Genomic DNA, 52,949 nt, shown 5'->3' on the forward strand with positions numbered 1-52,949 from the left:
AGGGCGACCCCGAGGAGCGCGTCGACCGCGCGGGAGACGAGTCCGGGCGCGGACTCGTCGTCGCCGCCCTCGGCCGTCTGACGTGCGGCCCAGCGGTCCACCGCGGCGAGCGCGGTGGGGGTGTCGAGGTCGTCGGAGAGCGCCTCGCGGAGCTCCTCGACGAGCGCGTCGGCGGACGGGCCGTCGGGGCGGGACACGGCGGCGCGCCAGCGGTCGAGCCGCTCCACGGCCTCCTGGAGGACCTGGTCGGTCCACTCCCAGTCCTCGCGGTAGCGGTGCGAGAGCAGCGCCAGCCGGATGGCGGCCGGGTCGACGCCGTCCCGGCGCAGCGCCGAGACGAAGACCAGGTTGCCGCGGGACTTCGACATCTTCTCGCCGTCGAGCCCGACCATGCCGGCGTGGACGTACGCCTTGGCCATCGGGAACTCGCCGGTGAGGGTCTGGGCGTGCGAGGCGCCCATCTCGTGGTGCGGGAAGATCAGGTCGGAGCCGCCGCCCTGCACGTCGAAGCCCATGCCGAGGTGGTCGAGGGCGATGGCGACGCACTCGATGTGCCAGCCGGGGCGGCCGGCGCCGAGGCTTCCGCCGTCCCAGCTCGGCTCGCCCTCCCGGGCCGCCATCCAGAGCATCGGGTCGAGCGGGTTCTTCTTGCCGGGACGCTCCGGGTCCCCGCCGCGCTCGGCGGAGAGGTGGCGCATCAGCTCGGTGCTGTAGTTCGAGACCTGCCCGAAGTGCGGGTCGGCATCGACGGAGAAGTAGATGTCGCCGTCCAGCTCGTAGGCGGCGCCCGCGTCCCGGAGGCGCTCGACCAGCGGGATGATGCCCGGTATGGCCTCGACGGCGCCGATGTAGTGCTGCGGCGGCAGCATCCGCAGGGCGGTCATGTCCTCGCGGAAGAGGGCGGTCTCGCGCTCGGCGAGGCCGACCCAGTCGATGCCGTCGCGGATGGCCCGCTCCAGGAGCGGGTCGTCCACGTCCGTCACGTTCTGGACGTAGTGCACCTGCCGCTTGGTGTCGAGCCACACGCGCTGAACGAGGTCGAACGCGTTGTAGGTCGCCGCGTGACCCATGTGGGTCGCGTCGTACGGCGTGATGCCGCAGACGTAGATACGGGCGACGGGGCCGGGGGCGAGGGTGACTCGTCCACCGGTCGCGGTGTCGTGGATCCGGAGGTCGCGGCCCTTGCCGGGAAGGGCGGGGACCTCAGAAGCGGGCCAGGCATGCATGACCCGAGCGTAACCGGACAGGTGTTCCGGATACGAACCGGATCCGGGATCTTGACCGATTAGGCACTCTTGCGGGTCGGAGGCTTGCGTGCATACCCCCCAGGGGTGCCTGCCCTTCTCCTGCCTTGGCCGAAACCCATCGCCCCGGGCTCAGGCCCCGGTCAGACGGGCGGCCAGGGGATCGCCGGCCACTGCCCCGAGGGCTCCGGGTGCCGTCCGCTCGCCCGGAGGGCCGCCACGCGGGCGCGTACGGCCGCCACCTCGGCACCGGTCAGGAGTTGGGCCAGACGGGCGGCGAGCGGCGCTCCCGGGGCCAGGGAACGGTCGAGCCCGTCCAGCACGCCGGCCGCCTCGGCGGGCAGCTCCTCGCCCGCCCAGCCCCACAGCAGGGTCCGCAGCTTGTCGTCGACGTGGAAGGTGACCCCGTGGTCGATGCCGTACAGCCGCCCGTCCGGCGCCGGCAGCAGATGCCCGCCCTTGCGGTCGCCGTTGTTGATGACGGCGTCGAGGACGGCGAGGCGCCGCAGCTGGGGGGTGTCCGCGTGCACGAGGAGCGCGGTGCGGCCCTCGTCCACCTGGGCGGGCCCGACGGCCTTCCAGCCCTCACCGGCCTCGTCGTCCTCGGTGAGCGCGAGGAGCCGCGCCCCCGGGTCGGCCTCGATCCACAGCTGGACCATGCCCTCCCCGTACGGCCCGTCGCGGAGCACGGTCGGCGGGATCAGCCCCCAGCCGGTCGCCTCGGAGAGCTCGTACGCGGCGACCTCGCGCTCCGCCAGGGTGCCGTCCGGGAAGTCCCACAACGGCTGCTCCCCCGCCACGGGCTTGTAGACGCAGGCCGCCTCACGGCCCTCGTAGGCGACGGAGCAGTACAGGACGGCGTTGGACGCCTCGCGGACCCGGCCGCGCACGGTCAGCTCACCGCGGGCGAGCAGCTCGGCGTCCCGCGGGGTCGAAGGGCTGCTACTCATGCGCCGCGGCGGTATCCGTTCTGGCGCGGGCAGACGTGCCCCTCGGGGTCGAGCGGCAGGCTGCACAGCGGACACGGCGGCCGGCCCGCGTTGACCACGTCCAGGGCCCGCTTGGCGAACGCGCGGGCCTGGGCGCCGCTGAGGCGGACCCGGAGCATCGGCGGGCCGTTCTCCTCGTCCTGGAGCAGCCGCTCCTCGGCCTCGGCGAGGTCCTCCTCGGAGTCCACGTCGAGCTCGACCAGGGCCTGCGCCTCGACGATCATCCGCTGCTCCTCGCCGTCCCAGGCGAGCGCCATGGTGCCGACCCGGAACTCCTCCTCGACGGGGGCGTCGAGCGGGGCGGTGTCGGCGATCTCGGCGGGGGCCACGGCGGGGACCGGGGCGTTGCCCCCGGTGCGGCGCACGACCTCGTCGAGCAGCTCGTCGATCCGCTCGGCGAGCGCGGCGACCTGCGTCTTCTCCAGGGCGACGCTGGTGACCCGGCCGCCCGCGGACGCCTGCAGGAAGAACGTACGGCGGCCAGGCAGCCCGACCGTACCGGCCACGAACCGCTCCGGTGGGTCGTAGAGGAACACCTGACGGGACACGTTCCCGACTCCCTTGCGTCTCGACGGTCGTACTACGGCGGCGCGTCCACCCTACTGCGCAAGGGGATCACGCCGCGCCCGCACCACCCCCGACCTCCGCCGTCCCACTGCTGTCGGGGTGCTCGCGGGGGGCCAGGGCCGCGAAGTCCCCGGTGTCGCCGAGGCGGAGGAGGAAGGGACGCGTCCGCGTGTAGCGGATGACGGTGACCGAGCACGGGTCGACGTGGACGCGCTGGAAGAGGTCGAGGTGCAGGCCGAGGGCGTCGGCCACGATCGACTTCACGATGTCCCCGTGGGAGCACATGAGGTACGTGGCGTCCTCGCCGTGCTCGGCCTCGATCCGGGCGTTCCAGTCGCGTACGGCCTCGACGGCCCGGTTCTGCATGGCGCGCATCGACTCGCCGCCCGGGAAGGCGGCGGCGGAGGCGTGCGCCTGGACGACCTCCATCAGGGGCTCGTCGTTGAGCTCGGCCAGCTTGCGGCCCGACCAGTCGCCGTAGTCGCACTCGTTGATGCGCTCCTCGACGTGGAGGGGCAGCTGCGGGCGGGCCTCCAGGAGGGGCCGCAGGGTCTCCCGGCAGCGCTGGAGGGGGCTGCACACGGCGGCGGCGAGCGGAACGCCCGCGAGGCGCCCCGGCAGCGCGGCCGCCTGCCCGGCGCCGCGCTCGTCGAGCGCGATCCCGGGCGTGCGCCCGGCGAGGACCCCGGAGGTGTTGGCGGTGGAGCGTCCGTGCCGGACGAGGATCAGCGTGGCCATGCGGGCCAGCCTACGACCCCGCCCTCCGCCGACACGCGCGTGCGTGGCGGGGGCAGGGCCGGTGCGGCGGGCGGCACGCGCGTGCGTGGCGGGATGGTTTCGGGGAAGAATGCGCCGGGTGATCGTGGATTCAGCCATCTACCGGGACGGGCGCCGCACGGACGGCCCCTCCGACCTCTCCGACGCCCTGGCGGAGGCCCGGGCGACCGGGGACGCCTTCCTGTGGGTGGGACTCCACGAGCCCACCGAGGAGGAGTTCTCGCACGTCGCCTCGGAGTTCGCGCTGCATCCGCTGGCCGTCGAGGACGCGCTGAAGGCCCATCAGCGGCCCAAGCTGGAGGTCTACGACGACTCCCTGTTCGTGGTGCTCAAGCCGATCGTGTACGAACCCGAGAGCGACCGGGTGTCCTCCGGCGAGCTCATGCTCTTCCTGGGCGACTCGTTCGTGGTGACCGTCCGGCACGGCGGAGGCGCGCCCCTGATGGCGGTCCGCAAGCGCCTGGAGGCCGAACCGCACGTCCTCAAGCACGGCACGACCGCCGTCCTGTACGCGGTGAGCGACGCGGTCGTGGACCACTACCTCGACGTGGCCGGCGAGCTCCAGGTGGACCTGGAGGAGCTGGAGGCGGACGTCTTCGCGCCCACCGGGGGCAATCCGGCGAACACCGCCGAGCGGATCTACACGGCCAAGCGGCAGGTCCTGGAGTTCCGCCGGGCCAGCGGCCCGCTGGCGGGGCCGATGGCCCGCCTCACGGCCGGTGCGGTGCCGTTCGTGAACGAGGCCGCCCAGCCCTTCTTCCGCGACGTCAACGACCACCTGATGCGCTCCAACGAGCAGGTGGAAGGCCTCGACCGGCTGCTCTCCGACGTCCTGTCCGCCCATCTCGCACAGATGGGCGTCCGGCAGAACGACGACATGCGGAAGATCTCGGCCTGGGCCGCCATGGCCGCCGTCCCCACGATGGTCGCCGGCATCTACGGCATGAACTTCGACCACATGCCGGAGCTCCGCTGGACCTGGTCGTACCCCGTGGTGATCCTCCTCATGACCGGCATCGTCGTCACCCTGTACCGGGTCTTCAAGCGGCGCGGCTGGATGTGACCGGCCCGCCCGGCACGTCCCGGGCGGGGTACGGGACCGGGGCGGCGGCTCAGAAGGCCGGTACGGGCGCGACGGGCCCACCGAGCGCGTCCAGCCGCTCGGGCATCCTCAGGTCGACCATCCGGTGCCAGCCGGCGGCCCGGTCGTACGCGTAGACCCCGTGGATCCCGGCGGCGAGCGCGGCCGCCTTGGGGCGGGGCCAGCCCAGGATCCGGCCCATGTGCCGCATCACCGCGAGGCTGACGTCCCGGTAGACCTGGATCTCGGCGAGGGCCGACGCGCGCAGGGTCCGCTGGATCAGCCGGCCGTGGCCCGCGCGGGCCAGCCTGAGCAGCTCCTCGTGGCAGTAGGCGAGGTGGTTGTCCTCGTCGTTGCAGATCATCCGGATCGCCTTGCCGAGTTCCGGATGGTCACCGAAGTACTTCACGAGCAGCTGCATCTGCTCGGCCGCGCGCTCCTCGGTGACCCTGCTGTGCGCGAGGTAGACGACGACGTCCTCCTCGGTCAGCGGCTCGTCGCGGCGGAGCTTGTCGTGCGCGAGGCCGATGCCGCGCTCTTCGAGCAGCATCGTGTAGTCGGTGTCGGGCGGCACCGGAACGGGTTCCAGGCCGCGTTTCCGCATCAGCGCGTGGAAGATCCGGCCGTGCTTGTCCTCGTCGGCGCCGTGCCGGGTGATCTTGGGCGTGAGATCCCTCATCCCGGGTGCGACCAGGGCCGCGATCCGGGCGTTCTCCCAGCCGCCCTGGGACTCGCCGCTCGCGGCGATGGAGCAGAAGAGCCGGAAGGACTCGTCGTTGTCGATGATTTCCTGGAACAGGCCCTTGGCCGTGAGCATCGCCGCCACCTCCGTGCGGACGCCCGTACTCCGGTACGTCCGGGGAGAACGAGTCAAGTCCGCTCCGACACGCCGGGCAACAGCAGGGCGCGACGACTCGGCCGAAAGAGTGAGGCCCGGAGGCGTAACCGGCGGCCCCACGCAGCCGTTGTGCTGCGTGACGGCCGTGGCGGGGAAGACCCCCGAGCCCCCACCACGGCCGCAGACCTTCTCGACGGCGCTCGCCGTGACTACGCCAGGCCCGCGTGCTCCATCGCCTCGACTCCGGCCCGCAGGGCGGCGAGGCGCTCGTCGAGGGTGAAACCGGCCGGGGCGAGGGTGAGCGTGGTGACACCGGCCTCGGCGTAGGCGGTCATCCGGTCGGCGATGCGCTCGACGGAGCCGAGCAGGGCGGTCTGGTCGATCAGGGACTGCGGCACGGCGGCAGCGGCGCCCGCCTTGTCGCCGGCCAGGTACTTGTCCTGGATCTCGGCGGCCTCCTTCTCGTACCCCATCCGCTGCGCGAGCTGGTTGTAGAAGTTCTGCTTGCGGCTGCCCATGCCGCCCACGTACAGCGCGGTGTACGGGCGGAAGACGTCGGCGAGGGCGTTCACGTCGTCGCCGAGCGCGAGCGGCAGCGTGGGGCAGACGTCGAAGCCCTCCATCGTCAGGCCGGCCTTCTCGCGGCCCGCCCGCAGGTGGCGGAGCGCGGTCTCCTCCAGGTGGTCGGCGGAGGGGAAGATCAGCAGGGCGCCGTCGGCGATCTCGCCCGTCTGCTCCAGGTTCTTGGGGCCGATGGCGGCGATGTAGAGCGGGATGTGCTCGCGCTCCGGGTGGACCGTGAGCTTGATGGGCTTGCCGGGGCCGCCCGGGAGCGGCAGCGTCCAGTGCTCGCCCTCGTAGCTGAGCCGCTCGCGGGTCATGGCCTTGCGGACGATCTCGACGTACTCGCGGGTCCGGGCGAGCGGCTTGTCGAACTTCACGCCGTACCAGCCCTCGGAGACCTGGGGTCCCGAGACGCCGAGGCCGAGGCGGAAGCGGCCGCCGGAAAGCGAGTCGAGGGTGGCGGCGGTCATCGCCGTCATCGCGGGCTGACGGGCCGGGATCTGCATGATCGCGGAGCCGACGTCGATCCGCTCGGTCTTCGCCGCGACCCACGCCAGGACGGTGGGCGCGTCGGAGCCGTACGCCTCCGCGGCCCAGCAGACGTCGTAGCCGAGGCGGTCCGCCTCCTGGGCGACGGCGAGGTTGTCGCCGTCCATGCCGGCGCCCCAGTAGCCGAGGTTGATGCCGAGCCGCATTCCACACACCCCTTACCCATCGGTAACGTCCCTGTGAGCCGGACTCTAGCGCGCACCCGGGGCATCCGTCAGGGCACGGTTGTCCACAGGCTCTCTCCGCGTGGTGCCCTGGCCAGTAATCTCCCGCCCATGGAGCAGAGGCATCTCGGACGTACCGGCCTGCGTGTGTCGCGCATCGGCCTCGGCACCCTCACCTGGGGCCGGGACACCGACGAGCACGACGCCGCCGAGCAGTTGAAGACGTTCTGGGACGCGGGCGGCACGCTCGTGGACACCGCCGACGTCTACGGCGGGGGCGAGGCCGAGTACCTGCTCGGCCGCCTCCTCGACGGCCTCGTGCCCCGGCAGGACCTCGTGCTGTCCACCAAGGCCGGCAGCGTGCCCGACCCCTACCGGCGCACCGACGGCTCGCGCGGGCACCTGCTCGCCGCGCTCGACGCCTCCCTCGCCCGGCTCGGCACCGACCACGTCGACCTGTGGCAACTCCACGCCTACGACCCGTACACGCCTCTCGAGGAGTCCCTCCAGGCCCTCGACATCGCCGTACGCACCGGCCGCGCCCGGTACGCGGGCGTGGCCAACTTCTGCGGCTGGCAGCTGGCCAAGGCCGGCACCTGGCAGCTCGCCGGCGACCGGACCCGGCTCGCGGGCGCCCAGCTCGAGTACTCGCTGCTCCAGCGGGGCGTCGAGCGCGAGGTGCTGCCGGCCGCCCTCGACCTCGGCATAGGCCTGCTCCCGTCGTCGCCGCTCGGCCGCGGCGTCCTCACCGGCAAGTACCGCGGCGGGACCCCCGCGGACTCCCGGGCCGCCTCGGAGACCATGGCGCCGTTCGTCGAGCCGTACCTCGACGACGCCGCCGGCCGGATCGTCGAGGCCGTCTCGACCGCCGCCGACGGCCTCGCGACCACCCCGCTCCACGTGGCCCTCGCCTGGGTCCGCGACCGGCCCGGAGTCACCGCCCCGATCGTCGGCGCGCGCACGGCACGCCAGCTCACGGCCGCGTTGTCAGTGGAGAGCCTTAGTCTTCCTGACGAGATCTGTCGGGCGCTGGACGATGTGTCGGCGCCCATGCACCGCTATCCGGATCACGACTGGAGCACCTTGTGACCGAGCCTTCCGGCGAAACCGCGCCCGAGGCCGCCGAGCCCCCCACCGACACCCGCGAGGAGGCCGCGCCGGACGCCACCCCTGAGCCCACCGCGGCCGAAACCGCCGAAGGCGGACCGGAAGAGGCCACAGGCGAAGGCACCGCCGGAGGCGAAGGCGCGGCCGGAGGCGAAGGGGCATCGGCCGGGGGCGAAGGCGCGGCCGAGGTGAACGAGGCGCAGGCCGAGCTGGCGGCGCAGCGGGAGTTGCGGGCGAAGATCGCGGCGCGGAAGGCCGACAAGGACGGGACGGTGGCGAGCGGCGCCAAGCTGAGCGGCACCGCGGCGGACCTGCTGGCGGCGGTACGGGCCATGGAAGGGGGCGCGTCCACGGGCGGCGGCTCCGTCTTCGACGCGCCCGAGCCCGCCCCTCGGCGTACGGCCCCCGAGGCGGACCGGGCCGCCACCGTGCGGCCCCCCGCGCCCGAGCGGACCTCCGCGCCGGCACCCGGCACCACCGCCGCCGTGCGAGAGGTCCTGGCGAAGGGCGGGGCGCCCGAGGCGCTGGCCGGTCAGGTCGCGGCCGCGCTCGGCGAGAACGCGGCGGCGGCGCTGGCCGAGGACCCCTGGCAGCTGCTCGCGGTGTCCGGGGTGCGCCCGGAGCAGGCGGACGGTTTCGCGCGGGCCCTGCTCGGCCCCGCGTGCGGACCCGGCGACCCGCGCCGGACGGTCGCGCTGACGGTGTGGCTCCTGGAGCGGGCCGCGCTCCAGGGCGACACGGCCCTGGAGATCCAGACCCTGCGCGCCGGGCTCGCCGGGCACGGGGTGCCGGACCCGGAGGAGGCCGTCGAGACGGCCGTCTCCGAGGGCGCGGTGCTCGTCTTCCAGGAGGAGGAGGCGGCGGACGGGCCGGAGCCCGACGAGGACGATGAGCCGACCGAGGAGCCCGCCCGGCCCGCCAGCGACGAACCGGCCCCGCCGGTGCTGCTCGGGCTCGATCGGTACGCCCTCGCGGAGGAGAGCCTCGCGGACGGACTCGCGCGCCTGGTCAAGACGGTGACGGCCCAGCCCTGGGAGGGCTCCGAGCTCGAACGCGCCGCGGGCGAGCACGGGCTCGTACTGCACACCGGCGGCGAGGCCTCCCGCGCCGAGCCGGTGGCCCTCGCCGAGGCGGCCCGCGCGCGGGGACTCCGTACGCTCGTCGCCGTCCACAGCGACACCGGACGGCACGCGCTCGGCGCCGCGGACGCGGTGACCGTCGGCGCCCTGCTGGCCGGGACGGCCGGTCCCGGCCGTGACGAGGACGGCGCCTTCGCGCTCGACCTCCTGGTGGTGCTCGACGCGCCGCAGCTGGACGTCGAGACCGCCGCGATGCTGGTGGAGTCCCTGCCGGACGGCTGCCGGCTGGTCCTGAGCGGCGACCCCGAGGTGCTGGGCGCGCCGGGCGCGGGACGGGTCTTCGCCGACGCGCTCGCGGCCCGGGTGTGCCCCCGGATCGCCTCGCGCGTCCCCGACCCGGGGCCGCTCGGCGAGCTCGTGTCGGGCATCGGCGTCGGCGAACTGAACCAGGTGGAGGCCCCCGGCAAGGAGGTCGTGATCGTCCCCGCGCGGGACGCCGGCGAGGCCGTGCACCGTGCGGTCCAGCTGGTCGCCGACTCGGTGCCCCGGGCGATCGGCGTGCCCTCCGAGCAGACCCAGGTGGTCACCGTCGGCCACGGCGGCTCCGCCGGCACCCGCGCGCTCAACGCCGCCCTCAAGCAGCGGCTCAACCCCGGCCCCGGCCGCTTCGGCGGCTACGACCCCGGCGACCGGGTGGCGTACGCGCCGGCGCCGGGCCGGACGGTGACGGGCACCGTGCTCGGGGCCGACGCCGAGGGCCTGCGGGTGCGGTGCGGGGACGCGGAGGTCCTCGTGCCGAAGGAGCGGGTCGAGGAGGCCCTGCGGCACGGCTGGGCGCTCACCGCGCACCAGGCCGCCGGGGCGCGCTGGCCCGCGGTCGTCGTGGTGCTGCCGGGCGACGCCGCCGGCGGTCTGAGCCGGCCGTGGGTGTACACCGCCTTCGGCCGGGCCGAGCGCCATCTGTCGGTCGTGCACGGCGTGGACCAGGCCCTGGCCCGCGCGGTGGCCGAGGGGGTCGCCCCGGAGCGCACGACCCGGCTGCGGCCGCTCCTGGAGGCCTTGCTCGCCGCCCCCGAGGAGTAGGACGGGGCCGGGGAGGACGGACGGAGGGCCGGGACGCCGCTCAGCGCGGTGTCCCGGCCCTCCATGGTGCGTTCAGGAACCGGCGCCCGCGTGCTGGTCCACGCCGGCGGCGGCCGCCCGCCCGTCGCTCTCCTCGCCTTCGGGATCCGCGTCGTCGTCCGCGTCGTCGTCCGCGTCCTCGTCCTCGTCGAAGACGGAGCTGACGTCGAAGCGGCAGACGATCCGCTCGGGGTCGGCGTGGTCGAAGGGCGCGCCCAGCCACTCCCCCGGTTCCGGCAGCTCTTCGGCGGCGGTGACCCAGAGCGTGGAGTCGCCCTCCTCAAGGCCGAACTCCTTGTGCCGGGAGGCGATCTCGTCCGGTTCGTACTCGCCGAAGATCACACCGAGCGCCGCGAGGGGCGACGCCCCGGCCCTGGCGGCCGCGCCGTCGGTGGTGTCGTCGCCGTCGAGTTCGGCGACCCGCCGGGCCTGGGCGAGCAGGCGCTGCGGTTCCGCCACGGCGTAGTCGCGGCGGATCAGGAGGCTGAGGGCATGAGGTTCGTCAGGTCCGGCGTATGGCGGCAATGCGCCGTCCGCCCCGGGGATCTCGAAGGGAGTGACCTCGTCGTAGCGGTCGTAGAGGAGTTCGTCGTACGCCTCGGCCGCCGCGGCAAGGGCGTTGAAGGCCTCGTAGACGGCCTTGTCGTCGTCTCCCGTGCGGAGTTCGACCGCCGCGAGGTGACGGTCCAGTGCGGTCTTGACCGCCTCGGCGGCGGCACGTACCTCGGCAGCGGTGGGCTGCGCAGCATCAGACATGGGACAGACGCTATCCGTACCGGGCCCGTGCCCGCACAATAGATGCGATGCCGGAATACGAATTTGTCGATGTGTACGTGCCGCGCGGTGTCTCCCGCAAGGAGGCCACGCGGCTGCTGACCGACCACGCCGAGTACGGGCACTGGGAGTTGGACCGTCTGAGCCTGCACCGGGACGGCAGCCGCAGGGTGCGGCTCAAGCGCCGGATCATCCGCCAGATCCGGGCGACCTGGTAGCCGACGGGAAAGGGCCCCGCATTCTGCGGGGCCCCTGTGCGTGGTGCGTCGTGCGTCACGTCCGGCGCACGGAGAGCGACGGTCAGGCGGCGCCCCGCGTCCGGCGGTAGATCAGCGAGCCCGCGAGCAGCAGCCCGGCGCCCGCCGGAACGATCAGACCCAGCGGTCCCGCACCGGTCTCTGCCAGCTCCTCGGTGGCACGCGGGGGCGTGACCCCGTGCGTGCCCGGCGTGTTCGGCCCGCTGTCGGTACCAGGAGTGCCGGGGGTGCCCGGAGTGCCGGGGGTGCCGGGAGTTCCCGGGGTGCCGGGCGTCCCAGGAGTACCGGGGGTCCCAGGCGTACCCGGAGTCCCCGGCGTACCGGGGGTCCCCGGCGTGCCAGGGGTGCCGGGCGTACCCGGTGTCCCGGGGGTGCCAGGTGTACCGGGGGTGCCAGGCGTACCCGGGGTCCCCGGTGTGCCCGGGGTCTCCTCGCCGTAGCCGGTGTCGTCGTCGCCGTAGCCCGTGTCACCGCCGCCGCCGTTGCCGCAGTCGTTGTCGGCGACGGCGTTGCCGAGGCCGACGCCGGTGAGGCTGTTGCCGCAGACGTTCACGGGGACGTCGACGGGCACCTGGACGGTGTTGCCGGAGGCGACGCCCGGAGAGTCGCTCGTGTGCCCACTGACCGAGGAGCCGCTGCCGGATCCCGAGGTGTTGGCACACTTGTTGCCCATCGCCGGATTCATCACTCCGACGACATCGACGGTGTTTCCGCAGGCGTTCACCGGTACGTGGACCGGGACCTGGACGGAATTTCCGGACGCGACGCCCGGGGAATTCGTGGCCGTTCCGTTCGCTCCGGAATCGGCGTGCGCATAACCGCCGCCGACCGCGGCGAAAACGCCTCCGGCGGCCGCCACGGTGATAAGGCCCTTGCGCGTGACCTGTCGCATAGCTGTTCCCTGCTGCTCGGCTTCGGAAGAGTGCCACCGGGCGGAACACCCGGGGCGGAGATGGCCACCGGCCCCGGAGTGCATGGCACGCACTCCGGGGCCGGACCGGCTCACACCCTCACGGGGCGAGGGACAACGTCAGGCGTTGACGCAGGTGTTGCCGAAGGCGGGGTTCAGCAGCCCGATCACGGAGACCGTGTTGCCGCACACGTTCACCGGGACGTGAACCGGCACCTGGACGACGTTGCCCGAGAGGACACCGGGGGAACCGATGGCGGCACCCTGGGCACCCGCGTCGGCAACGGCCATGCCCGCACCCGCGAGAACGAGACCGCCCGTGGCAGCCGCAGCAGCGACGACCTTCTTGATCATTATTCCTCCTAGTTGGAAATGCGGCCCCAGCCGCGGACCGCACACCTGTAACGAGGGGGAATGGTGGGGGCTACGAGCCCCCGTGTTCATTCACTCTTTCCGGTCAAACGCAAACGCACGGACGAATTCGGGGGTCTCAGCAGGCGTCGATGAAGCGGTCGAGGACACGGACGCCGAACTTCAGGCCGTCGACCGGCACCCGCTCGTCGACGCCGTGGAACATGCCGGCGAAGTCGAGCTCCGGCGGCAGCTGGAGCGGGGCGAAGCCGAAGCAGCGGATGCCGAGGTCGTCGAAGGACTTGGCGTCGGTGCCGCCGGAGAGCATGTAGGGCACGGCGCGGGCGATCGGGTCCTCGGCGCGCAGGGCCAGCTGCATGGCGTCGACCAGGGCGCCGTCGAAGCTGGTCTCCAGGGCCTTGTCGCCGTGCACGTCCTCGCGCTTGACGCGCGGGCCGAGGATGCGGTCGAGGTCGGCGAGGAACTCCTGCTCGTAACCGGGCAGGAAACGGCCGTCGACGTGGGCCGTGGCCTGGCCGGGGATCACGTTCACCTTGTAGCCGGCGCCGAGCATGGTCGGGGCGGCCGAGTTCCGCAGGGTGGCGCCGACCATCTTGGCGATGCCGCCCAGCTTGGCGAGGGTGCCGTCCATGTCCTCGGGGTCGAGCGGGGTGCCCAGGGCGTCCGAGAGCTCGTCCAGGAAGGACCGGACGGTCTTGGTGACCCTCACCGGCCACTGGTGGCGGCCGAGGCGGCCCACGGCCTCGCAGAGCTCCGTGATGGCGTTGTCGCTGTTGGTCATCGAGCCGTGGCCCGCGGTGCCCTCGACGGTGAGGCGCATCCAGTGCATGCCCTTCTGCGCCGTCTCGACCAGGTAGAGGCGCAGGTTCTCGTTGACGGTGAAGGAGAAACCGCCGACCTCGCCGATCGCCTCGGTGACGCCGTCGAAGAGGTCCCGGTGCTTGTCGACGAGGTGGCGGGCGCCGTAGGTGCCGCCGGCCTCCTCGTCGGCGAGGAAGGCGAGGACGATGTCGCGCGGGGGCTTGCGGCCGCTGCGCAGCCGGTCCCGTACGACCGCGAGGGTCATCGCGTCCATGTCCTTCATGTCGACGGCGCCGCGGCCCCACACGCAGCCGTCGGCGACCTCGCCGGAGAAGGGGTGGTGGGTCCAGTCCTCGGCGTTGGCCGGGACGACGTCGGTGTGGCCGTGGATGAGCAGGGCCGGCTTGGACGGGTCCTCGCCCTCGATGCGGGCGACGGTGGAGGCCCGCCCCTTGTGCGACTCGATGATCTTCGGCTCGAGTCCGACCTCCGCGAGCTTCTCGGCGACGTACTCGGCCGCCGCCCGCTCGCCCGGGCCGGAGTGGTCGCCGTAGTTGCTGGTGTCGATGCGGATGAGATCGCGACAGAGGTCGACGACCTCGTCCTCGCCCCTGACGCCCTGGGCCGTCTTCGACTCGCTCACGCTGCTTCCTCCCACTACGTGCCCCACGTGCTTCCTTGCGGTCGCCCCCATCCTCGCGCGTGATCCCCTCGCGCCCCAAGGGCGCCCGTCGGCCGACATGCGGCTGTCACATGACAGGGGCCCGGAGGGTGTGGTGATCGACCACCTCAGAACCCTGCTATTGTTCTGTTCGTCGGAAGGGCCGAGCGGCCCGGAAGACAGAAAAACACCTAGTCCGGGTGGCGGAATGGCAGACGCGCTAGCTTGAGGTGCTAGTGCCCTTTATCGGGCGTGGGGGTTCAAGTCCCCCCTCGGACACCAGCGAAAGGCCCCACATCATGTGGGGCCTTTCTCGTTACGGCGGTAGGAACCGGTGCGTCGCAGAGCCAAGGCCCCTTCTTCCCCGCTCCCCCAGCGGGACGGGATCGATCCCGTGCGGGTGCGCCTGCCGGAGGATCCCGAGGGCCTGTGGCGGACCGTGCGGGAGCATCTGGTCGACCGGTACGCGGGGGCGATCGGGGCCGCGCGGGTCGAGGAGATGCTGCGGGACGGCCTCTTCGTGGGCGTGGACGGGCCGGTGAGCGGCGAGGAGCCGTACGCGGTGGGGCGGTACGTCTGGTTTCATCGCGAGTTCCCCGAGGAGCGTCCGGTGCCGTTCCCGGTCGGGGTGGTGTACCGGGACGAGCGGATCGTGGTCGCGGACAAGCCGCACTTCCTGGCGACGATGCCCCGTGGGCGGCACGTGACGGAGACCGCGCTCGCGCGGCTGCGCAGGGAGCTGGGCCTGCCCCGGCTGCAGCCCGCGCACCGGCTCGACCGGCTCACGGCGGGCCTGGTGCTGTTCGTGGTGCGGGAGGAGGACCGGGGGGCGTACCAGACGCTGTTCCGGGACCGGCTCGTCCGCAAGGAGTACGAGGCGGTGGCCGCGTACGACCCCGGCGTGGAGCTTCCGGTGACCGTGCGGAGCCGTATCGAGAAGGAGCGCGGGGTGATGGCCGCCCGGGAGGTGGCGGGCGAGCCGAACGCGGAGAGCCGGATCGGGCTGGTGGAGCACGGGGGCGGGTTCGGGCGGTACCGGCTGGTGCCGGTGACCGGGCGGACGCATCAGCTGCGGGTCCACATGAACGCCCTCGGGCTGCCGATCCTGCACGATCCGGTGTACCCGGTGGTGCGTGAGGACGGGCCGGAGGACTTCGCGCGGCCGCTGCAACTGCTGGCGCGGACGCTGGAGTTCGCCGACCCGTTCACGGGCGAGGAGCTGCGGTTCGAGAGCCGGTTGGCTCTCAGTGCCCTCGCTTGATCCATTCCTCCAGGTGCGGGGCCTCGGCGCCGATGGTGGTCGGGTCGCCGTGGCCGGTGCGGACGACGGTCTCCGGGGGCAGCGTGAGGAGCTTCTCGCGGATCGAGTCGACGATCGTCGGGAAGTCGGAGAAGGACCGGCCGGTGGCGCCGGGGCCGCCCTGGAAGAGGGTGTCGCCGGTGAAGACCGTGCCGAGCTCCGGGGCGTACAGGCAGACGGCTCCGGGGGCGTGGCCGGGGGTGTGGAGGACCGTGAGGTCGGTGCCGGCGATGGTGAGGACCTGGCCGTCGGCGAGGTCGCCGTCGGGGGTGTGGTCGGGGTGGGTCTGCTTCCAGAGCGGCTGGTCGGCGGGGTGGAGCAGGATGCGGGCGCCGGTGGCCGCGGCGAGCGCCGGGGCGGCGTCGACGTGGTCGTTGTGGGCGTGGGTGCAGATGATGGCGCGCAGGGCGCGGCCGTCGAGGGCGGCGAGGATGGCGTCGGCGTCGTGGGCGGCGTCGATGACGACGGCCTCGGTGTCGTCGCCGACGATCCAGACGTTGTTGTCGACGTCCCAGGTGCCGCCGTCGAGGCTGAAGGTGCCGGAGGTGACGAGGTGGTCGATGCGGGCGCTCATCACAGCACCACCACCGAGCGGAGGACGTCGCCCTCGTGCATGCGGGCGAAGGCCTTCTCGACATCGCCGAGGCCGATGGTCTCGGTGACGAAGGCGGCGAGGTCGATGCGGCCCTGCTGGTGCAGGTCGATCAGCATCGGGAAGTCACGGGAGGGCAGACAGTCGCCGTACCAGGAGGACTTGAGGGAGCCACCGCGGCCGAAGACGTCGAGGAGGGGCAGTTCGAGCTTCATGTCGGGGGTGGGGACGCCGACGAGGACGACGGTGCCGGCGAGGTCGCGGGCGTAGAAGGCCTGCTGGTACGTCTCCGGGCGGCCGACGGCCTCGATGACGACGTCGGCGCCGAAGCCGCCGGTGAGCTCGCGGATGGCCTCGACGGCGTCGGTGGAGCGGGAGTTGACGGTGTGGGTGGCTCCCATGCCCTTCGCCGTCTCCAGCTTCCGGTCGTCGATGTCGACGGCGATGATCTTCGCGGCTCCGGCGAGGCGGGAGCCGACGACGGCCGCGTCGCCGACGCCGCCGCAGCCGATGACGGCGACGGTGTCGCCGCGGCCGACGTTCCCGGTGTTGATGGCGGCGCCGATGCCGGCCATGACGCCGCAGCCGAGGAGGCCGGCGACCTCGGGGGCGACGGCGGGGTCGACCTTGGTGCACTGGCCGGCGGCGACGAGGGTCTTCTCGGCGAAGGCGCCGATGCCGAGGGCCGGGGAGAGTTCCGTGCCGTCGAGGAGGGTCATCCTCTGATTCGCGTTGTGGGTGGCGAAGCAGTACCAGGGGCGGCCGCGCAGGCAGGCGCGGCAGGTGCCGCACACGGCGCGCCAGTTGAGGATGACGAAGTCGCCGGGGGTGACGTCGGTGACGCCCTCGCCGACCGACTCGACGATTCCGGCGGCCTCGTGGCCGAGCAGGAAGGGGAACTCGTCGTTGATGGCGCCCTGCTTGTAGTGGAGATCGGTGTGGCAGACGCCGCAGGCCTGGATCTTCACGACGGCCTCACCGGGCCCGGGGTCGGGGATCACGATGGTCTCGACCCGTACCGGTTCGTTCCTGCCGGGGGCGATGACCCCCTGGACGTGCTGCGGCATCGCGAACTTCCCTTCCTCCGACCGGATCTTGTAAGGCTCTTGCGTACCACTATCTCCTGACAAAAGGCGAGACCCCCGCAGGCCGTGCCCGCGGGGGTCCCGCCGTTCCCGTGGGGGGAGGTCAGTCCTGGTGCGCCGCGGCGGTCGTCCGGACCCGGCGGCGGACCAGGAACCAGCCGGCGACGAGCGCGGCCGCGATGAGCGGCAGGCAGGCGACGGTGGTGCGGCCGACACCGCCGTCCATCCACATCAGGACGAGGACGGAGGCGAGGAAGCCCAGGGTGACGATCTGGGTGTACGGCGCCCAGGGCAGGTTGTAGCCGGGGCGGGTGAGCTTGCCCTGCTGGGCGCTGCGCCAGAAGAGCAGCGAGCAGACCATGATCATGGCCCAGGTGCCGATGATGCCGATGGAGGCGAAGTTGAGGACGAGCTCGAAGGCCTCGCCGGGCATGACGTAGTTGAGGGCGACGCCGAGGACGCCGAAGCCCGCGGTGAGCAGGATGCCGCCGTAGGGGACGCCACCCTTGTTCATGACGCCGGTGAACTTGGGCGCGGAGCCGGCCAGCGACATGGAGCGCAGGATGCGGCCGGTGGAGTACAGGCCCGAGTTGAGGCTGGAGAGGGCGGCGGTGAGGACGACGAGGTTCATCACGCCGGCGGCGCCGGGGATGCCCAGCTTGTCGAAGACGGTGACGAAGGGGCTCTGGTCGCCGGAGTAGGCGGTGTACGGCAGGAGGACGGCGAGCAGGATGACCGAGCCGACGTAGAAGAGGCCCACGCGCCACATGATCGAGTTGATCGCCTTGGGCATGATCTTCTCGGGGTTCTCGGTCTCGCCGGCGGCGACGCCGCAGAGCTCGACGGAGGCGTAGGCGAAGACGACGCCCTGGATGAGGAGGAGCATCGGCATCACGCCGTTGGGGAAGATGCCGCCGTTGTCGGTGATGTTGGCGAGGCCGGGGGTGTGGCCGCCGACGTCGTGCGAGGTGACGACGAGGAAGATGCCGACGAGCATGAAGACGACCAGGGCGGCGACCTTGATGATCGCGAACCAGAACTCCATCTCGCCGAAGTACTTCACGGAGATGAGGTTGGCGGCGAGGACGACCGCGAGGGCGACGAGGGCGAGGACCCACTGGGGGACGTCGCTGAACATCGACCAGAAGTGGGCGTAGGTGGCGGCCGCGGTGATGTCGGCGACGGCGGTGGTCGACCAGTTGAGGAAGTAGAGCCAGCCGGCCGTGTAGGCGCCCTTCTCGCCCATGAACTCACGGGCGTAGGAGACGAAGGCGCCGGAGGAGGGGCGGTAGAGGACGAGCTCGCCGAGGGCGCGCACCACGAAGAAGGCGAAGACGCCGCAGACCGCGTAGGCGATGAAGAGGGAGGGGCCGGCCTGGGACATCCGGCCGCCGGCGCCGAGGAAGAGGCCGGTGCCGATGGCGCCGCCGATGGCGATCATGTTGATGTGCCGGGACTTGAGGTCCTTGCGGTATCCGGCGTCGCCTGCGTCGACGTGGGGGGCGGCGGCCGTGTTCGCCGGTGCGGCGGACAGCGGCTCGGCCGCGGTGACGCGGTCAGTCATGGAGTTGTTCGCCTTCGTGAGGGGGGAACGGTGCGTTGCCCGGCCGCGCCCGGTGGGGGGTCTCCCCGGCACGGCCAGCGCACATCCTCACGGCACGCGTGGCGGATGACTGTGGCGCATGTCACTGAACGCCCATATTTGAGCTAGTTCAGAGCTTACGGAGCCAATACGTCCAGTTCCTGCAGGGCGCCGACGGCGATCTGCCGGGTGAGCTCCTCGGCGCGGGCCGCGTCCCGCTCCCGTACGGCCTCGGCGACCTGGACGTGGAGGGTGACGGCGGCCGGGTCGGGGTCCTCGAACATCACGTGGTGGTGGGTGCGGCCGGTGAGGACCTCGGCGACGACGTCGCCGAGGCGGGCGAACATCTCGTTCCCCGAGGCGTTGAGCACGACCCGGTGGAAGGCGATGTCGTGGACGAGGTACTCCTCCAGGCGCCGGCCGCGCGAGGTGGCGACCATGCCGAGGGCCTGCTCGGTGAGCTCGCGGCACTGGTCGGGGGTGGCGTGCACGGCGGCGAGGCCGGCGGCGACGGGTTCGACGGCCGAGCGGAGCACGGTGAGCGAGCGGAGCTGGCGGGGCCGGTCGGCTCCGGCCAGGCGCCAGCGGATGACCTGGGGGTCGTACACGTTCCAGCTGGCGGTGGGGAGGACGGTCACGCCGACGCGGCGGCGGGACTCGACGAGGTGCATGGACTCCAGGACGCGGACGACCTCGCGGACCACGGTCCGGGAGACGTCGAAGCGCTGGGCGAGCTCGTCGGTGCGCAGCACGGTGCCGGGCGGGTACTCCCCCGCCGTGATCGCGAGACCCAGGGTGGCGAGGACGTGCGAGTGGAGTCCCTGGGCCGGTGTCGTCATGGTCGCAAGCCTATGCGCGCGGGTCCGGGTGATCACACCCGGGAATTAAAAGTACGACTTTTATGTCACAGACTCTTGAATACGTCGTACTCAATGGGTTTCATGAGCGCGACGGATCGATGTCGAAGAAGACAGCGAGGCACCACCCATGAGCACCACCCCCCAGGCAGCGACGCGTCCGGTAGTCGTCGTGATGGGCGTCGCCGGGACCGGCAAGACCACGGTCGGCCCGCTCGTCGCCCAGGCCCTCGGCCTCCCCTACGCGGAGGGCGACGACTTCCACCCGGCGGCCAACGTGGCCAAGATGTCGGCCGGAACCCCCCTGGACGACCGCGACCGCGAACCCTGGCTCGACGCCATCGGCGGCTGGGCGCACGAACGGGCCGGGCTCGGCGGCGTGGTGAGCAGCTCCGCGCTGAAGCGGAGCTACCGGGACCGGCTGCGCGCCGCGGCCCCCGGCGTCGTCTTCCTCCATCTGACCGGGGACCGGGAGCTCATCGAGCGGCGGATGGCCGCGCGCAAGGGGCACTTCATGCCCACCGCGCTGCTCGACTCCCAGTTCGCCACCCTGCAGCCGCTGCAGGACGACGAGGCCGGCGTCGCCGTCGACGTCTCCGGCACCCCCGAGGACATCGCCGGCCGGGCCGTCGCCGCGCTGCGCGGTCTCGCCGGCTGACACCGCTCCGTCCCCCGCCCCCGTCCCCCCGCTCCTGCCCGTACGAAGGACACCACCGTGACCAGTCTCAGTGTCGAGATCCTGGCAGCGGACGCCGCCGAGCCGATCACCTCGGCGGGCAACGCCCAGCTCGGGATCGCCGTGCTCGCCGGCATCGCCGTCATCGTCCTGCTCATCACCAAGTTCAAGCTGCACGCGTTCCTGGCGCTGACCATCGGGTCGCTGGCGCTCGGCGCGTTCGCGGGCGCCCCGCTCGCCGCCACCATCAAGTCGTTCAGCACCGGACTCGGCAACACCGTGGCCGGCGTGGGCGTGCTGATCGCGCTCGGCGCGATCCTCGGCAAGCTGCTCGCCGACTCGGGCGGCGCCGACCAGATCGTCGACACGATCCTGGCGAAGACCGGCAAGAAGGCCATGCCGTGGGCGATGGTCCTGATCGCCTCCGTGATCGGCCTGCCGCTGTTCTTCGAGGTCGGCATCGTGCTGCTGATCCCGGTGGTGCTCATGGTGGCCAAGCGCGGCAACTACTCGCTGATGCGGATCGGTATCCCGGCGCTGGCCGGCCTGTCCGTGATGCACGGCCTGATCCCGCCGCACCCCGGCCCGCTCGTGGCGATCGACGCGGTCGGCGCCAACCTGGGCGTCACCCTGGCGCTCGGCCTGGTCGTCGCCATCCCGACGGTGATCATCGCCGGACCGGTGTTCTCGAAGTACGCCGCCCGCTGGGTCGACATCCAGGCCCCGGAGAAGATGATCCCGGTGCGCCCCTCCGAGGACCTGGAGAAGCGTCCCGGCTTCGGCGCCACCGTCGCGACCATCCTGCTCCCCGTCGTCCTGATGCTGGTCAAGGCGCTCGTCGACATCGTGATCGACGACCCCGAGAACGGCGTGCAGAAGGTCACCGACGTCATCGGCTCCCCGCTGATCGCCCTGCTCGCGGCCGTCATAGTCGGCATGTTCACGCTGGGCCGCGCAGCCGGCTTCACCAAGGAGCGGCTGACCTCGACCGTCGAGAAGTCCCTCGCCCCGATCGCCGGCATCCTGCTGATCGTCGGCGCGGGCGGCGGCTTCAAGCAGACCCTGATCGACATCGGCGTCGGCCAGATGATCCTCGACTTCTCGAAGGACTGGTCGATCCCGGCCCTGCTGCTCGCCTGGCTGATCGCGGTCGCGATCCGGCTCGCGACCGGCTCGGCGACCGTGGCGACGATCTCGGCCGCCGGCCTGGTGGCCCCGCTCGCCGAGGGCATGTCGACCGGTGAGGTGTCGCTGCTCGTCCTCGCGATCGGTGCCGGTTCGCTCTTCTTCAGCCACGTCAACGACGCCGGGTTCTGGCTGGTGAAGGAGTACTTCGGCATGAACGTCGGCCAGACCATCAAGACCTGGTCGGTGATGGAGACGATCATCTCGGTCGTCGGCATCGTGTTCGTGCTGCTGCTGTCGCTGGTGCTGTAGCCGTTCTCCTACGCGACGGAGGGGCCCCGGAATCCGGGGCCCCTCCGTCGTGTTCCGTGGTGTTCAGCCCCGCAGCAGGCCCAGGACCTTGGTGCCGAGCTCCAGGGCCTCGCCGGGCGAGTCGACGGACTGCTGGAGGTCGACGAAGCAGCCCTCGGCACCGGTGTCGCGGACGCCGGAGAGCACGGCGGCGATCGAGTCGGCCGTGGCGCCGGGGGTGGCGTTGAAGCGGATCTGCCGGCGCAGCGCCTCCGGGTCGCGGCCCGCCTCGTCGGCCGCGCGCCGGGCCACGTCCCACAGACCCTGGGCAGCAGCGGGCGGCAGGACGGCGCCGACCCAGCCGGTGGCCCGGCGGCCGACCCGGCGCAGCGCGGCCGGGCTGAAGCCGCCGAGGTAGACGGGCGGTCCTGCGGGCTGGACGGGGCGCAGGCCCACGTACGACGCGGGGATCGTCCAGTGCGGCCCCTGGTGGCCGAACTCCTCCTGGGTCCACCAGCCGTGCAGGACGTCGAGCAGCTCGTCGAGGAGGGCGCCGCGCCGGCCGAAGTCGGCTCCGGCCGCGGTGTACTCGTCGCGCAGCCAGCCGATGCCGAGCCCGACGTCGAGGCGTCCGCCGCTGACCTGGTCGAGCGAGGTGAGCGAGCGGGCGAGCAGGGCCGGCGGGTACCAGGGGCCGTTGAGGGTGCTCATGCCGAGCCGGGCGCGGGAGGTCGCGGCCGCGGCGACGGTGAGCACGATCTGCGGGTCGAGGAAGGTCTTGTACTGGTGGGGGTACGGGTTCTCCGGGGTGTGCCCCGGATAGAGGTCGCTGGGCGCGACCGGGGTCAGGGCCCGGTCGCCGACCCAGAACGAGTCGAACCCGGCGTCCTCGGCGTCCCGCGCGAAACCCGCGATGAGGTCGGCGCGGGCGTGGGTGCCGTACTGCGGCAGTGCGATGCCTATCTCCATGGGGCCCATCCTGGGCGGCGGGGCGGCCCGCGACACGAACAGCCCGGCGTGTGAGCCCTGCCACACGCCGGGTTCCGGAGGGAGCGCCGCCGGGTTCCGCGGGGACCGTCAGCCCACCGCGCGGGCGGCCGCGCGGCCCGCGGCGCGGCCCGAGAAGATGCAGCCGCCGAGGAAGGTGCCTTCGAGGGAGCGGTAGCCGTGGACGCCGCCGCCGCCGAATCCGGCGGCCTCGCCCGCCGCGTACACGCCCTCCAGGGGCTCGCCGGTGGCCGTCAGGACGCGGGAGTCGAGGTCGGTCTGCAGGCCGCCGAGGGACTTGCGGGTGAGGATGTTGAGCCGTACGGCGATGAGCGGGCCGGCCTTGGGGTCGAGGATGCGGTGCGGGGCCGCGGTGCGGATGAGCTTGTCGCCGAGGTACTTGCGGGCGCCCCGGATCGCGGTGACCTGGAGGTCCTTGGTGAAGGGGTTGGCGATCTCGCGGTCGCGGGCGGTGATCTCGCGGCGCAGGGCGGCCTCGTCGATCAGCGGTTCTCCGGTGAGCGCGTTCATGCCGCGGACCAGGGCGGAGAGGTCGTTCTCGACCACGAAGTCGACGCCCTTGTCCATGAACGCCCGGACGGGCGCGGGCACGTCGGCGCGGGCGCGGCCGAGGACGTCGCGGACGGACTTGCCGGTGAGGTCGGGGTTCTGTTCGGAGCCGGAGAGGGCGAACTCCTTGCCGATGATCCGCTTGTCGAGGACGAACCAGGTGTGGTCGTGGCCGGTCCGCATGATGTGTTCGAGGGTGCCCAGGGTGTCGAAGCCGGGGAAGAGCGGGACGGGCAGCCGCTTGCCGGTCGCGTCGAGCCAGAGGCTGGAGGGGCCGGGGAGGATGCGGATGCCGTGCCGGGCCCAGATGGGGTTCCAGTTCTCGATGCCCTCGGTGTAGTGCCACATCCGGTCGCGGTTGATGTGGTGGGCGCCGGCCTTCTCGGCGATGCCGAGCATCAGGCCGTCGACGTGGGCGGGGACGCCGGAGAGCAGCTTCGCGGGCGGGGTGCCGAGCCGGGCGGGCCACTGGGCGCGGACGAGGTCGTGGTTGCCGCCGATGCCGCCGGAGGTGACGATCACGGCCTGGGCGCGCAGCTCGAAGGCGCCGGTGGCCTCGCGGCCGCTCGCGGTGCCCCGCTCGGCGGTGGAGGGTGCCAGGATCTCGCCGCTGACGGTGTCGACGGCTCCGCCGGTGCGGCCGAGGGCGGTGACGCGGTGCCGGAAGCGGAGGTCGACCAGGCCGCGGGCGGCGCCTTCGCGGACCCGCCGCTCGAAGGGGGCGACGATGCCGGGGCCGGTGCCCCAGGTGATGTGGAAGCGGGGTACGGAGTTGCCGTGGCCGTTGGCGTCGTAGCCGCCGCGCTCGGCCCAGCCGACCACGGGGAAGAAGCGCACCCCGCGCGCGTGGAGCCAGGAACGCTTCTCGCCGGCGGCGAAGTCGACGTACGCCTCCGCCCACTTCCTCGGCCAGTGGTCCTCGGCGCGGTCGAAGCCGGCGGTGCCGTACCAGTCCTGGAGGGCCAGCTCCCGGCTGTCCTTGACGCGCATCCGGCGCTGCTCGGGCGAGTCGACGAGGAAGAGCCCGCCGAAGGACCAGTGAGCCTGGCCGCCGAGGGACTGCTCGGGCTCCTGGTCGAGGAGGATCACGGTGCGGCCGGCGTCGACCAGCTCGGCGGTGGCGACGAGACCGGCGAGGCCGGCCCCGATCACGATCACATCAGCGTCGTAGGACATGGACCGCATCTTGGATACACGGATGTATCGAGTCAACCGTTTCGCCTCGGCGGCCTGGCGCGGAGCCCTCTCCCGTTTTCTAATGTCGAGCATTAGTATGGTCGTATGGCAAGGACGTCAGGGCCCGAGACCCGGGACAAACTGATCCGAGCGGCCGAGGAACTCTTCGCCGCCCAGGGCGTCGACGGCGCACAGCTGCGGGACGTCGTGGCCCTCGCGGGACAGGCGAACCCCTCGGCCGTGCAGTACCACTTCGGTTCGCGCGCCGGACTCCTCGACGCGGTCATGGCCGGCCGCCAGGCCCGTACGGAACAGGTCCTCGCACCCCTCTACGAGCGGGCCGGCGACGACCTTCACGAGCTGGTCGCCGCCCTCGTCACCGCCGAGGCCAGCGAGCTGACCGGCGACCGGGGACGGCGCTGCCTGCGGATCTCCGCGCAGCTCAGCCACGAGAGCGGGGTCCGCACCCGCACCCCCCACCCCACGCTCGCCGGAACCGTCTACTGGCGCCTGATCGAGCGGATCGCCGGCCGGCTCGCCGCCGACGGACTCCCCGAACCGCTGCTCCTGGAGCGCCTCGACCTGGCGCTGACCGTGGTCGGCGCGGCGATGGCGGACCGCGCCCGGCAGTACCTGGAGGGCGTCGAGCCGCTCACCGGCGAGGCGCTCTTCCTCGCCGACCTGGTCGAGACGACCACCGCGCTTCTCCGGGCCGCACAGCCCCGGAGCGTCTGAAACACCCCGAAGGGACCTTTCATGAACGACCTCACCGGCAAGACCGTGCTCATCACCGGCGGCGCCCGGGGCCTCGGCGCCGAGGCCGCCCGCCAGGCCGTGGCCGCCGGCGCCAACGTCGTCGTCACCGACGTCCTGGACGAGGACGGCAAGGCGACCGCCGAGGCGCTCGGCGAGCGGGCCCGCTTCTTCCACCACGACGTGACGTCCGAGGAGGAGTGGGCGGCGGCCGTCGCGTACGCGGTGTCGGAGTTCGGCGCCCTGCACGGCCTGGTGAACAACGCGGGCATCTCCACCGGCGCGTTCCTGGAGACCGAGTCCGTCGAGCACTTCCGCAAGGTCCTCGACATCAACCTGACCGGTGTCTTCATCGGCATGAAGGCCGCCATCCCGGCCATGAAGGAGGCCGGCGGCGGCTCCATCGTCAACATCTCCTCGGCCGCCGGCCTGATGGGCCTCGCCCTCACCGCCGGCTACGGCGCCTCCAAGTGGGGCGTGCGCGGTCTGACGAAGATCGGCGCGGTCGAGCTCGGCACGTCGAAGATCCGCGTCAACTCCGTCCACCCGGGCATGACCTACACCCCGATGACCGCCTCCGTCGGCATCGAGCGCGGCGAGGGCAAGTACCCGAACACGCCCATGGGCCGGGTCGGCGAGGCCGACGAGATCGCGGGCGCGGTCGTCTTCCTGCTCTCCGACTCCGCCTCGTACGTCACCGGCGCCGAGCTGGCCGTCGACGGCGGCTGGACCACCGGCCCGACCGTCAAGTACGTCATGGGGCAGTGACCGTCCCGCCGCTCGGCCCGGCTGTTTGAATGACGGCATGAGTGCCGCTGAGGAGATTCTCGACGTCGTCGACGAGCAGGACCGGGTGGTCGGACAGGCCCCGCGCGGTGAGGTGTACGCGCGGGGCCTGATCCATCGCTGCGTCTTCATCCGCGTCCGGGACGCCGAGGGCCGGATGTTCGTGCACCGCAGGACGCCGACGAAGCTGGTCTTCCCCTCCCTGTACGACATGTTCGTCGGCGGGGTCGTCGGCGCCGGCGAGTCCTACGACGAGGCCGCGCTCCGCGAGGCCGAGGAGGAACTGGGCGTCACCGGGCTGCCCCGCCCCGAACCGGTGCTGAAGTTCCTGTACGACTCCGGCGGCGTGGCCGGCAAGTGGTGGTCCGCCGTCTACGACGTCCGCTGCGAGCTGCCGGTCGACCCGCAGGTCGAGGAGGTCGCCTGGCACGGCTTCCTGACCGACGACGAGGTCCGCGAACGGCTCGGCGGCTGGGAGTGGGTGCCTGACGGACTCGCCGCGTACGAGGAGCTGCGGGCGCGCGGCCGCTGAGGGCGATCCCGGCCCGATCGGCAGGCCCCCCCCACAGGGGCGGCCGGGCGGGGGGAACACCCGGCCGATAGGGTGCACGTGTGAGCGATTTCGTGCAGAACCTGCGGCTTTGGTTCGCTCCGCAGCGTGTCCGGGACGAGGGCGAGACCCCCGACTACCGCTTCTCCCTCGCCAACGAGCGGACCTTCCTCGCCTGGATCCGGACCGCGCTCGCGCTCGTCGGCGGCGGTTTCGCCGTCGACCAGTTCCTGCCCGACCTGCGCTGGGGCGTCCGCGTCGGGCTCGCCCTCGCCCTGCTCGCCGCGGGCGTGCTGTGCGCGCTGCGCGCGGTGAACCACTGGGTACGCTGCGAGCGGGCCATGCGGCGCGGCGAGGACCTTCCCGGCTCCCGCTTCCCGGCCGTCCTGAGCCTCGCGGTGGCCGGGGTCGCGCTCGCCATGGTGGTCCTCGTCGTCTTCGGCTGGGCCGGACGGTGACCTCGGCCGGCGAGGCCCGGGACCCCGGGCTCCAGCCGGAGCGGACCCGGCTCGCCTGGCGCCGTACGACCCTCTCCTGCACGGTCGTCGCGGTGCTCGCCGTGAAGCTGACCGTCAGCGACGAGGCCGGGGCGCGCGAGCTGACCGGAATGGCCCTGTCGGCCCTCGTCTGGGTCGGCTTCCTTGCCGTGTCCCACCGCCGGATCCGCTCCCTCGGCTCGGCCAGGCCGCTGCCGCTCTCCCCGCGCGGCGCGCTGCTCGCGACGGTGTGCACGATCGCGCTCGCGGTGTTCGGGGCGGCGCTGATCTGGTGAGGCGGCCGCCGAGGCCGTGCGGCGGGACCGAATCGCCTACCGGTGGGTCCGGTCGCATACTGACGGCGTACAGCAGGCGGCCGTGTGGGCCGAGCCGGGCTGTGTCCGTGGCCCGTGGTCGTACGGTCGCCGTCGTCGACGGCTCGCCAGGGACCACGACCATGACCACCACCAGACCGACCGACCGCATCCCGGGCTTCCAGGGCCAGCTCGTCGGGCCCGCCGACCCGGACTACGACACCGTCCGCCGGTGCTTCAACCGGGACCTCGACCAGCATCCGGCCCTGATCGCGCGCTGCACGGGCGCCGAGGACGTACGCGCCGCGCTCGCGTACGCCCGCGATCACAGCCTCGGGGTCGCGGTGCGGGGCGGCGGGCACGCCACCGCCGGCTTCGCGTCCTGCGAGGGCGGCCTCGTCGTCGACACCAGCCCCATGAAGGACGTCGAGATCGACGCGGAAGCCCGTACCGGCCGGTTCGGCGCCGGGCTCACCTGGGGCGAACTGGACGCGGCGACCGAGGAGTTCGGCCTCGCCGTGACCGGCGGCCGGGTCTCGGACACCGGGGTCGCCGGTCTGACCCTCGGCAGCGGCTCCGGCTGGCTGGAGCGGATGTACGGCCCGTCCGCCTGGAACCTGACCTCGGCACGCCTGGTGACCGCCGACGGGCGGTACGTCCACGCCGACCAGGAGGAGAACCCCGAGCTCTTCTGGGGCCTCCGGGGCGGCGGCGGCAACTTCGGCGTCGTCACCGAGTTCGGCTTCCGGCTCCACCCCGTCGGGCCGCTCCTGTACGCCGGCATGATCCTGCACCCGCGCTCGGCCGCCGGTCCGCTCGCCCGGTTCTACCGCGACTTCCTGGACCAGGCCCCCGACGAGGTCACCGGTGCCTTCGCCCTCCTGACCGCGCCGCCGGAGGACTTCGTACCGGAGGAGGCCCGGGGCGAGCCCGCCTGCGGAGTCATCGTCGCCTACGTCGGCGACCCCGCGCGGGGCGAGGAGATCCTGCGGCCGCTCGTCGAATGGGGCGACCCCTGGGTCCGGATGGTCCAGCCCATGCCGTACACCGCCGTGCAACGGATGCTGGACGACGCCACCCCGACCGGCGTCAGCGAGTACTTCAAGATCGACTACCTGCCCGAGCTGCCGGACGAGGCGATCGACACCGCCATCGCCCAGGCCGAGTCGATCACTTCGCCGATGACCCAGCTCATCTTCTGCCCGCTGGGCGGCGCGATGGACCGCGTCGACGGGGACGCCATGGCCCTCACCGTCCCCCCGACGAAGTGGGTCTACTTCTGCCTGGCCGTCTGGTGGGGCGACGAGGGCCGGCAGCACCACATCGACTGGGCCCGCGGCCTGCACGACGCGCTGCGGCCCTGGACCACCGGGACCTCCGTGCCCAACTTCATCCTGAGCGACGAGGGCAACCGGCTGCGCACCTCGTACGGCCCGGAGAAGTACGCGCGCCTGGTCGCGCTCAAGGACCGGTACGACCCCGGGAACGTCTTCGCGCGGAACCAGAACATCCCGCCGAGCGGGTGAGGTCCGCCCGCCGGCTCAGGCCGCCGGCTCAGGGAACGGTGACCACGACCTTGCCGTTGAGGCCGCCCTCGGCGTTGGCGCGCTGGGCGTCCGCCGCGCGCTCCAGCGGGAAGGTCCTGGCCACCCGCACGGTCAGGACGCCCTCGTCGACGAGGTCGGCGAGGACCGCGAGGTCGGCGGGGTCCGGGCGCACCCAGAAGTAGCTGCCGCCGAGGCCGAGCACCTCGCCGTCGGCGATCGAGGAGAGCCGGCCGCCCGGCGCGAGCAGGCCCGCGGAGAGCTTGAGGAACGGTCCCCCGATGGTGTCGAGGACGGCGTCGAGACCCAGCGGGGCGAGGGCGCGGACCTGCTCGGCGAAGGTCGCCTCGTCGTAGCGGACGGGTTCGGCGCCGAGCGCCGCGACCTGTTCGAGGCCCGCCTCCCGTGCCGCGCCGATGACCCGGCAGCCGATGTGCCGGGCGATCTGCACGGCCATCGAGCCCACTCCCCCGGCCGCCGCGTGCACCAGGACCGTGTCCCCCGGACCGGCCAGCAGGGCCCGGTGCAGCGCCTGGTAGGCGGTGAGGCCGACCAGCGGCAGCGCGGCGGCCTCCTCGAAGCCGACCGTGCGCGGTTTGCGGGCCAGGGTGCGGACCGGGGCGGCGACGTACTCGGCGAAGGTGCCCCGGGACAGGAGGTCCTCGCGGACGTACCCCATCACCTCGTCGCCCTCGGCGAACTCCGGGACGTACAGGCCGGTCCGCTCGACGACGCCGGACACGTCCCAGCCGGGGACGACCGGGAAGACCGCGTCCATCAGCCCGTCGAGGTATCCCGCCTGGGCTTTCCAGTCGACCGGGTTGACCGCGGCCGCCCGCACCTTCACCAGGACCCCGTCAGGACCGACCTTCGGATCGGGCCGCTCGCCGTACTCGAGCACCTCGGGACCGCCGTACCGGCTGTAGCTGATCGCCTTCATACCTCCGACCCTGGGCGGGGCCCCGGGCCGCCGCAACTCGGGGACACCGTGTGCGGGGCATCGGCGGAGCGGTCCGTTCCGACTTCCCCGGGGGCCGGGGCCGCTGGCACTCTTCCCCCTGTCCAGTCGGGCTCTCAACCGGGGGAATCCCTTGTCTGCCACCGATCCGTACGTCGTCCCGCTCGCACCCGGCGTCCACGCCTTCGTCCAGCCCGACGGCGGCTGGTGCCTCAACAACGCCGGCTTCCTCGGCGACGCCCGCGAGTCCCTCCTCGTCGACACCGCCGCCACCGAACGCCGGGCCCGCCTCCTCCGCGAAGCCGTCCTCGCCGAGGGGCTGCCCCTGCCGTCCACCATCGTCACCACCCACCACCACGGCGACCACACCTACGGCAACGGCGTCTTCCGTCCCGAGGCCCGCGTCATCGGCCACGAGAACTGCCGGGCCGAACAGCTCGCCGCCGGCCACCAGCTCCATCTCATCTGGCCCCAGACCGACTTCGGCCACGTCGACATCCACCCGCCGTCCCTCACCTACCGCGAGCGGATCACCCTCCACGTCGGCGACATCGAGGTCCGGGTCATCCACCCCGGCGCCGCCCACACCACCGGCGACTCCCTCGTCCACCTCCCCGCCCAGGGCATCGTCTTCACCGGCGACCTCGTCTTCCACGGCGGCACCCCCTTCCTCCCCATGGGCTCCCTCACCGGCTCGCTCCGCGCCCTCGCCCTCCTCCGCTCCCTCGACGCCCCCACCGTCGTCCCCGGCCACGGCCGCGTCACCGACCCCACCGTCTACGACGCCACCGAGCGCTACCTCCTCTTCGTCCAGGACCTCGCCGCCTCGGGTCACGCCAAGGGCGCCACCCCGCTGGAGACCGCGCGCGGCGCCTCGCTCGGCGAGTTCGCCGCCTGGCGCGAGAGCGAGCGGCTCGTCGCCAACCTCCACCGCGCCTACGCCGAACTCTCCGGGCTCCCCGAGGGGTCCCCCCTCGACCCCGTCACCGTCTTCGCCGACATGGCCGCCATGAACGGCGGAATGCCGGTGGCCTGCCACGCCTGAAGCGGCTCACCAACTGCCCTGGAGGAGCAGCAAGAACCCCGGGTCGGGGTTCGCCACGGTGGTCGCATTGGCCACCACGACCACCAGCGCACCCAGGGCCGGGACTGTCGGCAGCAGGCTGTACCACCGCCGCCCCCGGCGCCAGGCCACCACGGACAGGCCGATGAGGACGGCTGCCATGAGCCCGGACAGCACGCCCTTCACCAGGTGCCATCGCACGTACTCGTCGAGCATCACCTGCAGCGCGGGCGAGATCGGGCCGTGTGCGAGCTGGTTCCGGGCCTGGGCCAGGTCAGCGGTCAGTTCGGCGTTGGCGGGGTGGGACGCCAGACGCGGCAGCAGCGTGCCGAACGGCGACACGAACCCCTGGACGTTCAAGATCATCAGTGCCGCCGCCGCGAGCGCGAGCACCGCGAGCGGCAGTCGGAACCGCCGGAGCCGGACGGCCAGTGCCACCAGCACCACGAGCAGCGGCAGAGCTATCACCGCCCGTACCAGGTGATAGCCGAACTGTTGGTCGACAAGGTGCTGGAGGTCGGCCGGGAAGCCCCGGCCGCCGCCCGAGGACCAGTACGCGGTAAAGGCGCGCGGGAAGTCGTCGAACGGGCCGGGGAAGAACAGTGGCGGTGCCAGGAAGAACGCGACGGCCAGCAGAAGGGTCATGGCCAGGAGCCCGGCGTCACACCTCCGGGCGTGGGTGATGCTCAAAGGTGACTCCTCGTCGGATCGGCCGCACATCGCAGGTGGGCGGGCACGGTCCGCCCAAGCTAGGCGGCTGTCGGCAACCGCTGACAGCCCGCTGGACCTACTCCCGGGGTAGGTCTGGCACCACCGGCGGAAAGGTAGGGCTGGCCCTACCGCAGGACTCGCCCCAGCGTCCTGGCTCGGGCCGACCGGGTGCACCTAGCCTGGGGCCCATGACCTCGGCCGACACCCTGCTCAGGGCGATGATGAGACCCCGGTTCCTGGTCTCGGCGTGGCCATGGCGCGGGGCGGTGTACGCCGCAACGACGGCAGTGGTGTCGGGCCTTGTCTGGCTCGTGCTGAGCTGTCTGTCTGCTCCCCTGGTGCTGGCCGTGGCAGTACTCATGAACGAGGGGATCGACACGGGCTGGTATGCACTGGCCGCGATCGCGCTCGGTCTGCTCGGCGTGAGCCTCCTCGCGCTGGTGGGGCCGTGGCTGGCCCTTGCGGTGGCGGCCGTGGAGCGGTGGCGGTTGCGGCTGGCCGACGACGGGCCGGTCGTGTCGCGACCCAGCAACGGCGTCTACACCGATCCGGCTGCCTGGCGTGCGGTTGCGTACCTGCTGCTGCTGGCGGTGATCGCGCCGCTGTGGCTGGGGGTACTGGCGGTCGCCGGCCTGGTGGTGGTCTCCACACCGATTGCGGTGCATCATCAGCTGGCGGCCGCGGCACCGGTGGGCGGCGTGGTCGGGCGGGCCGCACTCGGGCTGCTGCTGCTCCAGGCGCTGCCGTACCTGACCGCGACGTTCAGTGGTGCGCATGCCGGGCTCGCCCGGTTGCTGCTGTGCGCCGAGCCGGACCCGGCTGTGGCCGAACTGGTCGAGGTGGCACGGTCGCGGACGCGGCTGGCGGACGCGTTCGACGCCGAGCGCCACCGGATCGAGCGAGACCTGCACGACATCGCTCAGCAGCGGTTGGTGAGCCTGACCATGCAACTCAGTGTGGCCAAGCTGGACCTGCCGGCGGACTCTCCGGCGAAGGCGCCGGTGGCCCTGGCGCACGACCACGCCATGGCGTTGATGGTCGAACTGCGGGATCTGATCCGGGGGATCAGTCCGCGAACGCTCCGTGAGCTGGGGCTGCGCGTCGCGATCGAGGAACTGGCCGCGGGCAGCCCGCTGGAGGTCGAGGTGGACGCCGACCCGGGTCGCTTCCCGCCAGGGGTGGAGACGGTTGCGTTCGCGGCGGTGTCGGAGGCACTGGCCAACGCGGTCAAGCACGGGGCCGCCGGCGGGGCCGCGGTGAGGGTCCGGCGTTCGGGCGGCATACTGACCGTGCAGGTGCGTGACGACGGACGCGGCGGGGCGGACCCGTCGGGAGGTACGGGCCTGACCGGTCTGGCCGACCGCACGGCGGCGGCCGGGGGCCGGCTGCTGATCTCCAGCCCGGTCGGTGGGCCGACGATCGTGCGGGTGGAGCTGCCGTGCACGTGGTGATCGCCGAAGACTCGGTCCTGCTCCGTGAGGGGCTGATCGGACTGCTGCCCCGGTTCGGTTTCGAGGTCCTGGCCGCGGTCGGTGACGCCGACGGGCTGGTGGAGGCGGTGCAGCGGACCAGGCCCCGCCTGGTGGTCACCGACGTACGCATGCCACCCGGATTCACCGACGAGGGCCTGCGCGCCGCAGTGGCGTTGCGCGACGCCGACCCCGGCTTGGCGGTGGTGGCGCTGAGCCAGTACGTGCAGCACAGCTACGCTGACGAACTGCTCGCTTCGGGCCAGGGACGGGCCGTTGGGTACCTGCTCAAAGACCGGGTGGGCGACATCGCCGAGTTCGCGGAGATGCTGCGGCGGGTGGCCGCCGGCGGTACGGTCGTCGACCCCGAGGTGGTGCGGCAGTTGATGCAGCGGCAGCGGGATCCGCTCCGTCACCTGTCGCCGCGGGAGCGTCAGGTGCTCGCGTTGATCGCCGAGGGGCATTCGAACGCGGCGATCGCCCACATCCTCACCCTGACCGAGGCAGGTGTGGGTAAACACATCGGCAGCCTGCTGGCCAAGCTGAACCTGCCGGTCAGTAACGACACCAACCGGCGTGTCCAGGCCGTTCTCACGTACCTGAGAGGTCGGCAATGAGCATGGAGCCGCAAGCCGGCTTCGACCGCGAGAAATGCAAGGCCGGACACGCCTTGGCTACCGGGCGTCACCACCGGTCCGGGGTGCGGAGGGGGGAGGTGTCGTCGCGGGTGCGGTAGGCGGCGGGGAGGGTGAGGTAGCGGTCGTGGAGGGCGGTGAGGGCGGGACGGTCGAGGTGGATGCCGAGTCCCGGGGTGTCGGGGACCCGGACGTGGCCGGCGTCGAAGTGGGGGCGGGGGGTGACGACGTCCTCGGTCTGCCAGGGGTAGTGCGTGTCGCAGGCGTGGTGGAGGTCGGGGAGGGTGGCCGCGACGTGGGTCATGGCGGCGAGGCTGATGCCCAGGTGGGTGTTGGAGTGCATGGAGAGGCCGATGCCGTACGTGCGGCAGAGCGCGGCCAGTTCGCGGGTGCGGTGGAGGCCGCCCCAGTAGTGGTGGTCGCAGAGGACGATCCGTACCGCTCCCTTCGCGAAGGCCTCGGGGACCTCGTCGAAGGTCGTGACGCACATGTTCGTGGCGAGCGGTACGTCCGTGCCGGCCGCGACCGCCGCCATCGCGTCCGTTCCGGTCGCCGGGTCCTCCAAGTACTCCAGGACGTCCTTCAGTTCACGCGCGACGGCGAGAGAGGTGCCGACGGACCAGGCGCCGTTGGGGTCGAGGCGGAGGGGGCGGCCCGGGAAGGCGTCGGCGAGGGCGCGGATCGCGGCGATCTCCTCCTCGGGCGGGAAGACGCCGCCCTTGAGCTTGAAGGAGCGGAAGCCGTGCAGGCGCTCGAAGCGGCGCGCCTGGGCGACGATGCCGGCGGGGTCGAGTGCCGCGCCCCAGTCGTCGGCCGGCGGGTCGACGCCCGCGTGGGCGCTCGGATGCTCCGCCCACCGGTAGAAGAGGTACGCGCTGTACTCCACCGAGTCGCGCACCTTGCCACCGAGGAGGGCGTGGACGGGCAGGCCGACCGTTTTGCCCAGGGCGTCCAGGAAGGCCGTCTCGAAGGCGGAGACGACGGAGAGGCGGAGCTTCTCGGCGGTGTGGACGCCACGGAGGCCGGGGGCGTCGACGCCGGCCGAGGCAGGCGGAGGGGGTGTGGGGAGGTGCTGGGCGAGGGTGAAGAGGGTGTTCATGTGGGTGACCGGGTGGCCGGGGAGGGACGCGGCGAGGGAGCGGGCGAGGTCGAGGTAGACGGGGTCGCCGTAGGTTTCGCCGAGGCCGGTCTCGCCTCCTCTGGTGAGGACTTCGATCACCAGGCGTGGGGTGTAGGGCTGGTGGACGCCCTGGGTGTTGAGGAGGGGCGGGTCGGAGATGAGGATCGGGGTGACGCGGACTTCGTCGATGATCAGCTTCGGATCGGATCCCATATGTGAATCGTATTCACGGATGGGGCGGGAGGGATAGAGGGGCGAGGTGATTGCCCACACCCCTCTGGACGACATACCGACTGGTCGGTCATCATGAACGCCGATCGAAGCCGACCCGGAGGTACCCACCGATGAGCTCCGCCCCGCTGCCAGGACTGGACCCCGAAGAGCTGCGCCGCTTCCTCGACCGCGAGCGGCCCGGCCTGGTGACCGGGCCGCTCGACGGCCGGCTGATCGAGGGAGGGCGGTCGAACCTGACGTACGTGGTGAGCGACGGGACCGGGCGCTGGGTGGTGCGGAGGCCGCCGTTGGGGCACGTGCTCGCGACCGCACACGACATGCGCCGGGAGCACCGGGTGATCAGCGCGCTGTCCGGGACCGGGGTGCCGGTGCCCGGGACGGTGCTGCTGTGCGAGGACGAGGCCGTGCTCGGGGCGCCGTTCTACGTCATGGAGTTCGTGGAGGGGAAGCCGTACCGCTCGGCGGACGAGCTCGCCCCCCTGGGGGCCGAGCGGACCCGGGCGGCCGTCATGGGGCTGGTCGACACGCTGGTGGAGCTGCACGCGGTCGATCCGGAGGCCGTGGGTCTCGGGGACTTCGGGCGGCCCGAGGGGTTCCTGGACCGGCAGCTGCGGCGGTGGGGGAAGCAGCTGGACGCCTCGCGGGGGCGGGAGCTGGCCGGGATCGACGAGTTGCACGCGGCGCTCGGACGCTCGCTGCCGGAGTCGCCGGCGCCGACGGTGATCCACGGGGACTACCGCCTCGACAACGTCCTGATCGGCGAGGACGACCGCATCAAGGCGGTCCTGGACTGGGAGATGTCCACCCTCGGGGACCCGCTGACCGATCTAGGGCTGCTGGCGATGTACAGCACGCCGCTCGACCTGCCGGACTCGCCGATCTCCACGACCGCGACGGCACCAGGGCATCCGGGCGTCGCCGAGCTGGTCGAGCGCTACGCGGTCCGTTCGGGGCGCGACACCTCGGCCCTCGCCTGGTACACGGCCTTCGCCTGGTTCAAGCTGGCCGTGATCCTGGAGGGCATCCACTACCGCTTCACCCTGGGGCAGACGGTCGGCGCGGGTTTCGACCGCATCGGCGAACTCGTCCCGGTCTTCATCGAGCACGGCCTCACGACCCTTCAGGAAGGCTGATCCGTCATGGACTTCGCGTACGACGCACGCACCGAGGAGCTGCGGGCCAGGCTGCTCGCCTTCATGGACGAGCACGTGTACCCGGCGGAGGCGGTCGCCGAGGAGCAGCGCGCCGGGCTCGCCTCGCCGTGGGAGAACCCGCCGGTGGTCGAGGAGCTCAAGGCGGAGGCCAAGCGGCAGGGGCTGTGGAACCTCTTCCTGCCGGACGCGGAGTACGGGGCGGGGCTGACGAACCTCCAGTACGCGCCGCTCGCCGAGATCACCGGCCGCAGCCCGCACCTCGCCCCGACCGCGCTCAACTGCGCGGCGCCCGACACCGGGAACATGGAGCTGCTCGCCCAGTTCGGCGACGAGGCGCAGAAGAAGCAGTGGCTGGAGCCGCTGCTCGCGGGCGAGATCCGCTCGGCGTTCGCGATGACGGAGCCGGAGGTGGCCTCCTCGGACGCCACCAACATCGAGACCCGCATCCGGCGGGACGGCGACCAGTACGTGGTCGACGGACGGAAGTGGTACATCTCCGGGGCCATGAACCCGGACTGCCGGATCTTCATCGTCATGGGCAAGACGGACCCGGACGGCTCCGACCCCCGCCGCCAGCAGTCGATGATCCTGGTGCCCCGGGACACCCCCGGCGTCCGGGTGCGGCGGGCGATGCGGGTGTACGGGTACGAGGACCACTCCCACGGCGGCCACGCCGAGGTGCTGTTCGAGAACGTCCGCGTGCCGGCCGCGCACCTCATCGGCGAGGAGGGCGGCGGTTTCGCCATCGCCCAGGCCCGGCTCGGCCCCGGCCGCATCCACCACTGCATGCGCCTGATCGGCATGGCGGAGCGGGCCGTCGAGCTGATGTGCCGCCGCGCCGTCTCCCGTACGGCCTTCGGCAAGGCGCTCGCGCAGCAGGGCGTGGTGCAGAACTGGATCGCGGACGCCCGGGTCACGATCGAGCAGCTGCGGCTGCTCGTCCTCAAGACGGCCTGGCTCATGGACACCGTCGGCAACCGGGGTGCCCACACGGAGATCCAGGCCATCAAGATCGCGACCCCGCGCGCGGTGGTCGACATCATCGACAAGGCCGTTCAGGCGCACGGCGCCGGTGGCGTCTCCCAGGACTTCCCGCTCGCCGAGCTCTGGGCGGCGGCGCGGACCCTGAAGCTCGCGGACGGGCCCGACGAGGTGCACCAGCGCTCGCTGGCGCGCCGGGAGCTGAAGAAGTACCTGTAGGGCCGCGCCGGCGGCGGGTCAGGGGCGGAGGGCGCGGAGGAGGAGGTCGGCGAGGTGTCCGGCGACCTCCTCGGGGGTGAGCGGGCCGTCGGGGCGGTACCAGGTGGAGAGGTGGTGCACCGAGCCGAAGTGGTAGTCGACGACCAGGTCGGCGGGGGTCGCCGAGGAGAAGACGCCGGAGCGCTGGCCCTCTTCGACCAGGGCGCGGAACCGCTCGTGGTAGCGGCGGCGTTCGGCGCGGACCTGCTTGTTCTTCTCCGGGCTGAGGTGGTGCATGGACCGGAAGAAGATGGCGGCGTCGTCGAGGTTCTCGATGGTGGTGACGACGACGTCGGCGGCGGCGGAGCGCAGCCGGTCCTCGATGGGGGCGTCGGCGTCGGCGAAGGCGTCGAGCCGCTCCTGCTGGAGGCGCAGGACCCGGGAGTAGACCTCCTGGAGGAGGTCCTCCTTGGAACCGAAGTAGTGGTAGAGCGCGCCCTTGGTGACCCCGGCGGCCTCGACGATCTCCTGGACGGAGGTGCGGTCGTAGCCCTGCTCGGCGAAGAGCCGGGTGGCGGCGGCGAGCAGCCTCTGGGGGACGGGCGCACCGCTCTCGTCCGTCGTCCTGGCCATGCTCCGCCGCCTTCCTTCGCGATCGCCCGTGGTCATCCGTGGTCGCCCCGGGCCGGGGAACGCCGTTCCCCTCCGTAGATCTTCCCATCCGCCGGGGCGGTCACCTGCGGGTGCCCGTCTCCCAGGTCCGCTGGACGTGGTTCATGGTGCCGAGCCAGCGCTCCGGGTCGGTGGCGCGGTTGCGGTAGTAGCCGGCGACCTCGGGGTGGGGCAGGACGAGGAAGCGGTCGGCGGCGATGGCGTCGAGGAGGGCGTCGGCGACGTCCTCCGGCTCGATGGCGGTGGGCGCGAGGACGAGCTCGCCGGCCGTTCCCGCGGCGGTCAGCATGTCCGTACGGACGCCCTGCGGGCAGATGGCGTGGACGTGCAGGCCGCGGTGGCGGTAGGTGAGGGAGAGCCATTCGGCGAAGGCGTACGCGCCGTGCTTGGAGACGCTGTACGGCGCCGCGCCGATCATGGTGAGCAGTCCGGCGGCGGACACGGTGGAGACGAACCGGCCGCTGCCGCGCTCCAGCCACTCCGGGAGGAGGGCGCGGGCGGCGCGGACGTGGGCCATGACGTTGACGTCCCAGGCGGCGGCCCAGACCTCCTCGTCGGCGAAGGCGTCGCCGGGCGAGGAGAGGCCGGCGTTGGCGCACCACACGTCGACGGTGCCGTCGAGGGCCTCCCTGGCCTCGTCGACGACGGCGGAGGCGTCGCCGGGGACGGCGACGGCGCCGATCTCCTCGGCGACGGCCTTGGCGCGGACGGGGTCGAGGTCGTTCACGACGACCCTGGCGCCTTCGGCGGCGAAGCGGCGGGCCAGGGCGGCTCCGATGCCGCCGCCGGCTCCGGTGACGACGACTCCGGCGCCCCGGAGCTCGTCGGCCGCCGTGCGCGCGTCCGCGTTCGTTTCGCTGCCCTCGGTCATGGGCCCACCTCTCGGCTGTGGATTCCCGGACAGACTAACCAGTCGGTATGGAGTGGCGGAAGACCCGTTCTGCACGCCTCGTTCCCCGGCGCGGTCAGGAGCGCTAGCGTGCGTGCTCATGTCACCCCGAGGAGGTTCCATGGGTCTGTCGCGACGGAGTCTGCTGGCCGCCGGAGGGGCCCTCGGCGCCGTGGCGGCGTCCGCCCCCGCCGCGTGGGCCGGCGCCCCGGCGGGCCACGGCCGGGTCCGCACCGGCTTCGAGCGGCTCGCGGCGGACGGCTACGCCCCGCTGGCCGGCGAGCGGGTCGGGATCGTCACCAACCCGACCGGGATCACCCGGGACGCCCGGCACGTCGTCGACGTGATGGCCGCCGACGAGCGGGTCGACCTGGTCGCCGTCTTCGGCCCCGAACACGGCTTCCGCGGTACCGCGCAGGCCGGCGGCTCCGAAGGACGGTACGACGACCTGGCCACCGGACTGCCCGTCTACGACACGTACCTGAAGAGCGGGCAGCCGCTGGCCGACGTCTTCACCGCCTCCGGCGTCGACACCGTCGTCTTCGACATCCAGGACGTCGGCGCGCGCTTCTACACGTACATCTGGACGCTGTACGACTGCATGGCGGCCGCCGCGCTCGCCGGGAAGCGGTTCGTGGTCCTGGACCGGCCGAACCCGGTGACCGGGCGCGCGGCCCTCGGGCCCGTCCTCGACCGGGCGTTCGCCACCTTCGTGGGGCGCGAGCCGATCGCGCAGGCGCACGGCATGACGGTGGCCGAGCTGGCCCTGCTGTTCAACGGCGAGTTCCTGGCGACGCCGGTGCCGCTGGAGACCGTACGGATGACGGGGTGGCGGCGCGCGGAGTTCTTCGACGCGACCGGACTGCCCTGGGTGCCGCCGAGCCCCAACATGCCGACGCCGGACACCGCGCTCGTCTACTCCGGCACCTGCCTCTTCGAGGGGACGAACCTGTCCGAGGGCCGGGGCACCACCCGCCCCTTCGAACTCCTCGGCGCGGAAGGCGTCGACCGCCGCTGGGCGGAGGCCGCCGACGCCCTCGGCCTGCCCGGCGTCCGCTTCCGCGAGGCGTACTTCGCGCCGACCTTCTCCAAGTTCCAGGGCAAGACCGTCGGCGGGGTCCAGCTGCACGTCCACGACCGCGCGTCCTTCGACCCGGTACGGACCGGCGTCGGGCTCCTCGTCACCGCCCGCGCCTCCTGGGCGGGCTTCGCCTGGCGCCCGGACCACTGGATCGACAAGCTGACCGGCTCGACGCGGGTACGGACCCTGATCGACGCGGGCGCGGGCGTCGACGAGGTCGTCGGCGTGTGGGCGGCGGACCTGGCGGCCTTCCGGGCGGTGCGCGAGGAATACCTGCTGTACCGCTGACGCGCGACGTCTGGACGGGGCTCCGCGCGGGCATGCTGGCCGTGGAGCCGCCGCCCGCGCACGCGCGCGCCCACGGCATGGCGGCCCGCCTCGACGTGGAGGGACGGTCGGGCCGTGACCGGGATGAGTGTGGAACCGTACCGGGAAATCACCTTCGACAAGGACGGCGAAGGGCCCGCGGGACAGTCCGCGTCCCTCGCCGCGCTGGCCCGGCAAGGGCTCACCGACCTGGTGGTGTTCGCGCACGGGTGGAACAACTCCCCGTCCGGCGCCACCCGCCTCTGCTCGGACTTCCTCGCCCCCTTCCCCGGCCTCCTCGCCCCCGGCGTCGAGGCCGGCTACGCGGGCCTGATCTGGCCCTCGATGCTCTTCTCCGGCGAGCCCGTGCCCGACTACCGGGCCCTGGTGACGGTCCTCCCGGAGAAGGAACCGGTCATCGGCCGCCTCACCGAACTCCTCGCCTCCGCCCCGGCCGACGAGGCCGCCTTCGCCGAGTTCGGCGCCCTGCTCCGCGACCTTGCGGACGTCCCCGACCCGTCCCCGCCGTCCGCCACCGGCGCGCGCGGGACGGTGCCGGAGTTCCTGGTCGCCGATCCGGTGGAGGTGTGCGCGGCGTTCACGGAGGCGCTGGAGAGCGAGGGTTCCCTTGAGGGAGCCGGTTCCGCCGAGGGGTTCGGCGAGGGGCTCAAGCGGTACTGGAAGGGCGGCCGGGAGGCGCTGCGGCAGGCGACGTACTACGTGATGAAGAAGCGGGCCGGACACGTCGGCGAGCACGGGCTCGGCCCGCTGCTCGGCGAGGTCGCCCGCGCCGCCCCCGGTCTCCGCGTCCATCTGGTGGGGCACAGCATGGGCGCCCGGCTGGTGGCGTACGCGCTGCGGGGCCTGCCCGCCGGGGCCCGGCCCGTCGCCTCCGTGACCCTCCTTCAAGGCGCCTTCTCGCACTACGCCTTCGCGTCCCGGCTGCCGCACGACGCCCGCCGGTCCGGCTCGCTGCGGGACGCGCAGTACCGGGTGCGGGGCCCGGTGGTGGCCTGCTACTCGCGGCACGACTCGGCGCTCGGCACGATGTACCCGCTGGCGTCCCGGCTGGCGGGCGACTCCTCGTCGTTCCGCGGGCCCCAGACCGCGCTGCTCGGCGGGGACGACCCGCGGTGGCAGGCGATCGGGCACGACGGGGTGCGGGCGGTGCCGGGGACGGCGGAACTGACCCTGGAGGCGGTCCTCCGCGACGGCGTGCCGCCGGTCGGCTGTGTGAGCGTCGACGCGGCGGCGGTGGTCCGCTCGCACAGCGACATCATCCGCCCTGAGCTGGCCCGGGTGGTGGTGTCGGCGTCCGGAACGGGCCGGGTCCCGCCCCGCTGATGGAAGCCATCCGTATTTCGATGGAACATCGCGGCCCGCTCGTTCGTCCCTCTGATATCGCGGAAGGTCCAGCGGCGGAGGTGGCGGGAGATGGCCGGTTTCCGGAGTCTCGCGAGACAGGTGCGTGATCCGGGGTGCGACACGGCACTGCGCAGGTACTCCCTGCGCAAGTGCCTGGAGAGGTTCGCGCCGTACGGGCACCGGGCGACCTGGGACCATCTGTGCAACAGGCACAGATTCGGGCCCGAGGACCGGGAGCTCGACCCGGGGCGGCTGGTGGCCGCCCTCGACGAGCTGGAGGAGGCGCGGGCCGTGTGGCTCGCGTACGAGGAGGAGTTCGCCGCCCGGCGGCGGCGCGAGAAGCACGAGGGCCTGCGCGGGCTCGGCGCCCTCGACGACTGGCACCGCCGCGTCTGGGGCGGGAACGGCGTCGTCCGCTGCGGCGATCCGGCCGTCCACCCCTCGGACCCGCTCCCCGACGTGCTCCGGCGGCTCATCACCGCCCTGGAGAACGGACCGGGCGACGCCTGCCCGGTCTGCTCCGGGCCCCGCATCGAATGGGCTGGCCCCGACGACACGTACGAACCCTGGCTCGGCCCCGTCTGCGGCGACTGCGGCGTCGGCGTCCCCCGTACCGTCCTCACGTCGAGCGCCCTGGCCAAGGCCCGCGGCGACCGCCGCCACCCGCTCGCCTCGGCGGCGTGAGACTCCAGGTCTGCCTCAACGGGGCCCGCGGGCCCGGTGATTCGGCGGCCGTCCCGATGTCCCCCGCGTCCCTCGCCGCGTCCGCCGCCTCCGCGGTGGCCGCGGGCGCCCACGAGGTCCGCGCCCACCCCCGCACGCCCTGCGGCGGCACCTCGCTGTCGCCCCGCGTGCTCACGCCTCTCCTGACGTCCCTTCGGACGGCGCTGGGGGCGGGTCGCGCCGGACCGGAGCCCGGCACGGGTGCGCCGGCGGGCGGGACCGTACGGGTCGCGACGGCTCTGGCCGCCGAGCCCGACAGGGAACGCCGCCTGGAGCGGATCGGGTCCTGGACGCTCCTCCCCGACCTCGTCTCGGTCGACTGGCACGAACCGGACGCCGAGCGGCTCGCGGCGGCGCTCCTCGGGCGCGGTGTCGGTGTCGAGGCGGCCCTCCGGTCCGGCACGGACGGCCCGGCCCGCTTCGCCCGCTCCCCGCTGGCCCGCCGGGTCGTACGCGTACGGGCGCGGGCGCACCCCCCGACGGCCGCCGACGCCGTGACCTCGGCCCTGGAACTGCTCGCCGAGATCGAGCCCCCGCCCGGGGTGCCGCTTCTGCTGCACGGCGTGGACGGCGGCGCGTGGCCGGTGCTGCGCCTGGCCCGGCGCCTCGGTCTCCACGGCCGGATCGGCCTGGAGGACACGCTGTGTCTGCCGGACGGCAGGCCGGCGCGCTCGAACGCCGAGCTGGTGGCGACGGCCAGAGGGTGGTGAGGGCCCGAGGGTGGTGAGGGTCCTGGTCCCTCGGGCCGGGCCGGGCCGGCCTAGGCGTCGGCTTCGGCTTCGGCTTCGGCGTCCGCGGGGCGGCGGAGGGGGAGGAGGCGGGAGCCGGACATGCGCTCGCCGAAGACGTCGTCGGGGTTGGAGAGGACGCAGGTCTCCAGGGAGAGACAGCCGCAGCCGATGCAGTCGGTGAGGTGGTCGCGGAGGCGGCCGAGTTGCTTGATGCGCTCGTCGAGTTCGGTGCGCCAGGCGGCGGAGAGCCGGGCCCAGTCCTCGTTGGTGGGGGTGCGTTCCTCGGGGAGCTGGGCGAGTGCCTGGCGGATCGTGGCGAGGGGGATGCCGACGCGCTGCGCGGCCCGCACGAAGGCGACGCGGCGGAGGGTGTCGCGGGAGTAGCGGCGCTGGTTTCCGGTGGTGCGGCGACTGCTGATGAGCCCCTTCGCCTCGTAGAAGTGCAGGGCGGAGACGGCGGCTCCGCTGCGCGCGGAGAGCTGGCCGACGGTGAGCTCGTGGATCTTCTCTGGAATCTGCGGCACCCCGTGAACCCTACTGGGGCGCGGGCGGGGGCCGTTGGCCCGGTGGTCCTGGTCCGGGGCCCGGTCGCCCTGGTCCGGGGCCCGGGGGCCGTTGACAGGGGCCCCCTCACCCCACATGCTGAGCAAGCGCTTAGATACCGACCGTTGGGTATGCCGTACCAGAAGGGACACGAACATGGCCGAGCCGAGGATCTTCACCTCCGCAGAGGAGCTGCGCGCGGGGGTCGGCGAGCAGCTGGGGCACAGCGACTGGCTGGAGATCGACCAGAAGCGGATCGACCTCTTCGCCGAGGCGACGGGCGACCACCAGTGGATCCACGTGGACCCGGAGCGCGCCGCCACCGGTCCGTTCGGCTCGACGATCGCGCACGGCTATCTGACGCTGTCGCTGCTGCCGCTGTTCGTGCCGCAGGTGCTGCGGGTCGAGGGCATGAAGATGGGCCTCAACTACGGCACGGAGAAGGTCCGTTTCCCCGCCCCGGTGCCGGTCGGCTCGCGGCTGCGCGCCACGGCCGTCCTCACCAAGGTCGAGGAGGCGGGCGGCGGCGTGCAGGTGACGGCGGCGGTGACCGTGGAGCGCGAGGGCTCGGAGAAGCCGGTGTGCGTGGCCGAGTCGGTCTCCCGGTACTACTTCTGAGCTCCGACCATGCGGAGGACGAGGTCGGCGTAGAGCGCGCCGACCTCGTCGGCCGTCTGGCGGCCCTGCGCGTTGAACCAGCGCGAGACGTCGATGCAGAGGGAGAGCACGGCGACCGTGGTGCCGGGCACGTCCGCCACCTCGAACTCGCCGGCCGCCACGCCCTCGTTGATGATGCGGCGGATCACGGCCTCGGACTCGCGGCGCAGTTCCACGATCTCGGCGCGGTGCTCGGTGCCGAGGGCGTCGAGCTCGTACTGGACGACCCGCGCGGTGGTGTGGCGCTCGGCGTGCCAGCGGACGAAGGAGCGGACGGCGTCGGCGAGGCGCTCGGCGGCGGTGCCGTCACCGGCGGCCGCGGCCCGGAGGATCTCCAGGGCCTTGTCGTGGCCGATGCGGCTGATCCGGTGGAGCAGCTCTTCCTTGGTCTTGTAGTGGATGTAGAGCGCGGCCGGGCTCATGCCGGCGCGGCCGGCGATGTCCCGGGTGGTGGTGGCGTGGTACCCGCGCTCGGCGAAGGCCTCCACGGCGGCCACCAGCAGCCGCCGGGCCGCCTCGGGCGTGACCTCGCCCCAGGGCATGTCCTCGCCCCCGGGCGTCTCCTCCGCCACGCTCATCCCACACTCCTTCTCGGACCCCGTCAGGACGAACACCATACAACGAGGGTGAGCAAGCGCTTAGATCTCCGGGGCCGCCGGGGGCTCGCGCTCGTGCCCCTCAGAGCTTCTGGAAGGGGTCGTGCTCGGCGAGGAGCTTCTCCAGGCGGGCCTGGTCGACCCGGCTGACGATCTGGCCGGCCTCCTGGCGGTCGCGGACGACCTTGGCGAGGGTGAAGGCCGAGGTGGTGAGGTAGAGCACGGAGACCGCGAGGAAGGCCCGCACCCAGGCGCTGGCTTCGAGCTGGTAGATCCCGATGGCCACGGCGGCGATGGCGATCCCGAAGGAGATGACGGCCTGCATGTAGTAGGCGGCGGTGTTCTGCTGCTTGACCGGTGTGTCGCTCATGCCGGACAGCATCGGACGGATGTGGCACGTGCCACATCCGTCCGCGTACTCAGGGACGTACTCAGAAGGCCGAGACCCCGGTCAGCGCGCGGCCGATGATGAGCTTCTGGATCTGGCTGGTGCCTTCGTACAGGGTCATGACGCGGGCGTCGCGCAGCAGCTTGCCGACGGGGTACTCGTCGATGTAGCCGTAGCCGCCGAAGACCTGGAGGGCGTTGTTGGCGGCGCGGACGGCCGCCTCGGAGGCGTACAGCTTGGCCTTGGAGGCGGCGGTGGCGAAGTCCAGGCCGCGGTCGATCAGGTCGGCGACCCGCCAGGTGAGCAGCCGGGCGGCGTCCACGTCGACGGCGATGTCGCTGATCAGCTCCTGGACGAGCTGGTAGGAGGCGATGGGCTTGCCGAACTGCTCGCGCTCCCCCGCGTACCGGACGGCGGCGTCGAGCGCGGCCTGCGCGATGCCGACGCAGCCGGCGGCGACCGACATGCGGCCCTTGGCCAGGGCGGACATGGCGACGGAGAAGCCCTTGCCCTCGGGGCCGAGCATCGCGGAGGCGGGGACGCGGACGTCCTCCAGGACCAGTTCGGCGGTCGCCTGGCCGCGGAGGCCGAGCTTGCCGTGGATGGCGCGGCGGGTGAGGCCGGGGGTGTCGGTGGGGACGAGGAAGGCGGAGACGCCCTTGTGGCCCGGGGTGTCGCCGGTGCGGGCGAAGAGGAGGACGACGTCGGCCCAGGTGCCGTTGGTGATGAACATCTTGCTGCCGTTGACGACGTAGTCGTCGCCGTCCCTGACCGCCCGGGTGGCGAGGTTCCCGGCGTCGGAGCCGGTGCCCGGTTCGGTGAGGCCGAAGCAGCCGAGCGCCTCGCCTGAGGCGAGCCGGGGCAGCCACTCGCGCTGCTGCTCCTCGTTCCCCCAGGAGGCGATCGTCTTGGCGACGAGGCCGAGGGAGACGGAGACGATGCCGCGCACGGAGGAGTCGCCGCGGCCGAGCTCCTCGGTGACGAGGCAGTACGCGAGGTGGTCGCCGCCGGAGCCGCCGTACTCCTCCGGGATGGTGAGGCCGAGGAAGCCGACGGCGCCGAGCTTCTTCACGATCGCCCGGTCGACCTCCTCGGCGCGGTCCCAGGCGACGACGTGGGGGGTGACCTCACGTGCGACGAAGTCCTCGGCGAGCCGCCGTACGGCTTCCTGCTCCTCGCTCAGCGCCAGATCCACCGCGCACCACCTCGTCCAAGCATTTAATTACCACTGCTAGTTTTCTAGCGCAGGCCTACTATGTGCGCCATGGCCCGACCGCGCAAGCCCCTCCTCAGCCGAGACCGCATCGTCGAGACGGCGGGAGCACTGGTCGACGCGGAGGGCCTCGCCGCCCTCTCCACCCGCAGGCTCGCCGCCGAACTCGGGGTGAGCGGGCCCTCGCTCTACAACCACTTCCGCACGAAGGACGAGATCCTCGACGCGGTCGCCGACGCCGTCAGCGCCAAGATCGACCTGTCGATGTTCGAGGAGGACGACGGCCGGGACTGGCGGACCGCGCTCCACGACTGGGCGGTCTCCTACCGCGCCGCCCTCGCCGACCACCCGCACATCGTCCCGGTCCTCGCCCAGGGCCCCGGCCGCCGCCCGGCGGGCCTCCGCGTCGCCGACGCCGTCTTCGGCGCCATGGTCCGCGCCGGCTGGCCGCCCGCCCAGGCCACCTCCATCGGCGCCCTCATGCGCTACTTCGTCACCGGCTCCGCCCTCGGCTCCTTCGCCCGCGGCTTCGTCGACGACGAGACCGCCTACGACCCCGCCGACTACCCCCACCTCGGCCAGGCCCACCTCCTCGCCGAACACCGCCAGAAAGTCGACGAACGCGCCTTCGACACCGGCCTGCGCGCCCTCCTCGACGGCCTCACGGCCCAGTACGAGACACGGGGCGGCAAGCGGGACTGAGTCCCGTCGCCGGTCACGATTCGGCCGCCGCCGAAGGGTGGGTGCGGCAGGCTGGGGGCATGGCAGCCAGTGATCTCGCCGCGCTCGCGGCGCTCTTCGCGGACGAGAGCCGCGCCGCGTTCCTGCTCGCCCTGCTCGACGGGAGGGCCTGGACGGCGGGCGAGCTCGCCCGGCACGCCGGGGTGGCGCCGTCCACCGCCAGCGAGCACCTCGGGAAGCTGGTCGCGGGCGGGGTGCTCGCCGAGGAACGGCAGGGCAGGCACCGGTACGTACGGCTCGCCGACCCCGGGATCGCGCACCTCGTCGAGGACCTGGCCGCCCGGTCCGAGCCCGAAGTGCCCCGGCCGCCGCGCTCGCTGCGCGAGGCGAGCGCCGGGGAGGCGATGGCCCGCGGCCGCACCTGCTACGACCATCTGGCCGGGCGGCTCGGCATCGCCATCACGGACGCGCTGACCGAGCGCGGACTGCTGCGCCAGGACACCGGTTTCGCGCTCACGGACCGGGGCCTCGCCTGGTTCGACGAGCGGGGCATCGCCCTCGTACGGAAGGGGCGGCGGCCCGTGGCACGGGGCTGTCTCGACTGGACCGAGCGGCGGCCGCACCTCGCCGGGGTCGCGGGCGCCGCGCTCTGCCGGCACGCGCTCGACGCCGGGTGGTGCGTACGGATCGGGTCCGAACGGGCCGTGAAGGTGACCGCCGAGGGCGAGTCCGCGCTGTACGCGTCCCTGGGCATCGCCCCGGCGGCGCTGCGGTGACCCGGCAGCGGGGAGCCGGGGCCGTACGGTTCCGGGCCCCGGCGATATTGCGGTGAGCGCCGAAGGGTTCACGCCCTACGGTCGAGCCATGCAGAAGGAATCCTCCGCACGGCTCGCGCTCGTCGCCGCCGGTGTGACCGTGGTCCTGTGGGCCTCCGCGTTCGTCTCCATCCGCAGCGCGGGGGCGGCCTACTCCCCCGGCGCGCTCGCGCTCGGCCGGCTGCTCGCCGGGGCCCTGGTCCTGGGGGCGGTGCTGCTCGTGCGGCGCGAGGGGCTGCCGCCCCGGGCGGCCTGGCCGGGGATCGTGGTGTCCGGGCTGCTCTGGTTCGGGGTGTACATGGTGGTGCTCAACTGGGGCGAGCAGGAGGTCGACGCGGGCACGGCCGCGATGGTGGTGAACATCGGGCCGATCCTGATCGCGCTCCTCGGCGCGCGGTTCCTGAAGGAGTCGCTGCCGCCCCGGCTGCTCGCCGGCATGGGGGTGTCCTTCGCGGGCGCGGTGGCCGTGGGCCTGTCGATGTCGGCCTCGTCGTCGGGCGAGCACGCCTCGGTGCTGGGGGTCGTGCTCTGTCTGCTCGCGGCGATCGCGTACGCGGGCGGCGTGGTGGCGCAGAAGCCGGCGCTGGCGCACGGCAGCGCGCTCCAGGTGACGACGTTCGGGTGTCTGGTGGGGACGGTGGCCTGTCTGCCGTTCGCCGGGCAGCTGGTCGAGGAGGCGGGGCGGGCGCCGCTCTCGGCGACCCTGAACATGGTCTACCTGGGGGTGTTCCCGACCGCGCTGGCGTTCACGACCTGGGCGTATGCCCTGGCGCGTACGACCGCGGGCCGGATGGGCGCGACGACGTACGCCGTGCCGGCGCTCGTGGTGCTGCTCGCCTGGGGGTTCCTGGGGGAGCTGCCGGCGCCGCTGACGCTCGCGGGCGGCGCGCTGTGCCTGGCCGGTGTGGCCGTATCCCGCTCCCGGCCGCGGGCTTCCTCCGCCGCCGGAACGGCCGAATCCACCTGACAGTCGATACCCAGGGTTCCGGTCAGTTCGCGGGGGTCCGACGGCCCCTGGGCGTCCACGACCTGGAGGGGAGATGCCCGTCAAGCCCCAGTTTCGGCCGGACGGGCGAGAAGGCACGTTTCGTCGCCGCCCGGCCGGATAGTTTCGTCTCGGTCACAGGCGCGGGCCGGAAGTCTGCGGTCCGCCACCTTCCGGAGAGCCGACGGGGGAGCTCATGGCGATTCAGCAGCGGGCGGAGCGGACGAGACGGGAGATCCTCTCGTCGGCGGCCAGGGTCTTCGACAGCCTCGGCTACGAGCGGGCGTCGCTGGCCCGGATCGCCGGCGAGGCCCGGGTGACCACCGGCGCCCTGGTCTTCCACTTCGCGACCAAGCCCGACCTGGCGACGGAGGTACGGGGCCGGGCGCGCGCGGTCACCCGGTACACGGTCGAGTCGGCGTGCCTGTCCACGGAGGGGGTGGGCGGCACCGCCATCGACAAGCTGGTGATCACCACGCACGCGCTGATCCGGCTCTTCGAGACCGACCACATGGCCCGGGCCGGGGAGCGGCTCGCGCGCGAGCTGCACGCTCCCGGTTCCGGCCCGTCGCGGGACTGCCCCTGGCGGCGCGAGGTGGCCCGGCTGGCCCGCTACGCGGCGGCGGAGAACGCGCTGCGTCCCGGGGTGGACGCGACGGCCGTCGCGGCGCTGATCGGCTATGTGATCACGGGGGTCGAGCTGGAGATGCGCTGCCCGAACGCCGCCGGCGACACCCCCTGGCCGCCGGAGCGCGGCCCCGCCGGGGACGCGACGCCGCGCCGGGCCGTGGAGAGCGGCGCGCTGTGGGGCCCGGCCGAGGAACGGCTCGGTCGCATCTGGGAGTTGATCCTGCCGGGTCTGGTGCACCCGGGCACGCGGTCGTACGGCTCCGCCGCCGGGCACGGGGAGCCGGGCGCGGCGGGCGGGCCGTCAGTCCCCGTCGCCGGTCTCAAGGAGTCGGCGGGCGAAGGCCGTCAGTGAGCGGCCGATCCGCTCGGCCGACAGGCCGAGTTCGTGCCGCTGGAAGCTGAAGAGCTCGGGTGACAGCGGGCTGAGCGCGATGTCGATCAGCGGGTCCGGGTCGCGGACCCCGTGGGCCACGAGCAGCGTGCGGACGTGCACGCGCCAGAAGCCGTAGGCGCCGGTCCGGAACCGCGCGGGGCCGGTCTCCGCCCCGAGCGCCAGCGGGAGATGACGCTCCAGCAGATCGAGCATGGCGAGGTAGAAGGCGGCGAGCCGCTCCCCCGCGGGCGCGCCGGGGCCCAGGGGCGGCGGGCCGTAGATGAGCTGCCCCTGGAGCCGGCGCTCGTGCTCGTCGAGCAGCGCCACGGCGACCGAGGACGGGTCGGGGAAGCTCCGGTACAGGGTGGCGCGGCCCACGCCCGCGGCCTTGGCGATCCGGTCCATGGTGACCGTGCGCGGGTCCTGTTCGGCGAAGAGCCGCTCGGCCGCGGTCAGGATCTGGGCGCGGTTGCGCTCCGCGTCCGCCCGTCGCCGCGGGGCGACCGGCTGCTCGTCCGCGGCCTGCAGATCCCCCAGGAGCCCGCCGACCGGGTGCACGGAGGCGGCTCCACGTCCGCGCTGCTCGTCCTCGCTCATGGACCGACCTTACTTCCCCCGGGAACAAGTGGACACCTTGTCCGTTTGCCATTCCTCGTGGCATGCTAAACGGACTCAGTGTCCACTTATCCGCTCGCCATCCCCGCCCCAGGGAGATCCAGATGCACACCGCGCTTCTCGCCGCGGCCCTGCTGGTCGGCTGCCTGCTGGCCGTCCAGGCCTCGGTGAACCTCCAGCTCAACTCGGCCGTCGGCACCCCCTACGGCGCCTCGACCATCCAGCTCGGCGTCGCGACCGGCCTGCTCGTCGTGCTCGCGGTGGCCGCCGGCGCCCTCGGCGCCCTCGGCAAGCTGCCCGACGTCGAGCCCTGGCAACTGCTCGGCGGCCTCGCAAGCCCGCTCTACATCACCAGCGGCATCCTGCTCTTCCCACGGCTCGGCGCCCTCGCGGCCGTCGGGCTCTTCGTGACCGGCCAGATGTTCGCCTCGCTCGCCCTCGACCTCTTCGGACTCCTCGGCCTGGAGCAGAAGGACCTCAGCGCCGGAATCGTCCTCGGCGCCCTGGCCGTCCTCGCCGGCATCGTCGTGATCATCCGGGGCATGAAGGCCGCGGCACCGCCCGGCGCCCCCAGGATGTCGAGCGCGGGACGGGCCGGCTGGCTCGCCCTCGGCGTCGTCGCCGGCGGCGTCCTGCCGGTGCAGGGCGCGGTCAACGCCCAGCTGCGCGCCCAGCTCAAGGAGCCGCTCACCGTCGCCGTGATCAGCTTCGCCGTCGCGACCTTCACCATCGCCGTCGTCCTGCTCGTGCTCTACGCGACCCGGCGCACCCCGAAGCCCAAGGTCGCCCCGCTCAAGAAGATGCCCTGGTGGGGCTGGCTGGGTGGCGCCTGCGCCGCCGCCTACGTCACCGGCACCTTCCTGCTCATCCCCTCGATCGGCGCGGCGGTGACGATCGCGCTCACCGTCACCGGCCAGCAGCTCACCTCGGCGCTGATCGACCACAAGGGCCTCTTCAAGCTCCCCCAGCGCTCCCTGACGAAGCCGCGCGCCCTGGGCCTCGCCCTGCTGATCGCCGGCTCCCTGACCATCCAGCTCGTCTGAAGCCCCGTCACGAGAGGTGCGGCATGAAACCCTCCTACCCGGCCGGCCCCGACATCCAGGTCCTGCCCTCCGCGCTGCCGATACCCGGCCTCGGCGACCAGCCCGTGAACGCCTTCCTCTTACGGTCCGGGCAGCCGCTCCTCGTGGACACCGGCATGCCCGTGGACCGGGAGGGCTTCCTCGACGCCCTGTGGTCGCTCGTCGACCCGGCCGACCTGCGCTGGGTCGTCGTCACCCACGACGACCGCGACCACACCGGCGCCCTCGCCCGCCTCCTCGCGGCCGCGCCGCGGGCGAAGGTGCTCGCCAACGCGATATCACTCACCCGAATATCGGAGGAGTTCGGAATTCCGCAGGAGCGGGTAGTTACCGTGAACCCGGGCAGCCGGGCGAAAGTCGGCGACCGCGAACTGAGTTTCCACCGGCCGCCCACCTTCGATTCACCCGGCACCCTCGCCGTGTTCGACCATTCCGATGGCACGCTCTACAGCTCCGACAGCTTCGGCACCGTCGTCGAAGAGATCACCCAGGAATTCACCGACCTTTCCGAGGAGGAGTTCTTCCGCGGATTCGACGTCCTGAACCGGGCCATCGCCCCGTGGACCGCCCTGGTCGACGAGGCGAAGTTCCTCCGGCCGGTGCGCGAACTGGCCGCGCTGCGCCCCGCGCGGCTGCTGAGCGCCCACGGGCCGACCGTCCGCGAGGACGCCGTGCCCCGGCTCTTCGACGCCATGGCCCGTATCCCCGCCCTGCCCGCCTGGCTGCCGGACGCCGACCTCGACCTGGAGGCGGCGCTCGACGCCCACGAGTCCCCCGCCGCCTGAGCACCGCCCCACCGCCCCACGAACCGAGGAGAACCATGCCCGACCCGACCACCGCCGACCTGACGCCGCAGCGCGGAGTCATCACCGTCTTCTCCGACATCTGGTGTTCCTTCGCACACATCGCCGTCCACCGGCTGCACGCCGCGCGCGACCGCCTCGGCCTGGCCGAGCAGGTCTCCTTCGACCTGCGCGCCTTCCCCCTGGAGCTGCTCAACGACGCCCCGAGCCCGCGCCCCGGCACGGACAGCGAGGTGGCCCGGATGGCCGGCCTGGAACCGGCCGCCGGCTGGCAGTTGTGGCAGGCCAAGGACTGGCTCTACCCCTCGACGACCCTGCCCGCCCTCGAAGCGGTCCTCGCCGCCAAGGAACAGAGCCTGCACGCCTCCGAGCAGCTCGACCTGGGGCTCCGCCGGGCCTTCTGGGCCGAGTCGCGCTGCATCAGCCACCGCAAGGTGATCCTGGACGTGGCCGCCGACACCGGTGTCGTCGACGTCGACGCGCTCACCGAGGCCCTGGACGACGGGCGGGCCCGCCGGACGCTCGCCGACCAGGACGCCGTGTCCAGGACCGATCGGGTGAACTGCAGCCCGCACCTCTTCCTGCCGGACGGCTCCGACCACGCCAACCCGGGCATCGAGGTGGGCTGGGAGGGGGCGTACGGCATCGGCTGGCCGGTCGTCCACTCGGACGACCCGAAGGTTTTCGAGGACATTCTCCTGCGGGCCGCCACTGAATAACCGAATGTGCCGCCGAGAGCGGCATCAATAACCGGACGA

General features: G+C 72.8%; 56 protein-coding genes and 1 tRNA gene (1 of these 57 running past the window's edge). 31 read left to right on the forward strand and 26 right to left on the reverse strand.

Going from position 1 to position 52,949, the window contains the following annotated elements; translation table 11 throughout:
• The 4 genes from mshC to ACZ7G1_RS24040 all read right to left on the reverse strand — a co-directional run.
• A protein-coding gene (mshC, locus tag ACZ7G1_RS24025; RefSeq protein WP_470875671.1) for a cysteine--1-D-myo-inosityl 2-amino-2-deoxy-alpha-D-glucopyranoside ligase crosses the window boundary here: on the reverse strand, nucleotides 1-1,226 show its 5' portion. 4 nt of this gene lie to the left of the window's left edge; only the first 1,226 of its 1,230 coding nucleotides appear in the window; it begins with the start codon at nucleotides 1,224-1,226; its stop codon lies off the left edge, out of view.
• A gap of 161 nt (nucleotides 1,227-1,387) precedes the next feature.
• Nucleotides 1,388-2,194: an SCO1664 family protein gene (locus ACZ7G1_RS24030; protein WP_470875669.1), complete on the reverse strand. Its 807-nt coding sequence runs from the start codon at nucleotides 2,192-2,194 to the stop codon at nucleotides 1,388-1,390.
• On the reverse strand, nucleotides 2,191-2,781 hold the full coding sequence (locus ACZ7G1_RS24035) for a DUF3090 domain-containing protein (protein WP_190160048.1): 591 nt from the start codon (nucleotides 2,779-2,781) through the stop codon (nucleotides 2,191-2,193). Before ACZ7G1_RS24035 ends, ACZ7G1_RS24030 begins: the two co-directional genes overlap by 4 nt.
• Nucleotides 2,782-2,848: 67 nt before the next feature.
• Nucleotides 2,849-3,538, reverse strand: a complete 690-nt coding sequence (locus ACZ7G1_RS24040) for a histidine phosphatase family protein (RefSeq protein ID WP_470875667.1) — start codon at nucleotides 3,536-3,538, stop codon at nucleotides 2,849-2,851.
• A gap of 109 nt (nucleotides 3,539-3,647) precedes the next feature.
• Between ACZ7G1_RS24040 and ACZ7G1_RS24045 the strand changes: the two genes are divergently transcribed.
• The gene (locus ACZ7G1_RS24045) at nucleotides 3,648-4,640 is read left to right on the forward strand and encodes a magnesium and cobalt transport protein CorA (protein ID WP_470875665.1); all 993 of its coding nucleotides are present in this window, start codon (nucleotides 3,648-3,650) and stop codon (nucleotides 4,638-4,640) included.
• A gap of 49 nt (nucleotides 4,641-4,689) precedes the next feature.
• Here the strand turns inward: ACZ7G1_RS24045 and ACZ7G1_RS24050 are convergent, their stop codons facing one another.
• The gene (locus ACZ7G1_RS24050) at nucleotides 4,690-5,475 is read right to left on the reverse strand and encodes a ferritin-like domain-containing protein (RefSeq protein ID WP_470875663.1); all 786 of its coding nucleotides are present in this window, start codon (nucleotides 5,473-5,475) and stop codon (nucleotides 4,690-4,692) included.
• A 230-nt stretch (nucleotides 5,476-5,705) separates the two neighbouring features.
• On the reverse strand, nucleotides 5,706-6,755 hold the full coding sequence (locus ACZ7G1_RS24055) for an LLM class F420-dependent oxidoreductase (protein WP_470875661.1): 1,050 nt from the start codon (nucleotides 6,753-6,755) through the stop codon (nucleotides 5,706-5,708).
• Between the two features lie 129 nt (nucleotides 6,756-6,884).
• Between ACZ7G1_RS24055 and ACZ7G1_RS24060 the strand changes: the two genes are divergently transcribed.
• Entirely contained in the window at nucleotides 6,885-7,862 is a 978-nt protein-coding gene (locus ACZ7G1_RS24060; protein WP_470875659.1) for an aldo/keto reductase, read from the forward strand.
• Nucleotides 7,859-10,042 (forward strand): helix-hairpin-helix domain-containing protein, encoded by a 2,184-nt coding sequence (locus tag ACZ7G1_RS24065; RefSeq protein WP_470875657.1) that lies wholly within the window; start codon nucleotides 7,859-7,861, stop codon nucleotides 10,040-10,042. The genes ACZ7G1_RS24060 and ACZ7G1_RS24065 overlap by 4 nt, the downstream gene beginning before the upstream one ends.
• A 72-nt stretch (nucleotides 10,043-10,114) precedes the next feature.
• On the opposite strand, the gene ACZ7G1_RS24070 is transcribed toward ACZ7G1_RS24065, so the two are convergent.
• Complete coding sequence (locus ACZ7G1_RS24070; protein ID WP_470875655.1) at nucleotides 10,115-10,837, reverse strand: hypothetical protein; 723 nt, start codon at nucleotides 10,835-10,837, stop codon at nucleotides 10,115-10,117.
• 47 nt (nucleotides 10,838-10,884) lie between these two features.
• Here ACZ7G1_RS24070 and ACZ7G1_RS24075 point away from each other — a divergent pair, with 47 nt between their 5' ends.
• Nucleotides 10,885-11,073 (forward strand): DUF5703 family protein, encoded by a 189-nt coding sequence (locus ACZ7G1_RS24075; RefSeq protein ID WP_017241661.1) that lies wholly within the window; start codon nucleotides 10,885-10,887, stop codon nucleotides 11,071-11,073.
• 82 nt (nucleotides 11,074-11,155) lie between these two features.
• On the opposite strand, the gene ACZ7G1_RS24080 is transcribed toward ACZ7G1_RS24075, so the two are convergent.
• The 3 genes from ACZ7G1_RS24080 to ACZ7G1_RS24090 form a co-directional block, all read right to left on the reverse strand.
• Nucleotides 11,156-12,004: a chaplin gene (locus ACZ7G1_RS24080; RefSeq protein ID WP_470875653.1), complete on the reverse strand. Its 849-nt coding sequence runs from the start codon at nucleotides 12,002-12,004 to the stop codon at nucleotides 11,156-11,158.
• Between the two features lie 138 nt (nucleotides 12,005-12,142).
• Nucleotides 12,143-12,376: a chaplin ChpH gene (chpH, locus tag ACZ7G1_RS24085; RefSeq protein WP_015032475.1), complete on the reverse strand. Its 234-nt coding sequence runs from the start codon at nucleotides 12,374-12,376 to the stop codon at nucleotides 12,143-12,145.
• A 136-nt stretch (nucleotides 12,377-12,512) separates the two neighbouring features.
• The gene (locus ACZ7G1_RS24090) at nucleotides 12,513-13,838 is read right to left on the reverse strand and encodes a M20/M25/M40 family metallo-hydrolase (protein WP_470875651.1); all 1,326 of its coding nucleotides are present in this window, start codon (nucleotides 13,836-13,838) and stop codon (nucleotides 12,513-12,515) included.
• A 212-nt stretch (nucleotides 13,839-14,050) separates the two neighbouring features.
• Here ACZ7G1_RS24090 and ACZ7G1_RS24095 point away from each other — a divergent pair.
• A tRNA-Leu gene (locus ACZ7G1_RS24095) sits at nucleotides 14,051-14,138 on the forward strand.
• A 52-nt stretch (nucleotides 14,139-14,190) separates the two neighbouring features.
• On the forward strand, nucleotides 14,191-15,117 hold the full coding sequence (locus ACZ7G1_RS24100) for a pseudouridine synthase (RefSeq protein WP_470875649.1): 927 nt from the start codon (nucleotides 14,191-14,193) through the stop codon (nucleotides 15,115-15,117).
• Here the strand turns inward: ACZ7G1_RS24100 and ACZ7G1_RS24105 are convergent.
• The 4 genes from ACZ7G1_RS24105 to ACZ7G1_RS24120 all read right to left on the reverse strand — a co-directional run bounded on the left by ACZ7G1_RS24105 (nucleotide 15,101) and on the right by ACZ7G1_RS24120 (nucleotide 19,254).
• Entirely contained in the window at nucleotides 15,101-15,730 is a 630-nt protein-coding gene (locus ACZ7G1_RS24105; RefSeq protein ID WP_470875647.1) for an MBL fold metallo-hydrolase, read from the reverse strand. The genes ACZ7G1_RS24100 and ACZ7G1_RS24105 overlap by 17 nt on opposite strands.
• Complete coding sequence (locus tag ACZ7G1_RS24110; protein WP_470875645.1) at nucleotides 15,730-16,815, reverse strand: S-(hydroxymethyl)mycothiol dehydrogenase; 1,086 nt, start codon at nucleotides 16,813-16,815, stop codon at nucleotides 15,730-15,732. The genes ACZ7G1_RS24105 and ACZ7G1_RS24110 overlap by 1 nt, the downstream gene beginning before the upstream one ends.
• A 121-nt stretch (nucleotides 16,816-16,936) precedes the next feature.
• Entirely contained in the window at nucleotides 16,937-18,397 is a 1,461-nt protein-coding gene (locus ACZ7G1_RS24115) for an amino acid permease (RefSeq protein WP_470875643.1), read from the reverse strand.
• Between the two features lie 155 nt (nucleotides 18,398-18,552).
• A complete protein-coding gene (locus ACZ7G1_RS24120; protein ID WP_470875641.1) occupies nucleotides 18,553-19,254 on the reverse strand; it encodes a FadR/GntR family transcriptional regulator in 702 nt (233 codons plus the stop codon).
• 148 nt (nucleotides 19,255-19,402) lie between these two features.
• Here ACZ7G1_RS24120 and ACZ7G1_RS24125 point away from each other — a divergent pair, with 148 nt between their 5' ends.
• Together ACZ7G1_RS24125 and ACZ7G1_RS24130 are read left to right on the forward strand one after the other, a co-directional pair.
• Nucleotides 19,403-19,930, forward strand: a complete 528-nt coding sequence (locus tag ACZ7G1_RS24125; protein WP_470875639.1) for a gluconokinase — start codon at nucleotides 19,403-19,405, stop codon at nucleotides 19,928-19,930.
• A gap of 57 nt (nucleotides 19,931-19,987) precedes the next feature.
• Nucleotides 19,988-21,385 carry a GntP family permease gene (locus ACZ7G1_RS24130; protein ID WP_470875637.1) on the forward strand — a complete coding sequence of 466 codons (1,398 nt, stop codon included), beginning with the start codon at nucleotides 19,988-19,990 and terminating at the stop codon, nucleotides 21,383-21,385.
• 63 nt (nucleotides 21,386-21,448) lie between these two features.
• On the opposite strand, the gene ACZ7G1_RS24135 is transcribed toward ACZ7G1_RS24130, so the two are convergent.
• Nucleotides 21,449-22,333, reverse strand: a complete 885-nt coding sequence (locus ACZ7G1_RS24135) for a TIGR03619 family F420-dependent LLM class oxidoreductase (protein ID WP_470875635.1) — start codon at nucleotides 22,331-22,333, stop codon at nucleotides 21,449-21,451.
• A 108-nt stretch (nucleotides 22,334-22,441) separates the two neighbouring features.
• Nucleotides 22,442-24,097: an FAD-binding dehydrogenase gene (locus ACZ7G1_RS24140; RefSeq protein WP_470875633.1), complete on the reverse strand. Its 1,656-nt coding sequence runs from the start codon at nucleotides 24,095-24,097 to the stop codon at nucleotides 22,442-22,444.
• Between the two features lie 105 nt (nucleotides 24,098-24,202).
• Here ACZ7G1_RS24140 and ACZ7G1_RS24145 point away from each other — a divergent pair, with 105 nt between their 5' ends.
• The 6 genes from ACZ7G1_RS24145 to ACZ7G1_RS24170 all read left to right on the forward strand — a co-directional run bounded on the left by ACZ7G1_RS24145 (nucleotide 24,203) and on the right by ACZ7G1_RS24170 (nucleotide 28,502).
• Entirely contained in the window at nucleotides 24,203-24,832 is a 630-nt protein-coding gene (locus ACZ7G1_RS24145; RefSeq protein WP_470875631.1) for a TetR/AcrR family transcriptional regulator, read from the forward strand.
• Nucleotides 24,833-24,853: 21 nt separating this feature from the next.
• Nucleotides 24,854-25,618, forward strand: a complete 765-nt coding sequence (locus ACZ7G1_RS24150) for a glucose 1-dehydrogenase (protein WP_470875629.1) — start codon at nucleotides 24,854-24,856, stop codon at nucleotides 25,616-25,618.
• Nucleotides 25,619-25,655: 37 nt separating this feature from the next.
• Nucleotides 25,656-26,168 carry an NUDIX domain-containing protein gene (locus ACZ7G1_RS24155; RefSeq protein ID WP_470875628.1) on the forward strand — a complete coding sequence of 171 codons (513 nt, stop codon included), beginning with the start codon at nucleotides 25,656-25,658 and terminating at the stop codon, nucleotides 26,166-26,168.
• An 80-nt stretch (nucleotides 26,169-26,248) separates the two neighbouring features.
• Entirely contained in the window at nucleotides 26,249-26,644 is a 396-nt protein-coding gene (locus ACZ7G1_RS24160) for a YidH family protein (RefSeq protein ID WP_470875627.1), read from the forward strand.
• Nucleotides 26,641-26,958 (forward strand): DUF202 domain-containing protein, encoded by a 318-nt coding sequence (locus ACZ7G1_RS24165; RefSeq protein WP_470875626.1) that lies wholly within the window; start codon nucleotides 26,641-26,643, stop codon nucleotides 26,956-26,958. Before ACZ7G1_RS24160 ends, ACZ7G1_RS24165 begins: the two co-directional genes overlap by 4 nt.
• Nucleotides 26,959-27,119: 161 nt before the next feature.
• Nucleotides 27,120-28,502 carry an FAD-binding oxidoreductase gene (locus ACZ7G1_RS24170; RefSeq protein WP_470875624.1) on the forward strand — a complete coding sequence of 461 codons (1,383 nt, stop codon included), beginning with the start codon at nucleotides 27,120-27,122 and terminating at the stop codon, nucleotides 28,500-28,502.
• Nucleotides 28,503-28,530: 28 nt separating this feature from the next.
• On the opposite strand, the gene ACZ7G1_RS24175 is transcribed toward ACZ7G1_RS24170, so the two are convergent.
• The gene (locus tag ACZ7G1_RS24175) at nucleotides 28,531-29,460 is read right to left on the reverse strand and encodes an NADP-dependent oxidoreductase (protein WP_470875622.1); all 930 of its coding nucleotides are present in this window, start codon (nucleotides 29,458-29,460) and stop codon (nucleotides 28,531-28,533) included.
• A gap of 151 nt (nucleotides 29,461-29,611) precedes the next feature.
• Here ACZ7G1_RS24175 and ACZ7G1_RS24180 point away from each other — a divergent pair, with 151 nt between their 5' ends.
• Nucleotides 29,612-30,523 carry an MBL fold metallo-hydrolase gene (locus ACZ7G1_RS24180; protein WP_470875621.1) on the forward strand — a complete coding sequence of 304 codons (912 nt, stop codon included), beginning with the start codon at nucleotides 29,612-29,614 and terminating at the stop codon, nucleotides 30,521-30,523.
• 6 nt (nucleotides 30,524-30,529) lie between these two features.
• Here the strand turns inward: ACZ7G1_RS24180 and ACZ7G1_RS24185 are convergent, their stop codons facing one another.
• Nucleotides 30,530-31,231 carry a hypothetical protein gene (locus tag ACZ7G1_RS24185; RefSeq protein ID WP_470875619.1) on the reverse strand — a complete coding sequence of 234 codons (702 nt, stop codon included), beginning with the start codon at nucleotides 31,229-31,231 and terminating at the stop codon, nucleotides 30,530-30,532.
• Between the two features lie 209 nt (nucleotides 31,232-31,440).
• On the opposite strand from ACZ7G1_RS24185, the gene ACZ7G1_RS24190 reads away from it, so the two are divergent.
• On the forward strand, nucleotides 31,441-32,703 hold the full coding sequence (locus ACZ7G1_RS24190; protein WP_470875617.1) for a sensor histidine kinase: 1,263 nt from the start codon (nucleotides 31,441-31,443) through the stop codon (nucleotides 32,701-32,703).
• A complete protein-coding gene (locus ACZ7G1_RS24195; RefSeq protein ID WP_470875844.1) occupies nucleotides 32,700-33,338 on the forward strand; it encodes a LuxR C-terminal-related transcriptional regulator in 639 nt (212 codons plus the stop codon). The genes ACZ7G1_RS24190 and ACZ7G1_RS24195 overlap by 4 nt, the downstream gene beginning before the upstream one ends.
• A 67-nt stretch (nucleotides 33,339-33,405) precedes the next feature.
• Here ACZ7G1_RS24195 and ACZ7G1_RS24200 read toward each other — a convergent pair whose 3' ends face one another.
• Nucleotides 33,406-34,689 carry an enolase C-terminal domain-like protein gene (locus ACZ7G1_RS24200; protein ID WP_470875615.1) on the reverse strand — a complete coding sequence of 428 codons (1,284 nt, stop codon included), beginning with the start codon at nucleotides 34,687-34,689 and terminating at the stop codon, nucleotides 33,406-33,408.
• A gap of 131 nt (nucleotides 34,690-34,820) precedes the next feature.
• Here ACZ7G1_RS24200 and ACZ7G1_RS24205 point away from each other — a divergent pair, with 131 nt between their 5' ends.
• Together ACZ7G1_RS24205 and ACZ7G1_RS24210 are read left to right on the forward strand one after the other, a co-directional pair.
• Nucleotides 34,821-35,843, forward strand: coding sequence for a phosphotransferase (locus tag ACZ7G1_RS24205; protein ID WP_470875613.1), 1,023 nt, complete (start codon nucleotides 34,821-34,823; stop codon nucleotides 35,841-35,843).
• 6 nt (nucleotides 35,844-35,849) lie between these two features.
• Nucleotides 35,850-37,064 (forward strand): acyl-CoA dehydrogenase family protein, encoded by a 1,215-nt coding sequence (locus tag ACZ7G1_RS24210; protein ID WP_470875611.1) that lies wholly within the window; start codon nucleotides 35,850-35,852, stop codon nucleotides 37,062-37,064.
• A gap of 18 nt (nucleotides 37,065-37,082) precedes the next feature.
• Here ACZ7G1_RS24210 and ACZ7G1_RS24215 read toward each other — a convergent pair whose 3' ends face one another.
• Nucleotides 37,083-37,676, reverse strand: coding sequence for a TetR/AcrR family transcriptional regulator (locus ACZ7G1_RS24215; RefSeq protein WP_470875609.1), 594 nt, complete (start codon nucleotides 37,674-37,676; stop codon nucleotides 37,083-37,085).
• A gap of 100 nt (nucleotides 37,677-37,776) precedes the next feature.
• Nucleotides 37,777-38,586 (reverse strand): SDR family oxidoreductase, encoded by an 810-nt coding sequence (locus tag ACZ7G1_RS24220; RefSeq protein ID WP_470875608.1) that lies wholly within the window; start codon nucleotides 38,584-38,586, stop codon nucleotides 37,777-37,779.
• Nucleotides 38,587-38,725: 139 nt separating this feature from the next.
• Here ACZ7G1_RS24220 and ACZ7G1_RS24225 point away from each other — a divergent pair, with 139 nt between their 5' ends.
• The 4 genes from ACZ7G1_RS24225 to ACZ7G1_RS24240 all read left to right on the forward strand — a co-directional run bounded on the left by ACZ7G1_RS24225 (nucleotide 38,726) and on the right by ACZ7G1_RS24240 (nucleotide 42,789).
• Nucleotides 38,726-39,973, forward strand: coding sequence for an exo-beta-N-acetylmuramidase NamZ family protein (locus tag ACZ7G1_RS24225; RefSeq protein ID WP_470875607.1), 1,248 nt, complete (start codon nucleotides 38,726-38,728; stop codon nucleotides 39,971-39,973).
• A 123-nt stretch (nucleotides 39,974-40,096) separates the two neighbouring features.
• Nucleotides 40,097-41,335, forward strand: coding sequence for a serine-threonine protein kinase (locus ACZ7G1_RS24230; RefSeq protein WP_470875605.1), 1,239 nt, complete (start codon nucleotides 40,097-40,099; stop codon nucleotides 41,333-41,335).
• Nucleotides 41,336-41,425: 90 nt separating this feature from the next.
• Nucleotides 41,426-42,040: a hypothetical protein gene (locus tag ACZ7G1_RS24235; protein WP_470875603.1), complete on the forward strand. Its 615-nt coding sequence runs from the start codon at nucleotides 41,426-41,428 to the stop codon at nucleotides 42,038-42,040.
• The gene (locus tag ACZ7G1_RS24240) at nucleotides 42,037-42,789 is read left to right on the forward strand and encodes a 3-keto-5-aminohexanoate cleavage protein (protein WP_470875601.1); all 753 of its coding nucleotides are present in this window, start codon (nucleotides 42,037-42,039) and stop codon (nucleotides 42,787-42,789) included. Before ACZ7G1_RS24235 ends, ACZ7G1_RS24240 begins: the two co-directional genes overlap by 4 nt.
• A gap of 50 nt (nucleotides 42,790-42,839) precedes the next feature.
• On the opposite strand, the gene soxR is transcribed toward ACZ7G1_RS24240, so the two are convergent.
• Nucleotides 42,840-43,334, reverse strand: a complete 495-nt coding sequence (gene soxR / locus ACZ7G1_RS24245) for a redox-sensitive transcriptional activator SoxR (RefSeq protein ID WP_470875599.1) — start codon at nucleotides 43,332-43,334, stop codon at nucleotides 42,840-42,842.
• A 175-nt stretch (nucleotides 43,335-43,509) separates the two neighbouring features.
• Here soxR and ACZ7G1_RS24250 point away from each other — a divergent pair, with 175 nt between their 5' ends.
• Nucleotides 43,510-43,971: a MaoC family dehydratase gene (locus ACZ7G1_RS24250; protein WP_116161833.1), complete on the forward strand. Its 462-nt coding sequence runs from the start codon at nucleotides 43,510-43,512 to the stop codon at nucleotides 43,969-43,971.
• Here the strand turns inward: ACZ7G1_RS24250 and ACZ7G1_RS24255 are convergent.
• The 3 genes from ACZ7G1_RS24255 to ACZ7G1_RS24265 form a co-directional block, all read right to left on the reverse strand.
• Entirely contained in the window at nucleotides 43,962-44,588 is a 627-nt protein-coding gene (locus tag ACZ7G1_RS24255) for a TetR/AcrR family transcriptional regulator (protein WP_470875598.1), read from the reverse strand. The two genes, ACZ7G1_RS24250 and ACZ7G1_RS24255, sit on opposite strands and share 10 nt — an antisense overlap.
• 100 nt (nucleotides 44,589-44,688) lie before the next feature.
• Nucleotides 44,689-44,976 (reverse strand): YiaA/YiaB family inner membrane protein, encoded by a 288-nt coding sequence (locus ACZ7G1_RS24260; protein WP_470875596.1) that lies wholly within the window; start codon nucleotides 44,974-44,976, stop codon nucleotides 44,689-44,691.
• Between the two features lie 61 nt (nucleotides 44,977-45,037).
• The gene (locus tag ACZ7G1_RS24265) at nucleotides 45,038-46,189 is read right to left on the reverse strand and encodes an acyl-CoA dehydrogenase family protein (RefSeq protein WP_470875594.1); all 1,152 of its coding nucleotides are present in this window, start codon (nucleotides 46,187-46,189) and stop codon (nucleotides 45,038-45,040) included.
• A gap of 69 nt (nucleotides 46,190-46,258) precedes the next feature.
• Between ACZ7G1_RS24265 and ACZ7G1_RS24270 the strand changes: the two genes are divergently transcribed.
• The 4 genes from ACZ7G1_RS24270 to ACZ7G1_RS24285 all read left to right on the forward strand — a co-directional run bounded on the left by ACZ7G1_RS24270 (nucleotide 46,259) and on the right by ACZ7G1_RS24285 (nucleotide 49,670).
• Nucleotides 46,259-46,909 (forward strand): TetR/AcrR family transcriptional regulator, encoded by a 651-nt coding sequence (locus ACZ7G1_RS24270; RefSeq protein WP_470875592.1) that lies wholly within the window; start codon nucleotides 46,259-46,261, stop codon nucleotides 46,907-46,909.
• Nucleotides 46,910-46,968: 59 nt separating this feature from the next.
• The gene (locus ACZ7G1_RS24275) at nucleotides 46,969-47,664 is read left to right on the forward strand and encodes an ArsR/SmtB family transcription factor (protein ID WP_470875591.1); all 696 of its coding nucleotides are present in this window, start codon (nucleotides 46,969-46,971) and stop codon (nucleotides 47,662-47,664) included.
• An 88-nt stretch (nucleotides 47,665-47,752) separates the two neighbouring features.
• Nucleotides 47,753-48,670, forward strand: a complete 918-nt coding sequence (locus ACZ7G1_RS24280; RefSeq protein WP_470875590.1) for a DMT family transporter — start codon at nucleotides 47,753-47,755, stop codon at nucleotides 48,668-48,670.
• 214 nt (nucleotides 48,671-48,884) lie between these two features.
• Entirely contained in the window at nucleotides 48,885-49,670 is a 786-nt protein-coding gene (locus ACZ7G1_RS24285; protein WP_470875589.1) for a TetR family transcriptional regulator, read from the forward strand.
• On the opposite strand, the gene ACZ7G1_RS24290 is transcribed toward ACZ7G1_RS24285, so the two are convergent.
• Nucleotides 49,620-50,288 (reverse strand): TetR/AcrR family transcriptional regulator, encoded by a 669-nt coding sequence (locus ACZ7G1_RS24290; RefSeq protein WP_470875587.1) that lies wholly within the window; start codon nucleotides 50,286-50,288, stop codon nucleotides 49,620-49,622. The genes ACZ7G1_RS24285 and ACZ7G1_RS24290 overlap by 51 nt on opposite strands.
• 122 nt (nucleotides 50,289-50,410) lie before the next feature.
• Here ACZ7G1_RS24290 and ACZ7G1_RS24295 point away from each other — a divergent pair, with 122 nt between their 5' ends.
• Genes ACZ7G1_RS24295 through ACZ7G1_RS24305 form a run of 3 tightly spaced genes read left to right on the forward strand, consistent with a single transcriptional unit; the run spans nucleotide 50,411 to nucleotide 52,910 of the window.
• Nucleotides 50,411-51,349, forward strand: a complete 939-nt coding sequence (locus ACZ7G1_RS24295; RefSeq protein WP_470875586.1) for a DMT family transporter — start codon at nucleotides 50,411-50,413, stop codon at nucleotides 51,347-51,349.
• Nucleotides 51,350-51,372: 23 nt separating this feature from the next.
• A complete protein-coding gene (locus ACZ7G1_RS24300; RefSeq protein ID WP_470875585.1) occupies nucleotides 51,373-52,173 on the forward strand; it encodes an MBL fold metallo-hydrolase in 801 nt (266 codons plus the stop codon).
• Nucleotides 52,174-52,208: 35 nt separating this feature from the next.
• Nucleotides 52,209-52,910: a DsbA family oxidoreductase gene (locus ACZ7G1_RS24305; RefSeq protein WP_470875584.1), complete on the forward strand. Its 702-nt coding sequence runs from the start codon at nucleotides 52,209-52,211 to the stop codon at nucleotides 52,908-52,910.
• Nucleotides 52,911-52,949: the final 39 nt, after the last annotated feature.

The organism is Streptomyces sp. NPDC037273 (assembly GCF_055603625.1).

What these genes read in the sequence shown, in the direction of transcription:
- ACZ7G1_RS24030 (WP_470875669.1), bottom strand. Translation starts at nt 2,194, where the DNA reads ATGAGTAGCAGCCCTTCGACCCCGCGGGACGCCGAGCTGCTCGCCCGC.
- ACZ7G1_RS24040 (WP_470875667.1), bottom strand. Translation starts at nt 3,538, where the DNA reads ATGGCCACGCTGATCCTCGTCCGGCACGGACGCTCCACCGCCAACACC.
- ACZ7G1_RS24045 (WP_470875665.1), top strand. Translation starts at nt 3,648, where the DNA reads ATGCGCCGGGTGATCGTGGATTCAGCCATCTACCGGGACGGGCGCCGC.
- ACZ7G1_RS24050 (WP_470875663.1), bottom strand. Translation starts at nt 5,475, where the DNA reads ATGCTCACGGCCAAGGGCCTGTTCCAGGAAATCATCGACAACGACGAG.
- ACZ7G1_RS24055 (WP_470875661.1), bottom strand. Translation starts at nt 6,755, where the DNA reads ATGCGGCTCGGCATCAACCTCGGCTACTGGGGCGCCGGCATGGACGGC.
- ACZ7G1_RS24060 (WP_470875659.1), top strand. Translation starts at nt 6,885, where the DNA reads ATGGAGCAGAGGCATCTCGGACGTACCGGCCTGCGTGTGTCGCGCATC.
- ACZ7G1_RS24070 (WP_470875655.1), bottom strand. Translation starts at nt 10,837, where the DNA reads ATGTCTGATGCTGCGCAGCCCACCGCTGCCGAGGTACGTGCCGCCGCC.
- ACZ7G1_RS24075 (WP_017241661.1), top strand. Translation starts at nt 10,885, where the DNA reads ATGCCGGAATACGAATTTGTCGATGTGTACGTGCCGCGCGGTGTCTCC.
- ACZ7G1_RS24080 (WP_470875653.1), bottom strand. Translation starts at nt 12,004, where the DNA reads ATGCGACAGGTCACGCGCAAGGGCCTTATCACCGTGGCGGCCGCCGGA.
- chpH (WP_015032475.1), bottom strand. Translation starts at nt 12,376, where the DNA reads ATGATCAAGAAGGTCGTCGCTGCTGCGGCTGCCACGGGCGGTCTCGTT.
- ACZ7G1_RS24105 (WP_470875647.1), bottom strand. Translation starts at nt 15,730, where the DNA reads ATGAGCGCCCGCATCGACCACCTCGTCACCTCCGGCACCTTCAGCCTC.
- ACZ7G1_RS24110 (WP_470875645.1), bottom strand. Translation starts at nt 16,815, where the DNA reads ATGCCGCAGCACGTCCAGGGGGTCATCGCCCCCGGCAGGAACGAACCG.
- ACZ7G1_RS24115 (WP_470875643.1), bottom strand. Translation starts at nt 18,397, where the DNA reads ATGACTGACCGCGTCACCGCGGCCGAGCCGCTGTCCGCCGCACCGGCG.
- ACZ7G1_RS24120 (WP_470875641.1), bottom strand. Translation starts at nt 19,254, where the DNA reads ATGACGACACCGGCCCAGGGACTCCACTCGCACGTCCTCGCCACCCTG.
- ACZ7G1_RS24125 (WP_470875639.1), top strand. Translation starts at nt 19,403, where the DNA reads ATGAGCACCACCCCCCAGGCAGCGACGCGTCCGGTAGTCGTCGTGATG.
- ACZ7G1_RS24135 (WP_470875635.1), bottom strand. Translation starts at nt 22,333, where the DNA reads ATGGAGATAGGCATCGCACTGCCGCAGTACGGCACCCACGCCCGCGCC.
- ACZ7G1_RS24140 (WP_470875633.1), bottom strand. Translation starts at nt 24,097, where the DNA reads ATGTCCTACGACGCTGATGTGATCGTGATCGGGGCCGGCCTCGCCGGT.
- ACZ7G1_RS24145 (WP_470875631.1), top strand. Translation starts at nt 24,203, where the DNA reads ATGGCAAGGACGTCAGGGCCCGAGACCCGGGACAAACTGATCCGAGCG.
- ACZ7G1_RS24150 (WP_470875629.1), top strand. Translation starts at nt 24,854, where the DNA reads ATGAACGACCTCACCGGCAAGACCGTGCTCATCACCGGCGGCGCCCGG.
- ACZ7G1_RS24155 (WP_470875628.1), top strand. Translation starts at nt 25,656, where the DNA reads ATGAGTGCCGCTGAGGAGATTCTCGACGTCGTCGACGAGCAGGACCGG.
- ACZ7G1_RS24170 (WP_470875624.1), top strand. Translation starts at nt 27,120, where the DNA reads ATGACCACCACCAGACCGACCGACCGCATCCCGGGCTTCCAGGGCCAG.
- ACZ7G1_RS24175 (WP_470875622.1), bottom strand. Translation starts at nt 29,460, where the DNA reads ATGAAGGCGATCAGCTACAGCCGGTACGGCGGTCCCGAGGTGCTCGAG.
- ACZ7G1_RS24190 (WP_470875617.1), top strand. Translation starts at nt 31,441, where the DNA reads ATGACCTCGGCCGACACCCTGCTCAGGGCGATGATGAGACCCCGGTTC.
- ACZ7G1_RS24200 (WP_470875615.1), bottom strand. Translation starts at nt 34,689, where the DNA reads ATGGGATCCGATCCGAAGCTGATCATCGACGAAGTCCGCGTCACCCCG.
- ACZ7G1_RS24205 (WP_470875613.1), top strand. Translation starts at nt 34,821, where the DNA reads ATGAGCTCCGCCCCGCTGCCAGGACTGGACCCCGAAGAGCTGCGCCGC.
- ACZ7G1_RS24210 (WP_470875611.1), top strand. Translation starts at nt 35,850, where the DNA reads ATGGACTTCGCGTACGACGCACGCACCGAGGAGCTGCGGGCCAGGCTG.
- ACZ7G1_RS24215 (WP_470875609.1), bottom strand. Translation starts at nt 37,676, where the DNA reads ATGGCCAGGACGACGGACGAGAGCGGTGCGCCCGTCCCCCAGAGGCTG.
- ACZ7G1_RS24220 (WP_470875608.1), bottom strand. Translation starts at nt 38,586, where the DNA reads ATGACCGAGGGCAGCGAAACGAACGCGGACGCGCGCACGGCGGCCGAC.
- ACZ7G1_RS24225 (WP_470875607.1), top strand. Translation starts at nt 38,726, where the DNA reads ATGGGTCTGTCGCGACGGAGTCTGCTGGCCGCCGGAGGGGCCCTCGGC.
- ACZ7G1_RS24230 (WP_470875605.1), top strand. Translation starts at nt 40,097, where the DNA reads ATGAGTGTGGAACCGTACCGGGAAATCACCTTCGACAAGGACGGCGAA.
- ACZ7G1_RS24235 (WP_470875603.1), top strand. Translation starts at nt 41,426, where the DNA reads ATGGCCGGTTTCCGGAGTCTCGCGAGACAGGTGCGTGATCCGGGGTGC.
- ACZ7G1_RS24250 (WP_116161833.1), top strand. Translation starts at nt 43,510, where the DNA reads ATGGCCGAGCCGAGGATCTTCACCTCCGCAGAGGAGCTGCGCGCGGGG.
- ACZ7G1_RS24255 (WP_470875598.1), bottom strand. Translation starts at nt 44,588, where the DNA reads ATGAGCGTGGCGGAGGAGACGCCCGGGGGCGAGGACATGCCCTGGGGC.
- ACZ7G1_RS24260 (WP_470875596.1), bottom strand. Translation starts at nt 44,976, where the DNA reads ATGAGCGACACACCGGTCAAGCAGCAGAACACCGCCGCCTACTACATG.
- ACZ7G1_RS24270 (WP_470875592.1), top strand. Translation starts at nt 46,259, where the DNA reads ATGGCCCGACCGCGCAAGCCCCTCCTCAGCCGAGACCGCATCGTCGAG.
- ACZ7G1_RS24275 (WP_470875591.1), top strand. Translation starts at nt 46,969, where the DNA reads ATGGCAGCCAGTGATCTCGCCGCGCTCGCGGCGCTCTTCGCGGACGAG.
- ACZ7G1_RS24280 (WP_470875590.1), top strand. Translation starts at nt 47,753, where the DNA reads ATGCAGAAGGAATCCTCCGCACGGCTCGCGCTCGTCGCCGCCGGTGTG.
- ACZ7G1_RS24285 (WP_470875589.1), top strand. Translation starts at nt 48,885, where the DNA reads ATGGCGATTCAGCAGCGGGCGGAGCGGACGAGACGGGAGATCCTCTCG.
- ACZ7G1_RS24290 (WP_470875587.1), bottom strand. Translation starts at nt 50,288, where the DNA reads ATGAGCGAGGACGAGCAGCGCGGACGTGGAGCCGCCTCCGTGCACCCG.
- ACZ7G1_RS24295 (WP_470875586.1), top strand. Translation starts at nt 50,411, where the DNA reads ATGCACACCGCGCTTCTCGCCGCGGCCCTGCTGGTCGGCTGCCTGCTG.
- ACZ7G1_RS24300 (WP_470875585.1), top strand. Translation starts at nt 51,373, where the DNA reads ATGAAACCCTCCTACCCGGCCGGCCCCGACATCCAGGTCCTGCCCTCC.
- ACZ7G1_RS24305 (WP_470875584.1), top strand. Translation starts at nt 52,209, where the DNA reads ATGCCCGACCCGACCACCGCCGACCTGACGCCGCAGCGCGGAGTCATC.